This is a genomic window from Bradyrhizobium vignae (assembly GCF_004114425.1).
GTDB classification, from domain to species: domain Bacteria; phylum Pseudomonadota; class Alphaproteobacteria; order Rhizobiales; family Xanthobacteraceae; genus Bradyrhizobium; species Bradyrhizobium vignae.
Map to the genome: position 1 here is coordinate 1 of NZ_RDQF01000008.1, position 56,766 is coordinate 56,766.

At 64.7% G+C, this 56,766-nt stretch carries 50 protein-coding genes, 1 tRNA gene and 2 pseudogenes (1 of these 53 only partly in view); 23 read left to right on the plus strand and 30 right to left on the minus strand.

Annotated features, from left to right (window positions below):
* Window positions 1-395: 395 nt before the first annotated feature.
* The gene (locus EAV90_RS08955; RefSeq protein ID WP_122402761.1) at window positions 396-674 is read right to left on the minus strand and encodes a hypothetical protein; all 279 of its coding nucleotides are present in this window, start codon (window positions 672-674) and stop codon (window positions 396-398) included.
* Window positions 675-959: 285 nt separating this feature from the next.
* On the opposite strand from EAV90_RS08955, the gene EAV90_RS08960 reads away from it, so the two are divergent.
* Complete coding sequence (locus EAV90_RS08960) at window positions 960-1,409, plus strand: hypothetical protein (RefSeq protein WP_164936846.1); 450 nt, start codon at window positions 960-962, stop codon at window positions 1,407-1,409.
* 119 nt (window positions 1,410-1,528) lie between these two features.
* Here the strand turns inward: EAV90_RS08960 and EAV90_RS08965 are convergent, their stop codons facing one another.
* A complete protein-coding gene (locus EAV90_RS08965) occupies window positions 1,529-2,371 on the minus strand; it encodes a GNAT family N-acetyltransferase (RefSeq protein WP_122402762.1) in 843 nt (280 codons plus the stop codon).
* A gap of 100 nt (window positions 2,372-2,471) precedes the next feature.
* Here EAV90_RS08965 and EAV90_RS08970 point away from each other — a divergent pair, with 100 nt between their 5' ends.
* Together EAV90_RS08970 and EAV90_RS41430 are read left to right on the plus strand one after the other, a co-directional pair.
* Window positions 2,472-3,176 (plus strand): SDR family oxidoreductase, encoded by a 705-nt coding sequence (locus EAV90_RS08970; protein WP_122402763.1) that lies wholly within the window; start codon window positions 2,472-2,474, stop codon window positions 3,174-3,176.
* Window positions 3,173-3,521: pseudogene (locus tag EAV90_RS41430) on the plus strand (outer membrane protein); the annotation flags it as partial. The gene EAV90_RS08970 and the pseudogene EAV90_RS41430, both read left to right, overlap by 4 nt.
* Before the next feature lie 64 nt (window positions 3,522-3,585).
* Here the strand turns inward: EAV90_RS41430 and EAV90_RS08980 are convergent.
* Complete coding sequence (locus EAV90_RS08980; RefSeq protein WP_164936847.1) at window positions 3,586-4,647, minus strand: serine hydrolase; 1,062 nt, start codon at window positions 4,645-4,647, stop codon at window positions 3,586-3,588.
* Between the two features lie 283 nt (window positions 4,648-4,930).
* Between EAV90_RS08980 and EAV90_RS08985 the strand changes: the two genes are divergently transcribed.
* The 3 genes from EAV90_RS08985 to EAV90_RS08995 all read left to right on the plus strand — a co-directional run bounded on the left by EAV90_RS08985 (window position 4,931) and on the right by EAV90_RS08995 (window position 6,788).
* Window positions 4,931-5,311: an ArsR/SmtB family transcription factor gene (locus EAV90_RS08985; protein ID WP_122406609.1), complete on the plus strand. Its 381-nt coding sequence runs from the start codon at window positions 4,931-4,933 to the stop codon at window positions 5,309-5,311.
* Window positions 5,312-5,313: 2 nt separating this feature from the next.
* The gene (locus EAV90_RS08990) at window positions 5,314-5,805 is read left to right on the plus strand and encodes an SRPBCC family protein (RefSeq protein ID WP_162500237.1); all 492 of its coding nucleotides are present in this window, start codon (window positions 5,314-5,316) and stop codon (window positions 5,803-5,805) included.
* Between the two features lie 716 nt (window positions 5,806-6,521).
* Window positions 6,522-6,788 carry a hypothetical protein gene (locus tag EAV90_RS08995; RefSeq protein ID WP_122406611.1) on the plus strand — a complete coding sequence of 89 codons (267 nt, stop codon included), beginning with the start codon at window positions 6,522-6,524 and terminating at the stop codon, window positions 6,786-6,788.
* A 10-nt stretch (window positions 6,789-6,798) separates the two neighbouring features.
* Here the strand turns inward: EAV90_RS08995 and EAV90_RS09000 are convergent, their stop codons facing one another.
* Complete coding sequence (locus EAV90_RS09000) at window positions 6,799-7,674, minus strand: IclR family transcriptional regulator (RefSeq protein WP_122402765.1); 876 nt, start codon at window positions 7,672-7,674, stop codon at window positions 6,799-6,801.
* A gap of 213 nt (window positions 7,675-7,887) precedes the next feature.
* On the opposite strand from EAV90_RS09000, the gene EAV90_RS09005 reads away from it, so the two are divergent.
* Entirely contained in the window at window positions 7,888-8,730 is an 843-nt protein-coding gene (locus EAV90_RS09005; RefSeq protein WP_122402766.1) for a hypothetical protein, read from the plus strand.
* Window positions 8,731-8,795: 65 nt separating this feature from the next.
* On the opposite strand, the gene EAV90_RS09010 is transcribed toward EAV90_RS09005, so the two are convergent.
* The 4 genes from EAV90_RS09010 to EAV90_RS09025 form a co-directional block, all read right to left on the minus strand.
* Entirely contained in the window at window positions 8,796-10,007 is a 1,212-nt protein-coding gene (locus tag EAV90_RS09010) for an ABC transporter substrate-binding protein (protein WP_122402767.1), read from the minus strand.
* Window positions 10,008-10,022: 15 nt separating this feature from the next.
* The gene (locus tag EAV90_RS09015) at window positions 10,023-10,901 is read right to left on the minus strand and encodes a fumarylacetoacetate hydrolase family protein (protein WP_122402768.1); all 879 of its coding nucleotides are present in this window, start codon (window positions 10,899-10,901) and stop codon (window positions 10,023-10,025) included.
* A 21-nt stretch (window positions 10,902-10,922) separates the two neighbouring features.
* Window positions 10,923-12,446: a bifunctional 3-(3-hydroxy-phenyl)propionate/3-hydroxycinnamic acid hydroxylase MhpA gene (mhpA, locus tag EAV90_RS09020; RefSeq protein ID WP_122402769.1), complete on the minus strand. Its 1,524-nt coding sequence runs from the start codon at window positions 12,444-12,446 to the stop codon at window positions 10,923-10,925.
* Window positions 12,447-12,518: 72 nt separating this feature from the next.
* Window positions 12,519-13,310 carry a DNA-binding transcriptional regulator gene (locus tag EAV90_RS09025; protein WP_122402770.1) on the minus strand — a complete coding sequence of 264 codons (792 nt, stop codon included), beginning with the start codon at window positions 13,308-13,310 and terminating at the stop codon, window positions 12,519-12,521.
* A gap of 146 nt (window positions 13,311-13,456) precedes the next feature.
* On the opposite strand from EAV90_RS09025, the gene EAV90_RS09030 reads away from it, so the two are divergent.
* A complete protein-coding gene (locus tag EAV90_RS09030; protein WP_162500238.1) occupies window positions 13,457-14,440 on the plus strand; it encodes a VOC family protein in 984 nt (327 codons plus the stop codon).
* A gap of 16 nt (window positions 14,441-14,456) precedes the next feature.
* Here the strand turns inward: EAV90_RS09030 and EAV90_RS09035 are convergent, their stop codons facing one another.
* Window positions 14,457-15,119: a response regulator gene (locus EAV90_RS09035; protein WP_122402771.1), complete on the minus strand. Its 663-nt coding sequence runs from the start codon at window positions 15,117-15,119 to the stop codon at window positions 14,457-14,459.
* Window positions 15,116-16,498: a sensor histidine kinase gene (locus tag EAV90_RS09040; protein WP_122402772.1), complete on the minus strand. Its 1,383-nt coding sequence runs from the start codon at window positions 16,496-16,498 to the stop codon at window positions 15,116-15,118. Before EAV90_RS09040 ends, EAV90_RS09035 begins: the two co-directional genes overlap by 4 nt.
* A gap of 194 nt (window positions 16,499-16,692) precedes the next feature.
* Between EAV90_RS09040 and EAV90_RS09045 the strand changes: the two genes are divergently transcribed.
* Window positions 16,693-17,553, plus strand: a complete 861-nt coding sequence (locus tag EAV90_RS09045; RefSeq protein ID WP_122402773.1) for a DUF3280 domain-containing protein — start codon at window positions 16,693-16,695, stop codon at window positions 17,551-17,553.
* A gap of 66 nt (window positions 17,554-17,619) precedes the next feature.
* Here EAV90_RS09045 and EAV90_RS09050 read toward each other — a convergent pair whose 3' ends face one another.
* Genes EAV90_RS09050 through EAV90_RS09060 form a run of 3 tightly spaced genes read right to left on the minus strand, consistent with a single transcriptional unit; the run spans window position 17,620 to window position 20,651 of the window.
* Window positions 17,620-18,651 carry an L-idonate 5-dehydrogenase gene (locus EAV90_RS09050; protein WP_122406613.1) on the minus strand — a complete coding sequence of 344 codons (1,032 nt, stop codon included), beginning with the start codon at window positions 18,649-18,651 and terminating at the stop codon, window positions 17,620-17,622.
* Between the two features lie 20 nt (window positions 18,652-18,671).
* Complete coding sequence (locus EAV90_RS09055) at window positions 18,672-19,439, minus strand: glucose 1-dehydrogenase (RefSeq protein ID WP_122402774.1); 768 nt, start codon at window positions 19,437-19,439, stop codon at window positions 18,672-18,674.
* A 12-nt stretch (window positions 19,440-19,451) separates the two neighbouring features.
* Complete coding sequence (locus EAV90_RS09060; RefSeq protein WP_122402775.1) at window positions 19,452-20,651, minus strand: mandelate racemase/muconate lactonizing enzyme family protein; 1,200 nt, start codon at window positions 20,649-20,651, stop codon at window positions 19,452-19,454.
* Window positions 20,652-20,841: 190 nt separating this feature from the next.
* Here EAV90_RS09060 and EAV90_RS09065 point away from each other — a divergent pair, with 190 nt between their 5' ends.
* The gene (locus EAV90_RS09065; RefSeq protein ID WP_122402776.1) at window positions 20,842-21,609 is read left to right on the plus strand and encodes a GntR family transcriptional regulator; all 768 of its coding nucleotides are present in this window, start codon (window positions 20,842-20,844) and stop codon (window positions 21,607-21,609) included.
* A gap of 24 nt (window positions 21,610-21,633) precedes the next feature.
* On the plus strand, window positions 21,634-22,998 hold the full coding sequence (locus EAV90_RS09070; protein ID WP_122402777.1) for an MFS transporter: 1,365 nt from the start codon (window positions 21,634-21,636) through the stop codon (window positions 22,996-22,998).
* A 9-nt stretch (window positions 22,999-23,007) separates the two neighbouring features.
* Here the strand turns inward: EAV90_RS09070 and EAV90_RS09075 are convergent, their stop codons facing one another.
* The 8 genes from EAV90_RS09075 to EAV90_RS09110 all read right to left on the minus strand — a co-directional run bounded on the left by EAV90_RS09075 (window position 23,008) and on the right by EAV90_RS09110 (window position 32,999).
* Entirely contained in the window at window positions 23,008-24,258 is a 1,251-nt protein-coding gene (locus tag EAV90_RS09075; RefSeq protein ID WP_122402778.1) for an arsenic transporter, read from the minus strand.
* Window positions 24,259-24,260: 2 nt separating this feature from the next.
* Window positions 24,261-25,553 carry an MFS transporter gene (locus EAV90_RS09080; protein WP_122402779.1) on the minus strand — a complete coding sequence of 431 codons (1,293 nt, stop codon included), beginning with the start codon at window positions 25,551-25,553 and terminating at the stop codon, window positions 24,261-24,263.
* A 52-nt stretch (window positions 25,554-25,605) separates the two neighbouring features.
* Complete coding sequence (locus tag EAV90_RS09085) at window positions 25,606-26,217, minus strand: hypothetical protein (RefSeq protein WP_122402780.1); 612 nt, start codon at window positions 26,215-26,217, stop codon at window positions 25,606-25,608.
* Window positions 26,218-26,252: 35 nt separating this feature from the next.
* Window positions 26,253-26,978 (minus strand): hypothetical protein, encoded by a 726-nt coding sequence (locus tag EAV90_RS09090; protein ID WP_244607973.1) that lies wholly within the window; start codon window positions 26,976-26,978, stop codon window positions 26,253-26,255.
* A 110-nt stretch (window positions 26,979-27,088) separates the two neighbouring features.
* Entirely contained in the window at window positions 27,089-28,453 is a 1,365-nt protein-coding gene (locus EAV90_RS09095) for a sigma-54-dependent transcriptional regulator (RefSeq protein ID WP_122402781.1), read from the minus strand.
* Complete coding sequence (locus tag EAV90_RS09100) at window positions 28,438-29,892, minus strand: sensor histidine kinase (protein ID WP_122402782.1); 1,455 nt, start codon at window positions 29,890-29,892, stop codon at window positions 28,438-28,440. Before EAV90_RS09100 ends, EAV90_RS09095 begins: the two co-directional genes overlap by 16 nt.
* A 36-nt stretch (window positions 29,893-29,928) precedes the next feature.
* Window positions 29,929-30,369, minus strand: coding sequence for an EamA family transporter (locus EAV90_RS09105; protein WP_122406615.1), 441 nt, complete (start codon window positions 30,367-30,369; stop codon window positions 29,929-29,931).
* 152 nt (window positions 30,370-30,521) lie between these two features.
* A complete protein-coding gene (locus EAV90_RS09110) occupies window positions 30,522-32,999 on the minus strand; it encodes a PAS domain-containing hybrid sensor histidine kinase/response regulator (protein ID WP_122402783.1) in 2,478 nt (825 codons plus the stop codon).
* A gap of 208 nt (window positions 33,000-33,207) precedes the next feature.
* On the opposite strand from EAV90_RS09110, the gene EAV90_RS09115 reads away from it, so the two are divergent.
* From EAV90_RS09115 to EAV90_RS09130, 4 genes are all read left to right on the plus strand, one after another.
* Window positions 33,208-34,299: a zinc-binding metallopeptidase family protein gene (locus EAV90_RS09115; protein WP_122402784.1), complete on the plus strand. Its 1,092-nt coding sequence runs from the start codon at window positions 33,208-33,210 to the stop codon at window positions 34,297-34,299.
* A 163-nt stretch (window positions 34,300-34,462) separates the two neighbouring features.
* Window positions 34,463-36,478, plus strand: coding sequence for an acetyl-CoA carboxylase biotin carboxylase subunit (locus tag EAV90_RS09120; protein WP_122402785.1), 2,016 nt, complete (start codon window positions 34,463-34,465; stop codon window positions 36,476-36,478).
* Window positions 36,479-36,624: 146 nt separating this feature from the next.
* Window positions 36,625-37,503, plus strand: coding sequence for an isocitrate lyase/PEP mutase family protein (locus EAV90_RS09125; RefSeq protein WP_122402786.1), 879 nt, complete (start codon window positions 36,625-36,627; stop codon window positions 37,501-37,503).
* A complete protein-coding gene (locus EAV90_RS09130; RefSeq protein ID WP_122402787.1) occupies window positions 37,500-37,799 on the plus strand; it encodes an acylphosphatase in 300 nt (99 codons plus the stop codon). Before EAV90_RS09125 ends, EAV90_RS09130 begins: the two co-directional genes overlap by 4 nt.
* Before the next feature lie 57 nt (window positions 37,800-37,856).
* Here EAV90_RS09130 and EAV90_RS09135 read toward each other — a convergent pair whose 3' ends face one another.
* Window positions 37,857-39,374, minus strand: a complete 1,518-nt coding sequence (locus tag EAV90_RS09135; protein WP_122402788.1) for a PAS domain-containing sensor histidine kinase — start codon at window positions 39,372-39,374, stop codon at window positions 37,857-37,859.
* Window positions 39,375-39,479: 105 nt separating this feature from the next.
* Between EAV90_RS09135 and EAV90_RS40425 the strand changes: the two are divergent.
* Window positions 39,480-39,680 (plus strand): annotated as a pseudogene (locus EAV90_RS40425) (DUF1731 domain-containing protein); the annotation flags it as partial.
* A 16-nt stretch (window positions 39,681-39,696) separates the two neighbouring features.
* Here the strand turns inward: EAV90_RS40425 and EAV90_RS09145 are convergent.
* Window positions 39,697-40,548, minus strand: a complete 852-nt coding sequence (locus EAV90_RS09145; protein WP_122402789.1) for a LysR family transcriptional regulator — start codon at window positions 40,546-40,548, stop codon at window positions 39,697-39,699.
* Between the two features lie 111 nt (window positions 40,549-40,659).
* Between EAV90_RS09145 and EAV90_RS09150 the strand changes: the two genes are divergently transcribed.
* Window positions 40,660-41,082 (plus strand): tautomerase family protein, encoded by a 423-nt coding sequence (locus EAV90_RS09150; protein WP_122402790.1) that lies wholly within the window; start codon window positions 40,660-40,662, stop codon window positions 41,080-41,082.
* Between the two features lie 47 nt (window positions 41,083-41,129).
* Here EAV90_RS09150 and EAV90_RS09155 read toward each other — a convergent pair whose 3' ends face one another.
* Window positions 41,130-41,843: a DNA helicase gene (locus EAV90_RS09155; protein ID WP_122402791.1), complete on the minus strand. Its 714-nt coding sequence runs from the start codon at window positions 41,841-41,843 to the stop codon at window positions 41,130-41,132.
* Between the two features lie 186 nt (window positions 41,844-42,029).
* Window positions 42,030-42,779, minus strand: a complete 750-nt coding sequence (gene lipB, locus EAV90_RS09160) for a lipoyl(octanoyl) transferase LipB (protein WP_122402792.1) — start codon at window positions 42,777-42,779, stop codon at window positions 42,030-42,032.
* A gap of 67 nt (window positions 42,780-42,846) precedes the next feature.
* Between lipB and EAV90_RS09165 the strand changes: the two genes are divergently transcribed.
* Both EAV90_RS09165 and EAV90_RS09170 read left to right on the plus strand, forming a co-directional pair.
* Window positions 42,847-43,089: a FliM/FliN family flagellar motor switch protein gene (locus tag EAV90_RS09165; RefSeq protein ID WP_018647371.1), complete on the plus strand. Its 243-nt coding sequence runs from the start codon at window positions 42,847-42,849 to the stop codon at window positions 43,087-43,089.
* Between the two features lie 165 nt (window positions 43,090-43,254).
* A tRNA-Leu gene (locus tag EAV90_RS09170) sits at window positions 43,255-43,339 on the plus strand.
* A 480-nt stretch (window positions 43,340-43,819) separates the two neighbouring features.
* Here the strand turns inward: EAV90_RS09170 and EAV90_RS09175 are convergent.
* The gene (locus EAV90_RS09175) at window positions 43,820-44,092 is read right to left on the minus strand and encodes a hypothetical protein (RefSeq protein WP_129143225.1); all 273 of its coding nucleotides are present in this window, start codon (window positions 44,090-44,092) and stop codon (window positions 43,820-43,822) included.
* A gap of 206 nt (window positions 44,093-44,298) precedes the next feature.
* Here EAV90_RS09175 and EAV90_RS09180 point away from each other — a divergent pair, with 206 nt between their 5' ends.
* From EAV90_RS09180 to EAV90_RS09190, 3 genes are all read left to right on the plus strand, one after another.
* Window positions 44,299-45,561 carry an HlyD family secretion protein gene (locus tag EAV90_RS09180; protein WP_245509485.1) on the plus strand — a complete coding sequence of 421 codons (1,263 nt, stop codon included), beginning with the start codon at window positions 44,299-44,301 and terminating at the stop codon, window positions 45,559-45,561.
* A gap of 21 nt (window positions 45,562-45,582) precedes the next feature.
* Complete coding sequence (locus tag EAV90_RS09185; protein ID WP_244608019.1) at window positions 45,583-47,715, plus strand: glycosyltransferase; 2,133 nt, start codon at window positions 45,583-45,585, stop codon at window positions 47,713-47,715.
* Between the two features lie 118 nt (window positions 47,716-47,833).
* A complete protein-coding gene (locus tag EAV90_RS09190; protein ID WP_244607975.1) occupies window positions 47,834-49,738 on the plus strand; it encodes a sensor domain-containing diguanylate cyclase in 1,905 nt (634 codons plus the stop codon).
* A gap of 89 nt (window positions 49,739-49,827) precedes the next feature.
* On the opposite strand, the gene EAV90_RS09195 is transcribed toward EAV90_RS09190, so the two are convergent.
* From EAV90_RS09195 to fdhD, 4 genes are all read right to left on the minus strand, one after another.
* Window positions 49,828-50,985 carry a S1C family serine protease gene (locus tag EAV90_RS09195; protein ID WP_160118820.1) on the minus strand — a complete coding sequence of 386 codons (1,158 nt, stop codon included), beginning with the start codon at window positions 50,983-50,985 and terminating at the stop codon, window positions 49,828-49,830.
* Window positions 50,986-51,572: 587 nt separating this feature from the next.
* Window positions 51,573-52,895: a phosphoribosyltransferase family protein gene (locus EAV90_RS41435; RefSeq protein ID WP_122402795.1), complete on the minus strand. Its 1,323-nt coding sequence runs from the start codon at window positions 52,893-52,895 to the stop codon at window positions 51,573-51,575.
* Between the two features lie 2 nt (window positions 52,896-52,897).
* Window positions 52,898-54,235 carry an erythromycin esterase family protein gene (locus EAV90_RS09210; RefSeq protein WP_129143228.1) on the minus strand — a complete coding sequence of 446 codons (1,338 nt, stop codon included), beginning with the start codon at window positions 54,233-54,235 and terminating at the stop codon, window positions 52,898-52,900.
* A gap of 405 nt (window positions 54,236-54,640) precedes the next feature.
* Entirely contained in the window at window positions 54,641-55,429 is a 789-nt protein-coding gene (gene fdhD / locus EAV90_RS09215) for a formate dehydrogenase accessory sulfurtransferase FdhD (protein WP_208738478.1), read from the minus strand.
* Window positions 55,430-55,605: 176 nt separating this feature from the next.
* Here fdhD and EAV90_RS09220 point away from each other — a divergent pair, with 176 nt between their 5' ends.
* Window positions 55,606-56,766, plus strand: the 5' end (the start) of a protein-coding gene (locus EAV90_RS09220) for an FdhF/YdeP family oxidoreductase (protein ID WP_129143230.1). Its footprint extends 1,161 nt past the window's final position; 1,161 of the gene's 2,322 nt are visible here — the first part of the coding sequence; its start codon is at window positions 55,606-55,608; its stop codon lies beyond the right edge, outside the window.

Here is a 56,766-nt window from a genome sequence, read left to right on the forward strand (position 1 = left end):
ACCCCGGGCGCCAGGACCACACGATTTTGCCGTACGCGAACCGCACCCGTCGTTGGCGCGAGGTCTTCGCTCACGGTTGCCCGCCCTGCAAAACCCTTCGCGCCGGTGCAACCCACGTCCACCGCCGTCCGGCCCGCGTTCGTGACGATCGCGATACGCCCCTCTTCCTTGGGCCGGATTGCGGCGAGACATACGTCGTTTCCGAATTTCGGTAAAGCGGAATATTTTTGGCCGGGTGCGTTGACCCATGGCTCGCGTGTTTTGCCCGACGGTCAACGCAAGGGATTGTGGCCGGGCTGTTCGATAAGGTGCGGCCGGCTGCGCAAGCAGCAGGACCGCTGACGCACGAAAGCCCACCATCCATTGCGGGCGGTGGGCCTTCGAGGCAGACGATCTTACCAGCGATAGCTGCCGGTCAGCGTGCCGTTGTTGTTGCCGTCAGGGCCGACATCGCCCTGCGTCGAGCTCGGGGTTGAATGGTTGGTGCCATTGAACGCACCGTAGGGCCTCGCGACGTCAGGATAGTACGCGCGCGGTTGAACCGGTTCGTAAGGGGCCGTGCGGTCCCAGCCCGCGCGCGGTCCATACCAGTCGTAGCCCTGCGCCGAGGCGGCCGCGGTGCCCGCGATGAGCGATGCCGCGATCAGGCAGAGGAGTTTTGACTTGTTCTGCATTGGAGATGCTCCTTGCTTGTGTTGAGGCCAACGGTTGCACTGCGGGAGCGTTCCGGCAGTATGGGCCGGTGAGCGATCAACTCCGATCAACTGGATATGAAGCGCCTGCCGCGGAACGAAGTGGCTGAAATGAGACGCGAATTCCGGGCATTCTGCTGCACGTTGCTTCCAGTTAACCGCGTGCCTTAACCAATAATTAATTATACGTTTGCGGGTGGGCGACAGCCCGGCCTAGCCTCTCGCGGGGAGCCGCTATCGCAAAGCCGAACGAGTGTGGTGCGTATCATGATTGTCAGATCACATGGGGCGTTGTTCGCCTCGCTCAGCGCAGCCGCGCTGCTCCTTAGCTCCAGCGACAGTTTTGCCAGACCGGCTGGCGCCGCGGCGCCCGGCGTCGTGACCGCCGCGCCGCCGGCTGCAACACGTCCGCCGATCGGGTCGGGCGCCCGGTTCCACCGCCGCAGCGCGCCCTGGGTCTATTGGCCGGGCGGCGGCGGATTGTTCTACGACGGCGCTGCTTCTTACAGCCAGCCCTTCGTCGATGCCGGCCAGCCGCTCTCCACCGACGTGCGTTACACCTACACCTACGATGTTCCCTGGGACTGGACGCACCGCTATCCGCCGAACGTCGTGCCGTCCGACCGGCCCTATGTACCGAGCTGCCCGACGGAGCAGGTGACGGTGCCCGGCCGCGGCGGCAGCGAGCACACCGTCAACATCATGCGCTGCTACTGAGCGGCGGGTTCCGCTCAGCTAAAGCGCGATGAGATTTGGATGAATCGTCATCGCGCTTTAGCTTGTTGTTTACGCATGATCTTTCCGGAAAACCGCTTCGCACTTTTCCGGATCATGCCTTAGCCCAGCTCGAAGCTGGTCACGCCGAAGATGCGGTCGATGCGCAGCGGCGGGATCGGCCCCGTGTACATCCGTGCCGTCTCGAATACCGGCTTGAGGCCGAGCTGCTCGGCGAGCGCGACGGCGCCAGGATTGACGGCGGGGACATCGAGGAAGACCTCGCCGCCGCCTGCGCTTCCCAGCAGAGCCTGCACGACCGCCTCCGCGGCCGCGCGATCGTCGGCGACGAGCGGGCCGATCTTGCAGCCCGTCCGGCACGGACGAATGAGGCCCCACGCGGCGAGCCTGCCATCGCGCAGCAACGCGCGGCCGACGTGACCGGGTGTGTTGATCCAGGCGCGCAGGAAGGCGCTGCGCCTGGCCGGGAAGACGGTGGCGTCATCGGCTTCAACAATGGCAAACGGGATCTCGTCGAGGCCGACGACCTCGGCAGACGATCTCGGTGGCGCGGTCACGACGCCGCCATAGCGGATATTGGCGTAAGCCAGCTGGAAGCCGGACTTTCTGTAATTCTCCTGCTGCGCGACGACACCATCGAGCCCGATGACGCGCGTGCCCGCATGCGCGATCGCCGCGTTCCAGATGCGCAGGCCATGGCCCGCACCGCGAAAGGGCTCGCGCACGATGTAGAAGCCGAGGAAGGCGAAGCGGTCGCCGTAATTGACACAGGAGACGGTCGCGACCGGCTCGCCGTCGATCTCGCCGACGAAGAAGCCTTGCGCATCGGGTATCGCGAAGCAGGCGGCGTCGGCAAGGCCTGGATTCCAGCCCTCTGCCGCGGCCCAGTCGATGGCGATTGTGATCTTCTCGGGGCGCAAATTGCGGATCTGCAAATCGCTCATGACGAACGCTCTCGGCGATGGACCTGACGGCAAGTCCGGCGGTAGAAGGCCTCATGATAGGCGGGGCCTGCGGCTCGCCTCAACACGGGGATGATTGATCATGGCAGCAGAGAAGGTTGCGCTCGTTACCGCCGGCGGCAGCGGCATGGGGGCGGGGGCTGCGCGACGGCTGGCAGCGGACGGGTTTCGCGTCGCGATTCTGTCGTCCTCGGGCAAGGGCGAGGCATTGGCTGCCGAGCTCGGCGGCATCGGCGTCACCGGCTCGAACCAGTCGAACGACGATCTGAAGCGCCTCGTCGACGCTGCGATGGCGAAGTGGGGACGGATCGACGTGCTCGTCAACAGCGCCGGGCACGGGCCGCGTGCGCCCATCACCGAGATCACCGACGAGCAGTGGCACACCGGACTCGACACGTATCTGCTGAACGTGATCCGTCCGACCCGGCTGGTGACGCCACTGATGCAGGCGCAGAAGGGCGGCGCCATCATCAACATCTCGACGGCCTGGGCGTTCGAGCCGAGCGCGATGTTCCCGACCTCAGCGGTGTTCCGCGCCGGTCTTGCCGCTTTCACCAAGATATTCACCGACACCTACGCCGCGGACAATATTCGCATGAACAATGTCCTGCCGGGCTGGATCGACAGCCTGCCGCAGCAGGACGCGCGGCGCGACAGCGTGCCGATGAAGCGCTACGGCAAGGTCGAGGAGATCGCGGCGACGATCTCGTTCCTGGCGTCCGACGGCGCAGCCTACATCACTGGCCAGAACATCCGCGTTGACGGCGGACTGACACGCTCGGTCTGACATACGCAACTTCGAATCGCATTGGCGCGGCCGCCGAGGTGAAGGGCAATTTCAACCTCACCGACACCTTCGCGGCCAGCGACGGAATCTAGGGCGATCCGCGATACACGCGTCGGCTGGACCGCGGGCGTCGGCACCGAATATGCCTTCGGCGGCGGCTGGTCGCTCAAGGCCGAATATCTCTATGTCGATCTCGGCCGCAGTACCCTGAACAGCACCAATCTGGTCGCGGGTGTGACATCATACCCCGGGAACGTCTACACCCACTCGGTCGACATCAAGTCGAACATCGTGCGCGTCGGCGTGAATCACAAGTTCGGTGGACCCGTCGTCGCCAGGTACTGAGCTTCATCCCGTTCCGGACCTGGCGTGGCAAGCCCCGGCTCGGCCGGGCTTTCCGTTTTGACGCTCAGCCGCCGTGCGGCGCGATCAGCTGCGCCAGCGCGGGCAGGATCTTGTAGCGCGCGATCTCGTGCGGGTACTCGCCGCGATTGGCGAGCAGGACGATGCCGATCCGCCGCGCCGGCACGAGACCGATATAGCCGGAGGCATTGTTGAGGCCGCCAGGCTTGTCGACGACGGTGACACCGGGCAGGCGCACCGTCTCCCAGGCCATCGCTTGCCCGAACCTGTCGTCGACGCGAAAAGCCTCACGCTGCGCCAGCCGCAGTGCTTCGCGCAGATGCGGATCGATCGCTCGGCCATCGACGCAGGCCGCTACGAATGTCGCGAGGTCGCGCGCCGAGGAGAACATCTGGCCGGTGCCGGGGAAGTCGAAATAGCTCTGCTGGTCGCTGATCGGACCGATCGCCATGCCTTGATCCGAATAGCCCTGGACCGCACGCTGCATCCAGTCCGCGTCCATGATGGCGCGATTGTCCTCGCCGCGTTCGGGGACGCAGGTTGCGGTCATGCCGAGCGGTCCGAGGATACGCTGTTGGAACAGGGGCGCGATCGGCATGCCATAGCGGCGCTCGAGCACGAGTTGAAGCAGAACGTAGCCGGCATGGGTGTAGACGCGCTGTCGGCCGGGGGCGACGCCGGGGGCCGGTGCGAACGCGTTCAGCATCCCGATGAACTGCGCGCGATCGTACTGCTCGTTCGGCCATGGCGGATGGTCGGTCGGCAGCAGCAGCCCCGAGGTGTGTGCGACGAGCTCGCCGACAGTGACGCGGCGGATGTACTCGCCGGTCAGCTCGGGAAGGTATTTCGGCAGGCGATCGTCAAGGCGCAGTTCGCCGCGCAGCGTGCCGAGCGCCACGAGTGTCGCCTCGAACGGCTTTCGCAATGAGGCGAGATTGAACAGCGTATCCGGCGTCACCGGTCGTTTGGCGGCATCATCGGCAAAGCCATAGGTGAAGAACTCGAAATGGCGGCCGGCATAAAGAGCGGCGGCGAGCCCGCCTGCATGGTCCGGCGTTGCGGTCGGCGCCAACTCGTTCGCGACGATGTCGCGCATCTGCGCGATCATGTCGGAATCCGCGAAGGCGCGGTGCGACCCGCCCAACGCGATCGCCAATGGAACGAGCGCAGCCCGGGCGAGAGCCCGGCGAGTGAGATGATACGGTTGAGTGACAATAGGCGGCACGTGTCTCGACGAACGATCATACGCCCCGAGCCTGTCTTTAACGGGAAATGCCCCGCGTCCCAATTCACGATTGCGCGTTGTGGGTTCCGCAGCGTGGGCTGAAATTACTTAGCTCACGAGCTAACAATTGTTTGACACGGCGCGAACCCGCTCTATAGTTAGCTCCATGGCTAACCAATCCTCCCGCCTCGACCGGATTTTCGCAGCGCTCGCCGACCCCACGCGGCGGGCGATCGTGATGCGGCTGTGTGCGGGCGAGGCGTCGGTCGGCGAACTCGCTGATCCCTTCGACATGGCGCTGCCGAGCTTCATGAAGCACATCCACGCGCTGGAGACGAGCGGGCTCGTTTTGTCGGAGAAATCCGGCCGCGTGCGCACCTGTCGCCTCAGCCCGGATGCGCTTGTCGGCGCGGAGGATTGGTTCCAGCAGCAGCGCGCGGTCTGGGAGGCGCGGCTCGACCGGTTCGAGGACTACGTGATGAAGCTCAAGAAGGAGAGGGCGGGCGCCAAGCGGCCGTCCCGAACAACCAAACGGAAAGGTTCCTGATAATGACGAGTTCTGCCAATCCCGCTCTGTCGCAATGGTCGCTCGACCGCGAGATCGTGATGTCGCGCGTGATCGACGCGCCGCGCGATCTGGTGTTCGAGGCGTGGTCCGACCCGAAGCATCTGCCGCAATGGTTCGGTCCGAAGGGATTCAAGGTCGAGACCTTCGAGATCGACGTGCGCGTCGGCGGCGTCTGGCGCTTCAACATGATCGGTCCCGATGGCACGGTCTATCCGAACCGCATGCGCTTCCGCCGCATCGAGCGGCCGTCGCTGATGGAGATGGATCATGGCCTCGACCAGGATGACGATCCCGGCATGTTCCGCTTCACCGTCACCTTTGCCGAGCAGAGCAACGGCAAGACCGTGCTGATGATGCGCCAGCTGGCCTCGAGCAACGAGCAGCGCGACGGCATGATCGGCTTCGGTGCCGTCGAATACGGCTACCAGACGCTGGATAAGCTGGCGGCGTATGTGGCGGGGATGAAGGGATGAGACGAGCTGATCGTTCGGGGGATCGCCGCTTCGCATCATCCCCGAACGACGGATGACCACCCTGAACGCGCTCAAGATTCATCCTTCAGCAGCTCGAAAAATGGATGCGGCTCCGGCGGAGAGGATTCGCCGGGGCCGCATTCGCGCGCGGCCTTCGGTCGTGATCGACGTTCGATGCAGCCTGTCGATGGTGCGGCTAGCGCCGAGGGACGTTGCCGCTAGACGGCGGAGTCATCTCGTTGCGCATGCCCCTAGGGCTGGAAGCGCCTTGTCCGCCGCGCTCAACATGGCTGATGTCGCCACCGCCGCCAGTTCCTGAAGTTCCGGCGCCACCATCACCCGAGGATGCGCCGGTTCCGGCTCCTGCGGCGCCGGCGCTACCTGCACCTGCACCTGCGCCTCCAGCCGCACCTGCGCCCGCACCGGCGCCGCCACCGGCTCCGCCGCCGGCGCCGCCCGCACCTTGCGCGAATGCTCCGCCCGAAGCCGCGGCTAGTATCGCAGCTGTGATGATTGTCAGAATCGTCTTGCGCATGTCGTTTCTCCGTGAGGTTCAAGACGGACCAATCACGCGCGTCGCCAACCGTTCCTGCGCTTGCCGATGTGAAGGCGCGGCAATGTCGTCAGATCGCCCGGTCCGAAAATCGGAACACTGGCGCCGGAGTCCGTCCCGCGCCGCCGGTAGGAACGATCGTGGCCCTCCGGCTTTGCCGATGATGACGCACATCATGTTCAGCGACTACCGCAATCCCGCCGCGGAGCAGGCTTACGAGATCGCCTGGGACTTTCTCGTGCGTACGGGCGCCATCTGCGACGAATTCGAGGCCTGCGTGTTCCTGGCGCAGCGTATCACGAGGATGGTCGAGGAGGGGCAGACGAACCGGATCCGCATGGCCAACCGCGCGATCTCCGAATATCAGCGCCATGTCGGCGAACGCGACGACTTCATCCGCAGCGGCGGCCGCCGTGCCGGAAGACAATGAACCCCAAGGTTCATGTCCTCTTGCTTTGCTTGCGTGTCTCAACCGCCGGTCCCTCCTGCCCGACGATGGTGCGGATACCGTCAGCGAGCGCCGCGATGCGCGGACCGATCTCGCCCTCGAGTTGTCCTGGCTGCAGCCGGAACGCGGGGATGCCGCAATTGATCGAGAACGACTGCTTCGATTCGCGCACATGAAACAGCGGCGCAGCGACCGCATGGATCGAAGCCATGTACTCGCCCAAGCAGGAGCAGAAGCCGCGGCTTTTGCATTGTGCAATCCCGGCGCGGTATTTGTCGCGAAAGGCCGACCATAGCCCGGCGTCTTCGGCGGCGATGTTCCGTTCCAGCCGGTCTGCATCGGCCGGCGGCAAGGTCGCCGCCGCTGCGCGACCCATGGCGGTCATCACGATCGGAATGGGCATGCCGATGTCGGGCACGTGCGGGCCGACATCGCCGGAGCGCGCGGTCTCGACATAGATCATCGAGGTGGCGTCGAGCAGGCCGATCGAGACCGTGCCGCGAACGCTGTGCGCCAGCTCCTGCATCATGGGCCGCGCCACTTGGCGGAATTGCATTCCGGCAAGCAGAGGGTACGCCATCCGCAGCGCCCGCGCACCGACGCGGTACTTCGCCCGCTCGGCGTCGTAGCGGAGGTAGCCAAGCTCGGCCAGCGTGTGGGTCAGCCGCGCCACCGTCGGCCGCGGGATGCCCGTCAGCGTCGAGAGCTCCATGTTGCCGAGCAGCGTGCTCCCCGCCTCGAAGGCCTCGAGCACGACGAGCCCTTTTGCCAGCGTGGTGGCGAAAGCGGCGTCATCGGTGCTCTCCGCCAGCACTGCGGCGGCGGAGGAGAGCGGACGTCGCGGCTTGGATGAGTCAGTCGGGACCATTCCTAATTATAGGACTGGCAGGTCATTCTTGTCCAATAAATTCGCAGAAGACGCATAGATTGTCCGAAAAGTGGACAGAGGCTTGCATTTCACCATTCCGCTGGAGGACGCGCTTGACCGACCGACCACACAAATTGTTGTCGTGATTGCATGTCGTCTTGTGACAGGATTATTACGACGGCATGTCAGGTCGATGATTTTGCGGAGCGGTTCATGTTGCAGTGGCAGGCGCGGTCAAATCCCCTCGCGTGGTGGTGGGGATCCCTCACGCTTGTGAGCAGCGCCAATATTCTCGTCTGGTTCATGCTCTATCGCGAGTTCTACCCGACACCTTCGGCCAGCCTCAGTGGCGGCTCGGATATCGGGCTGATGTTCCTGCTGTGCGCCGGCTATGTGTTCGGCTGCGCCTTCCGTTCGGTGCTGCCGCGCGCCGACGTGCAGCGCATCTGCCTGTTCGACACCTGGCTCTCCAGCGTCTTCGTCGGACGCTCGGTTGCGACCGTGGCCGAGGTGTGCTTCGCCGCGCAATGGGCGATCATCCTGCATCAGCTCGGCACCATGACCGGCGCGGAGACGGCGGTGAACATCGCGCTCGTGATCGTGCCCATCATCATCATCGCCGAGTGCTTCTCCTGGTACGCTGTGGTCACCACCAATTATCTCTACAACGCGATCGAGAATTCGCTGTGGGCGGTGACCTTCTTCCTCGCCGGCATCGCTCTGTGCCGCCTGATGCCGGAATTCCAGGGCGTGGTGCGCTGGGCGCTGATCGCTGGCATCGTCGGGATTGCCTGCTTTCTCGCCTTCCTCGTCACCGTCGACGTGCCGATGTATCTCAGCCGCTGGCGGGCAGGGCATCAAGAGGGCAACAAATTCCTCGGGCTCGTCGAAGGCCTGCACGACGTCGCGACACGTTGGGTGGTGACCCACGACATCGCGCATTGGAAGGGCGAGCTGACCTGGATGTTCCTCTATTTCAGCGCCGCCGTCTGGTCGAGCCTCGCGCTCTGCGCACTCTATGCCATGGAAGGCTATCTGGCGCGTTATCTCGCCTGACGGTCAGATTCGTGTTTGACGCGTTTTCTTGACGCGAACCGGCATCCACTGCGCTTGAAAACGCTTTACTTGCCGACCAGGCTGCATTTGCTACGATCGAGCGGACGAAAGGCTTGGTCCGGCGGGATCGTCGCGACCAGCTTGACGAAGTCCCACGGGCCCCTGGATTCCTCCGGAGTCTTGACCTGCACCAGATAGAGATCGTGCACCATGCGTTGGTCCTCGCGAATGCGGCCGTTAGTGGTGTAGGCGTCAGATACCGGCATCGCCCTCATTTTGGCCATCACGACAGGGCCCTCGTCGGAATCGATGTCCTTCACGGCTTGCAGATAGTGGCGCACGGCGGAATAGACGCCGGCCTGGATCTGCGACGGCATCGCCTTGCGGCGAGCATAGAACGCATCGGAGAATTTCCGGGCTGCCGGCGAGACATCCTCGAAGAACGAGGTGACGATGAGATCACCGCGCGTGGCCTTCAGGCCCACGGCCTCGATGTCAACGTTCTGGAACGACATCGGCACAATCTTCATGCCTTGATCGGCGAGCCCGAACTCCTCGGCCTGCTTGATCGCGGTTGCGTTATCGCCGGCAACGTTGATGGCCAGGATCTTGGCGCCCGACGACTGTGCCTGGAGCAGGAATGAGCTGTAATCGGGCGTGCCGAGCTGCGCTTTGACGCTGCCGGCGACCTTGCCGCCGAGCGCGGCGATGCGGTCGCGCGCGGTCGCCTCGATCGAATGGCCGAAGGCGTAGTCGCCGGTGATGAAGAACCAGGGCTCCTTGCTGGTCTGCATGATGCCGGAGACCACGGCGGTCGCCGTGGAATAGGCGTCCTGGGTCCATTGCACGCTGGTTGGGGCGCACGCTTCGTCAGTCAGCTGGTTCGCGCCGGCGCCGGAGACGAGGAATATCTTGCCGTTGCCGCGCACCAGCTCTTGCACCGCAAGTGCCGCGCCGGAGCTGCCGCCATCGGCGATTGCCTGAACCCCGTCGCTGAACCACTTGCGCGCGAGGGATGCGGCGAGATCCGGCTTGTTCTGGTGATCGGCCTGCAAAATCTCGATTGGCTTGCCCTTGATCTTGCCGCCGAACTCCTCCGCGGCCATCCGCGCCGCTTCGACCGAGCCCGGGCCCATGGCGGTCGCGAACACGCCGTTCATGTCGGTGAGGACGCCGATGCGGATGGCGTCGCCCTTGATCTCGGCCCGCGCAGCGGAGCCCGCGAGAGCGAGTGTAATCAGCAGGATTGCGGGGGAGGTGGTGCGGGTCGTGCCCATGGCGTTTCCTTAAGTCTATCGTTGATTGATCGGTGTTGACGGTCGAGCTGGTTCGGCGATCACCGTGTTGCGCAAGGTGCCGATGCCGGAAATCTCGACTTCGACCGTGTCGCCGGGGCGCATCCACAGCGGCGGTGTGCGCTTGGCGCCGACACCGCCCGGCGTGCCCGTAACAATGACGTCGCCGGGCAAGAGTGGGCAGATGGTGGAGATGTAGGCGATCAGCTCGGGGATGGCGGTGATCAGGAGATCCGTCGTGGTGTCCTGCACGACGTTGCCGTTCAGCCGGGTCTGCAGGGTGAGCTTTGAAGGATCGGGAATCTCGTCCGTCGTCACCAGCCACGGACCGAAACTGCCGCTGTCGGCAAAGGTCTTGCCGGCGAGGAATTGACTGGTGTGGCGCTGCCAGTCGCGGATGCTGCCTTCGTTGTAGCAGGAATAGCCGGCGACGTAGTCGAACGCGCGGTCGGCCGGAATGTGACGGCCCGCCTTGCCGATCACGAGCGCGAGTTCGCCTTCATAGTCGAAGTCGTCGCTCACTTTCGGCTTCACAATGGGCTGGAAATGGCCGACCTGGCTACAGGCGAAGCGGGCAAACAGGGCCGGCTTTTCGGTGATGGTACGGCCGGTCTCGGCCACGTGATCGCGATAGTTGAGGCCAACGCAGATGATCTTGCCGGGATCGGGGATCACCGGCGCGAAGCTGATCTTGTCGAGCGAATGATCGGGCGCCACGGAGACGGCCAGCCTTGCCGCCTCGGCGAGGCGTCCGGCTTCGAGCAGCTGCCGCAGCGTGCTGCAGGCCGGCATGCGGGCGCCGAGATCGACGACGCCATTGTCCTTGAGGGCTCCGAAGGAGGCGCGTCCGTCGGCGATGAATGAGAGCAGCTTCATGAGATGTCCTTGTGGGTTCGATCAGGCCGCGGACGGCGTCTGGGCTGAAGGAATTTGGGTTTCAGGAATGACCGCGGCGGCGAGCCGCTCGAGCTCGGTCTCGTTGCGGGCGGTGCCGCGGATGTAGCGGTCGGGACGAACCAGTGCGGCGATGATGCCGCGTTCGCGCAGCCAGGGTCCGATGCCTTCGGCATCGTCACTGGTGAGGATCTCGATCCCGGCCTGCGACAGCGCCAGGTGCGACGGCAGTGCGGCCGCGGTCTCGACAAGCAACACATGATGGTAGCCGGTCCGGTCGTCGCTGCGGCGCTCGTCGCCGAGCATGAATTGCGGTGCGAGATGTCCGGCGAGCGGCAGGTCGCCGAAAGCGAGTCCGGGGCCGAGCAGCGGCTTCTTCACTTCCAGCCTGACCGGCGCGTTCTCGCGCGCTTGTCCGGCTGCAAGGCCGGCCTCGATCGCCTTGGTGTTGATGACACCGCCGAGGCGAATGGCGAGCTCGATGAACTCGCGCACGTGCGGCAGCCGTTCGCTCTGATAGGTGTCGAGGAGATCGGAGCTCGCTTCGCCGCGGATGACGCCGGCGAGCTTCCAGGCGAGGTTGGCGGCATCGCGGATGCCGGCGCACATGCCCTGGCCGAGGAAGGGCGGGGTCTGGTGCGCGGAATCGCCGGCAAGCAGCAGCCGGTCGTTGCGCCATTGCTGAGCGATGACGGAATGAAACGTGTAGACCGCGGCGCGCTCGAGTTCGGCATCGTCGGGGGTGACCCAGCGCGACAGCAGCTCCCAGACCTTTGCCGGCTGCGCCACCTCCTGGGAATCCTCATGCGGGAGCACGGTGATCTCCCAGCGCCGTCGCGTGCCGGTGCCGCGCACGTAGGTTGCCGGCCGCCGGGGATCGCAATGCTGGAGGCTGTAGTCGCCGAGGTCATCGCGCGTCCGCTTGAGCAGGACGTCGATCACGAGCCAGCGCTCGTGGAAGCCGAGATCGTCCATCCCCGAGCCGATGAAGCGGCGAACGAGAGAACGGGCGCCGTCGCAGCCGATCACGTAACCGGCGCGGATATCGCTGAGCCTCCCGTTGGAGAGGTCCTCGTAGCGAACGCGCACGCCGGCCGCGTCCTGGTCCAGCGCGAACACGTCGCAGCGGCTGCGCAAGGTGACGTGCGGCCAGCGGGCGAGGCCGGCGATCAGCACGTCCTCCAGATCGGGCTGGTGGAAGCGGTAGCTGAGATGCCAGCCCATCGGCGTCAGCGTCTGCGGACGGGACCAATCCAGCAGCATGCGGCCGGCTGCATCGAGAAAGAGCATGCCGGGACTGAGAATGACATGCGGCAGGATCGCATCGGCAAGCCCGATGGTCTGGAACACGCGCATGCATTCATCATCGAAATGCACCGCGCGCGGCAAATGATAGGTGCGCGCCTCGCGCTCCAGCACCAGCGTCCGCACGCCGCACAGGCCGAGCAGGTTGGCGAGCGTGGCGCCCACCGGGCCGCGGCCGACGATGACGACGTCAAACTCTTCAGGGGCGGATTTATCTTGCATGGGGTATCTCTTCCCCAAGCAGGGCCGGACCTTCAACGCCGGCGCGCCAACTGTCCGCCCAGCGGACGGCCTCTATCCCGCGACAGGGATGGCGGACGCCGTTTCCAGCAGCTGGCTCGCGAACTGCGCGACCGCTTCCTCGATCCCCAGCGCCGAGCGGATCCAGATGATTGAGATGCAGCCGAATACGCTGCCGTCCCGCACGATGGCAACGGCAATCGAAGCCGTCTTGGGATTGTATTCGCCCTCGCTGCGGATTGCGTAACCTCGCGCGGCAGTCTCGGCGATCATGCGGTCGAGCCGGCCCTGGTCGAGGAAGGGGCGGTCGTCGGCCTCATCGATGCGGCGGAGGTGATTGATGATGAGATCGCGTTCGCGCGCAGGGCACGCGGCGAGATAGGCGCGGCCCGCAGACGTGCGCAGCATCGGCAGGCGCTTGCCGATCATGCCGCGATCGATCGAGAGCGGGCTGCGCGAATGCGTGGTCTCCTGCACGACCATCGCCGCGTTCTCATAGGTGGAGAGATCGACCGGCCAGACCAGTTTCTTGCTAAGATCGGCGAGATAAGGTGCCGCCGCCTGGCAGATCACCACTCCGGGATCATAGCCGTCGCCGAGGCTCAGCGCGCGCCGGGTGACTCGAAATCGGTCATCGCTGGCGCTGCGGGCGATATACCCGAGTTCCTCCAGGGTTTCGAGCAGGCGGTAGACGGTGGGTCGGGGCAGGTCGAGCGCGCGGGCAACGTCGCCGGCGCGGATGCCGCCGGAGCGGTTGACCTCGTGCAGCACGTCGAGCCCGCGCTTGAAGGCGCGGACGCCCTCGGATTGCCGCGGCTGGCCGTTCCGCGTCCGCACCTTGGACACCTTGTATTTCCTCCCTTGTGGCGCACGGCTGCGCGATTATCGTCTTCGAGCGCGAAGCGATTGCGGGGACGTTACCGTAGGATCGTGCGCGGCCGGTATCAAGCTCGCCGCAGTGCAGCGGGTGCGATGCCCTTGGGAGAACGTCGATGGAAATCACCGCGCTCGGCTATATCGGGATCAACTCGTCGCAGCTCGACCAATGGAGCCGGATGGCGACCGGGCTGCTCGGCATGCAGCAGGTCGATCGCGGCGGCAGGATGCGCGCCTTCCGCATGGACGACCGCAAGCAGCGGCTGATCGTCGACGGCAGCAGCGATGCGGGGCTGGCCGTGATGGGCTGGGAGGTGCCGTCGACCGCTGAACTGGATCGGTTGGCGGGCCGGCTGGAAAGCCACGGCGTCAAGGTCGCGCGCGGCTCGCGCGCGCTCGCCGACGAGCGGCATGTCGCCGAGCTGATCGCGTTTGCCGATCCCGCCGACAACCGGCTGGAAGCCTTTTGCCGGCCGGAGCTTGCGAGCGAGCCGTTTAGGCCGGGCCGGCCGATCTCGGGTTTCCGCACCGGAGCGCTTGGCATGGGGCATGTCGTGCTCAACGTCGAGGACGTCGAGCCGCTGTTGCCGTTCTATCGCGACGTGCTCGGCTTTCACGTGTCCGATTTTGGGCTGAAGCCTTACGGGCTTTATTTCTTCCACGTTAATGGCCGCCACCACTCCTTTGCGATGGTCGGCTCGGGACGGAAGGCGATGCATCACTTCATGGTCGAGCTCGGCAGCCTCGATGATGTCGGGCAGGGCTACGACCTCGCGCAAATGGACGAGGGGCGCATCGCCTACACGCTGGGTCGGCACACCAATGACCACATGACCTCGTTCTACGTAAATACGCCGTCCGGCTTCTTCATCGAATACGGCTGGGGCGGACGCGTCATCAATCCCGAGACCTGGCAGCCGCACGAGACCTTTGATGGGCCCTCCCTGTGGGGCCACGAGCGGCTCCATATGCCCGAAGAGCAGCGCAAGCGATTGCGCGACATGCGACTCGATGCGGCCGCGCGCGGCGTGCGCGTCGCCGACCCGCGCGTGCCACCTCTGAATTGCGCATGGCTGGATTCGGTGATCGCACGCGAATGATCTGCGGCAGCACGGCTCAGGCCTCGCCGAGATCGACCTGCGTCAGCAATCCCTGGCGCAGCGCGAGCCGGACCAGCTCGATGTCGGAGCCGACGCCGAGCTTGTCCTTGATCAGGGAATGCAGGTTCGCCACCGTCTTCGGGCTGACATGCAGCGTCTCGGCGATCTCCTCCGTCGTGTTCTCGGCGAGCAGCAGCCGCAGCACTTCGAATTCGCGCGGCGTCAGCACGTCGGCGGCCGAGCTCTCGCCGCTGATGCGGCTGAGCGCGAGCTCGTGGTCGATGTCGGGACTGATGGCGATCTTGCCGGCGAGCACGTCCTTCACCGCGCGCACGAGCGTCTCGGGCGGACTGGTCTTGGTGACGTAGCCCCTTGCACCGGCGCGGATCGCCTGCACGGCAAAGCCGGCATTCTCATGCATGGTGAAGATGAGGATGCGCGCCGCCTTGTCCCACTGCCTGATCCGCCTGACGGCCTCGATGCCGCCGATGCCGGGCATGCTGAGGTCCATGATGACGAGGTCGGGCGCCTCGGATTTGTACAGACGATAGGCCTCCGCACCGTCGGCCGCCTCGGCGACGACGCGCAATCCCGGCTGCTTCTGCAGCACGGAGCGATAGCCCTCGCGGACGACGGAATGGTCGTCGACCAGCAGGATGGTCGCTTCAGTCGCGCTCATGCCGCGTGCTCCAGCGCCTGCCGATCGGCGGCCGCGAGCGGAATGAACACGCGCAGCGCCGAGCCGTCAGGGCCGGTCTCGAAGCTCAGCCGGCCGCAAAGCGCGGCGACGCGCTCGCGCATGCCGAGCAGGCCCATGCCGGATTTGACGGCAGCCTCGTTCGGCCGGCCGTCGTCCTCGACCGCGAGCGCGATCTGGCTTTCGGACATCGTCAGATGCAGACTGACCTTCGTGGCACCGGCGTGCTTGGCCGCATTGGTGAGCGCCTCCTGCACGATGCGATAGAGATTGGCGCTGACGGAGGCGGGCACGCTCTCGAAGGCGCCGTCGAACCGGATATCGAAGCGGGTCTGGCCGCGGCTGCGGCCGTTCCACCCCGACACAAGGCCTTCGAGGCTGGCAACGAGCCCGAGCTCGTCGACATCGGGGGGCCTCAATCGGAATAGTGCGCCGCGCAGCGTCTCCATCATGCCGGTCGCGGTGCGGGCAATGCTGTCGCATTCGCCCAGCAGGCCGGGACAGTCCTGTGCCGCAGTCTGGCGGGCGGACGCGGCCAGCGCCCGGATCGCAGCGAGCGATTGCCCGAACTCGTCGTGCAGCTCACGCGCGAGATGGCGGCGCTCCTCGTCCTGGAGCGCGATCAATTTACGCGTCAACTCGTTGCGTTCTGCAAGCGCGGTGTCGAGGCTTTCTGCGAGGTGGTTGAAGACGTCGCGGATGGCGGAGAGCTCGGCGAGATCGAAGGGCGGCAGCCGCGTCGTGAGGTCACCGGCGGCGATCCGCTCGAGGCCGTTGCCGATCATGCGGGTGGGGCGGAGGGCGCGGGCCAGTGCGGCATAGATCAGCCCGCAGAGCAGCGGCAGTGCGATCGCAAGCGCGATCATCAGACGGCCGGCCTCGTGCCAGGCCTCGGCCGTCTGCACGGCCGGATCGACCGAGACCACGGTCTCGCCGAGCTTGGTGCCGCGCACGATCACCGGCCGCGCCGCCTCGCGGCCGGGGTCGAACAGGCTGCGATAGAAGGCGGCGAAGGCGTGCGGCGGCGGGCTCGCCGGGGCAGGCGCGCCACTGCAGAAGCGCTGCAGCATGTCGCCGCTCGGGCTACGGAAGCCAAGACACAGGCCCGGCGTCATCACATGGGCCGAAACCGGGTCGAGGTTCGGAAAGTCCGAGCGGGGGCTCGCCACCCACTGGATCTTGCCCTGTTGCAGCTCGAGTGTCTTCGCCACGATGGCGGCGATCCCGTCGATGCGCGCATGCGCAGCGCTATCGGCTGAAACAAGGAAATAGGCGGAGATCGCGGCGAAGCAGGCGGCCGATATCGCGGCCACGCGCAGCGTCAGACGGACCTTGAGATCGAACCTCGGGCGATTCCACATCGGCTTGCACCTTGGTGCGAACGGGTTTGTCGCGCCCTCATTAAACGGCAGAACGCCAGCGGCGGGAAGCGTTCCAGCCTTACCGCGGTGCAATGTCGTGAAATTTTCCCGGCCTTCGTCGGGACGGTCACGGCTGCACGGTGTCGGGCGACCCGTCCAGATTTGCGGGGTGCTCCATCCCATGAGGTCCGTCCATGCACCGCTTCCGGCCGATCCTCTCCGCCTTTCTGCTGCTCGTCCTCTCTTATGCGCGGGCCGATGCCGAGGGCGCCATTGGCGTAGCCGTGGACGATTTCAGCTATACCGATACGTCGGCCGAGCCGACCAACCAGACTGCCGCCCACGAGCGGCGGCTAGTGGCGTTCATGGCCGCGCTCAGACGAGATATCAGCGAGGGTGGGCGTTATCGGCTGGTGCCGTCCGCCCAGAACGGAGCGGCGTTCAAGGTGATCGGCGGTATCCAGAAGACGAGCACGCTGGTGCAGTGGGCGAAGGTCGCCGTGATCGACGTTGGCGCCAAGAAGCTCGTGATGGACAAGCTCTACAGCTTCCGCGGCGACAATGATGAATCATGGAGGCGCGCCGAGGTCTTCGTGTCCCGCGAGGTCATCGCGGCGCTGGGCATGCCTGCGCCGGCCGCGCTTGCAGTGTTCGATTTCGAGCTCGAGGACATGACCGCCGCCTCAGCGGGCGCGTCAGCCGGTTCAGACGCCTCGCACCTGGCCGAGGTCACCGGCGGTGTGCGCGAGGCGCTCGGCCAATCCGGCCGCTACCGGATCGTCGATATCGGCGGAGAGGCGGGGAAGGCGGGCGCTTTGCGCGATTGCGGCGGGTGCGAGGCCTCCATTGCGCAGAAGCTCGGTGCGGATCAGTCACTGATCGGCGTGGTGCGCCGCGTCAGCCGCACCGAATACACGCTCGGCTTCCAGCTTCGCGATGCCAGGACCGGCGCGGTGCTGGCGCGCGGCGACAGCGGCCTGCGCATGGGCGCGGACTATTCCTGGAAGCGCGGGGCGGTGCGGCTGGTGAGCGAACGGCTGATCGATAGCCAGTAGCGCCTATCGTGTGCGGTGCTTGCATTACCTCTCCCTACGGGAGAGGTAAACCGCCGTCGTCGCACTTCAGAACGTCAGCTGCACCTTCATCGATTGCGAGCGGTCGCTGGCGAGCTCGAACGCGGCGACCGCGTTCTCGAACGGCATGGTCGCCGTGATCAGCGGCTTGACGTCGATCAGCCCTTCGCCCATCAGGCGCACCGCCAGCTCGAACTCGGGATCGAAACGGAAGGTGCCGCGGAGCTGCAGTTCCTTGGCGACGATGGAGTTGATCGGCAGCGTCATCTCGCCGCCGAGACCGAGCTGCACCAGCGTCGATCCGGGCCTGAGCACGTCGAGCGCGGTGCGGAGCGCTGCCTGGTTGCCGGAGGCCTCGAACAGCGTGTCGAACACGCCCTTGCCGGCGCGCCAGGGATCGAGTGCGGCGGCGTTGGTCGCGACGTTGATGGCGTGGGTCGCACCGAGTCTTCTCGCGACGGCAAGCGGCGCGTCGGCGACGTCAGTCACCACGATCTCGGATGCGCCGCCGAAACGCGACACCAAAATCATCAGCGCGCCGATCGGACCGCAGCCAGTGATCAGCACGCGCCTGCCCAGCAGGGGACCGGCCTGCCTGCCGGCGTGCAGGCACACCGCAAGCGGTTCGGCGACCGCGGCTTCCGCCAGCGAGAGCTTGTCCGCGATCGGCACGGCCTGCGCCGCATCGACCGTGATGAATTCGCGAAAGCCGCCCTGCACATGGGGAAAGCGCATCGCGCTGCCGAGGAAGCGCATGTCGAGGCACTGGTTGCGCATGCCTTCCTGGCAATGCAGGCACGCCCCGCAAGGCCTGCTCGGATTGACCGCGACGCGGGTGCCAGCCTTCACAGCGCTGACGCCGTCACCAACCGCGGCGACAACGCCCGCGATCTCATGCCCCAGCGCCATCGGCTCTCGGATGCGCACGACGCCGAAACCGCCATGATGGTAGTAGTGCAGGTCAGAGCCGCAGATGCCGCCATTGGCGATCTTGACGCGGACCTCGCCGGGGCCGGGCGTCGGATCGGGGTAGTTGTCGATCCGCAGGTCCTTCGGGGCATGGATGACGACGGCGCGCATGGCTTGCTCCTTGTTCGCGGTCACATCGCGGCGATCATGCCGCCATCGACATAAATGATCTGGCCGTTGACGTAGGTGGAAGCGTCGGACGCCAGGAAGATCGCGGCGCCCACCAGTTCGTCCGGCTTGCCCCAGCGCTTGGAGGGAATGCGGCCCATCAGCCAATTGTTGAAATCGGTATTGTTGACCAGCGCCTCGTTCATGTCGGTCAGCATGTAGCCGGGGCCGATCGCATTGGCCTGGATGCCGTGCTGGGCCCATTCCACCGCCATCGAGCGGGTCAGGTTCTTGATGCCGCCCTTGGCCGCGGTGTAGGGCGCGATGGTGGGGCGCGCGAGCTCGCTGCCGAGCGAGCCGATATTGATGATCTTGCCGCGCTTGCGCGGGATCATGCGCTTGGCCGCCTCGCGGCCGATCACGAAGGCGCTGGTGAGATTGGTCTCGATCACCTTGCGCCATTCGTCGGTGCTGAACTCGACGAGCGGCTTGCGGTGCTGGATGCCGGCATTGTTGACGACGATGTCGACCATGATGCCCTTCTTGTCGAAGTCGTTGAAGGCCGCGACGATCGCCGGCTCGTCGGTGACGTTGAAGGCGGCGCCCTCGGCCTGATGTCCGGCGGCACGGAACTCGGCGACGGCCTGCTCGACACGCTTGGCATCGACGCCGTTGACGATGATCCTGGCGCCGGCCCTGGCCATGCCCTCGGCAATGGCACGGCCGAGGCCGCGGGAGGAGCCGGTCACGAGCGCGGTGCGGCCGGAAAGGTCGAAGAGGGAAGTGCTCATCTCGAGGAATCCTTAGACGTTGGAGCGGCGCACGATGAGATCGGAGCGCTCGAATACGGCGGGCAGGAGGTCGGCGCCGAGACCCGGTCCTTCCATCGGATAGACGTAACCGTCCTTGATCACAGGCATCGTGGTGACGAGCTCATTGTACCAGCCCTTGTAGAAGGCGCGCACCGATTCCTGGATCAAGGTGTTGGGCTGGCTGAAAGACATGTGGATGGCGGCGATGAAGCCGATCGGGCCAATACAGTCATGAGGAGCAAAAGGCCGGTGATAGGTCTCGGCCATCGCCGCGATCTTGCGGCCCTCGGTGAGGCCGCCGGTCCAGCACAGATCAGCCATCACCACATGCATGGCGTCGCGGTCGAGCATGTCCTTGTAGGGGAAGCGCGAGCCCAGCGTCTCGCTGGCGCAGACCCAGACGTCGGTCGAGCGGGCATATTCGGCCAGCGCCTGCGGCGAGTTCATCCGGATCGGGTCTTCGTACCAGGTCGGCTTGTACGGCTCGAGCGCGCGCGCGATCTGCTTGGCGGTCGGCAGATTCCACAGCGAGTGGAGCTCGACCATGATCTCCATCTTGTCGCCGACCGCTTTGCGGATCTTCTCGAACGGCTCGATCGCCTGCTTCATCTGCGCTGCGGTGATGTAGAGGCCCTTGTTTTCCTGTGCCGCCGGATCGAACGGCCAGATCTTCATCGCGGAGATGCCGCTTTCCAGGAGGCTTTCGGCCAGCGCATCGGCACGATTCATGAAGCCGTCGAGATCCTCATAAGGTCCCTTGGAAGCACCGAGATTCCAGTTCGCAACCGGGCTGATATTGGTGGAGCGGACATATTGCGTGCCGGCGCAGGTGTTGTAGATGCGCTGCTTGTCGCGGCAGAGGCCGCCGAGCATCTGGTGAACCGGCTGATTGCAGACCTTGCCGAACAAATCCCACAGCGCGATGTCGATGGCGGAGGCCGCGCGATACTCGACGCCGGTGGAGGACTGCGCCATCGGCAGGTTCAGCATGTCGCGATGGATCGCTTCGATGTGCAGCGGATTGCGGCCGAGCAGGCGGCCGGCAAAGGTGTCGTGGATCTGCGCCTCGACCGCGCCGGCGCCGTAGAATGTTTCGCCGAGCCCGATCACACCCGTGTCGGTGTGGATGCGGACCCAGATGACGTTGGAGAATTCCTCGGTGCGCAGGGTCTCGATCGACGTGATCTTCACGGCAACAGTCCTCCCGTCGGGGGCATAGCCCGCCCGTTTATTGTCATTTCCGCGCGGCCAATCGCGGCGCGCCCGGCCGCAGTCTTTACGCCCGCTTGTAATATATCACAACATGTTTTAGGACGTCACCAACAAGGCGCCACCTGCCAAGGCGCACCTGCACGAGAACGCGGGTTTACGGGAGGACGACATGGCACGGCGCAAGCGCGCGCTCGAGGTGGTGAGAAACGAGGATGACGGCGGAGGCAGGCCCTCCCGGAGCAACCGTCTCAACTTTTTCGAGTTGGCCTATCAGAGGATCGAAGAGCTCCTGGTGCATTGCGAGCTCAAGCCCGGCCAGTTCCTGACGATGCTGGAATTGCAGCAGATCACGGGCTTCGGCCGCACGCCGGTGCATCACGCCGTCAATCGTCTCTCGGCCGACACTCTCATCATCATCCGGCCTCGTCATGGCCTGCACATCGCCCCGATCGACCTGGCGCGCGAGCGCATGCTGCTGGCGTTACGCCGCGACATGGAGCGCTTCGTGATCCGCCTTGCGGCCGATCGCGCCAGCCTGTCGCATCGCAATCAGGCGCTGCACATCGAGCGCCTGTTGCGCGAGCGCCGCGCCAGCCTGACCCTCGACGAATTCAACAGCCTCGACCGTCGGATCGATGCGTTGGTGCTGGAGGCCGCGGGCGAGCCGTTCCTGGTGCATACGCTGCGGCCGCTGCACACGCTGTATCGCCGCATCGGCTACATCCACCATCGCTTCATGCCGGGGCAGGCCGATCTATCGGGCACGATCGATCATCATCTCGCCATTCTCGCAGCCGTCGCCAACCGCCGCGTCGAGGACGCGGTGAAGGCGAGCGATGCCCTGATCGACTACATGGGCGAGATGTTCACGGGCATGGAAGCGGGGATCGATCCGCGCCTGCTCGATTGCAGCATCGAGCCGCTGCTCGGCGCGTAGAGAGTTCTGAAGAAAGGAAGAAGAATGGCAACGATGGCGATGGCAAAACCGACCGCGAGCGAAGCCGCGGTCCGCTACCTCATCACGAACTACAGTCCCAAGGGCAACAAGGTCGGCTGGCTGATGATGGCCTCGATCCTGGTCGAGGCCTGGGACCTCTATTCGATCGCCTTCGTGCTGATCTTCATCAAGGAGCAGTACAATCCCGATCCGCTGATGCTCGGCCTTGCCGCGGCCGGCACGCAAGGCGGCGCCCTGATCGGTGCGCTGCTCGGCGGTTGGCTGTCCGACAAGATCGGCCGCCGCGTGATGTTCCTGGTGACGATGGTGATGTTCATCGTGCTGGCGCTGGCGCAGGCCTTCGTGCCGAACGTTGCTTGGCTGGTGGTCATCCGCTTCCTGCTCGGCATTCCCTTGGGCTCGGACATCTCGACCGGATACACCTACATCATGGAATCCATGGCCAAGGGCGAGCGCGAGGTCATGGGCAACCGCTGGCAGTTCATGTTTGCGGTCGGCGAGGTCCTGACCATCGGCGTCATCGTGATCTTCCTCCTGGTCGACATGAACCACGAGATGCTGTGGCGCGTCACGCTCGGCCTCGGCGCGGTGCCGGCGCTGATCATCCTCATCATGCGCCATGACGTGCCGGAGACGGCGGTCTGGCTGGTGCAGAAGGGCCGCTATCGCGAGGCCAAGCAGGTCGCGCGCGAGATGTTCAACGACAATCTCGACATGCTGCCGGACCAAGATGTTGTGGTGCCGAAGGTCTCGACTGGCGCCTTCCTCGCCGACCTCAAGAAGGATCCGATCCGCTGGCGCGCGACGGTCTACGGCTGGATCGCCTGCTTCATGCAAGCAAGCGAGTTTTCGACCTTCGCGTTCTACCTGCCGGTGCTGTTCGCGATGGTCGGCGTTTCGTCAATTCTCGGCAACAATCTGGTGACGATGGCGCTATTTGCCTTCGCGGCGCTGTCGGGCTGGGTCGGACCCTTGCTGACGCCGAAGATCGGCCATCGCGGCATCTCGATCGCCGGTTTCTCGATCGTGCTGGTATCGCTGCTCGTCGCGGCCTTCGCGCTCTACACCGACAACAAGATGCTGCTGCCGTTCGCGGCCGCCGCGATGCTGTGGGGCCATTACTGGGACGCCTCGAACTGCATGACGATCCCGACCATGGTCGCCAAGCCGAAATATCGCGGCACCGCCAGCGGCTTCGCCTACATGTTCGTGAAGCTGCCGTCATTCCTGGCGATCTTCCTGTTCCCGTCGCTGTTCGCGGCGATCGGGCAGGCCAACGCCACGCTGTTCGTCGCAGTCTTCCCGCTGATCGGATTGCTCGCCGCGATCTTCATTCTGCCGGAAGTCTACGGCTACGAGAACGACTAGGAGAGAATGCTACCCGATCGCGGCCGCCAAGGCCGCGATCAGAGCAGGCGGCGTCACCAGCAGACCGAGCTTGAGGAAAGGCCAGGCGCCGACCTCGATCTTCTCGCGCCGGAGCGCGACCAGCCAAAGGATGGTGGCGAGCGAGCCGGTCACCGACAGATTGGGGCCGAGATCGACGCCGATCAGGATGGCGCTGACGACGGATGCGGGCAGGTGATCGCTGGCGGCCACCGAGCCGGCGACGAGGCCGACCGGCAGATTGTTGGCGACGTTGTCGGCCAGCGCGGTGGCAATGCCGACGCTCCAGGCAGCCTCCGTCGCGGACTGCGCCACAGCTTGGTGCAGCAGCGCGCTCAGCTGGGCGATCACGCCGGTTTTCACCAGCGCTTCCACCATGACGAAGAGCCCGCCGACCAGCGGCAGCACGCTCCAGGAGACACCGTGCAGCAAGGGCAAAGGCGATTGCCGGCTGATCAGCAGCACGATCGCTGCCGTCGCCACGCCGCAGATGAAGGTCGGCAGCCCCAATTGCAGGTCGAGGGCCGAGGCCCAGATCAGCACGATACCGATGGCGCCGATGCCGTAGGCCGTCAACAGGCCGCCGCGGCTGAGTTTGGGATGAGGCACCCGCGTCTCGATGGTCTCGTCCCTCAGCTCGCGACGCAGGGCAAGGCGTAGTGCGACGTAGGTGAGAACAATCGAGGCGAGCGACGGCAGAGCGAACTGCCGCAGCCAGGTCCCCAGATGCGGCATGTTCTTGCCGAACACGACGAGGTTGGCCGGATTGGAGATCGGCAGCACGAAGCTTGCGGCATTGGCAATGAAGGCACAGACGAAGAGGTAGGGGAGTGGCTTGGCGCCGGCCGCGCGCGTCGCGGCATAGACGGCGGGCGTCAACACGATCGCGGTTGCGTCGTTCGAGAGCAGCACCGTCACGAATGTCCCGACCAGATAGATCAACAAGAACAGCCGCTGCGGCGAGCCGCGCGCATGCCCGACCGCGAACGCGGCAAGATAATCGAACAGGCCTTCGAGCCGCGCCAGCTCGGCGATCAGCATCATGCCGATCAGAAAGAGATAAACGTCGAGGCCCTTCTCGATGCCGACGAGCGCGTCATGCCAGGGCAGGAAGCCAAGCACCACCAGCACGGCGGCGCCGATGACGGCCCAGATCGCCTCGGGCATGCGAAACGGGCGGATGATGACGCCTGCGGTCGCGGCTACGATGATGCTCCAGGCCCAGATGGCGTCAGATGGCACGTTCAGTCCTCAATGCGGAACGGGATCATTCGGCAGCGATAGCCGATGCTGGAGCCGCTGTCTTCTCCCTGCGGCCGCAAGGTGCCATGCCGCGTCTCGGGCAAGGCGAGGACACAGATGAGGGCGCCGATCGCCGAGACCGTGCCGAGCGCAATGAAGGCCGCATCGTAGCCCGCACCGACCACGACGAAGCCGGCGAGCGTTGTCGAGAGCGCAGCTCCAATGCTCTGGGCGGTGATGACCGCGCCCTGCGCCACGTTGAAGCGGCCGGTGTTGCGCATGAGGTCGGCCACGATGACGGGGAAGATCGCGCCGAAGATACCGGCGCCGATGCCGTCGAGAAGCTGCACGCCGACGAGCCAGAACGGATTGTCAGAGAGCGTGTAAAGCGCCCCCCGAACAGGCAGGATCAGCAATGCGGCGAGGAAGAAGCGCTTGTGCCCCCAATTGTCGGCCCTGGCGCCGACCAACATCGCGAACGGCACCATCACAATTTGCGCCGCGACGATGCAGGCCGACATCAGGCTGGTGCCGATGTTCTTGTCCTGAAGAGCGAGCTTTTGCCCAACCAGCGGCAACATGGCGGCGTTGGAGAGGTGAAACAGAACCACACAGATCGCGAAGACGAGAAGGGGGCGACAGGTCAGGAGCACGCCGAGACCTGATGGCTGTTCGCGCTCGCTGCCCGCAACCGCATCGTGCAGCCCGCGGGCCAGGTCGTGGTCGATGGCGCCTTCAGGGATCGCAAGGATGCTGACGAGGCTCGCGGTCGCCATGGCGCCGAGCAGGTAGAAGACGACGTTCGGGCCGAAATGGTAGGCCCCGATACCCGCGATCGCCGCCGCCACGGCATTGCCCGCATGATTGAACGTCTCGTTGCGTCCGATCCGCGCGGTGAAGGCGTGGTGGCCGACTGTACCGAGCGACACGGCGGCGAGGGCCGGCGGGAAAATCACGCTGGCCGCATGCGCTATACTTTGCGAGAGGGCGACCGGCACAAAGCATGGAAAGAGTGGCAGCATCAGTGAGGCGACCGTCACCAGAATGGATGCGACGGCCATCACCGGACGCTTGGCCTTGGTTGAATCGATCAGCGCCCCCGCCGGCGTCTGCGCGAGGATGCCGGCGAGCGCGGCGACCGACATCACCATACCGATGCGGGCCTCGTCCCACCGCTGCTCCGTGAGGAGATAGACGGCAAGATAGGGACCGAGACCATCGCGGACGTCGGCGAGGAAGAAGTTGGCCGCATCCAGCGCGCGGCTGGCGCGTCTGCGATCTGCATGTGTGGACACGACAGCCTCCAGTCAAATGCGGCACGTTTCGTCCTCGCCGCGAGCGCCCTGCTCAGACCGCACGGGCCTCGGCGTCGGGTTTGGGCTTGTCTTTGGGTTTCGGCTTCTTGACAGGCTTCAGCGCATGCAGGCCTGGTCCGATCTCCAGCACCTCGATCACCCGGCCATGTCGGGTCTCTGCTCCATCACCGCGCGCGGCGACTTTTGCACCCGGCGCGAGCAGCGGTGCGGCGCTCTCGGCTTCCTTGGGCCCGATGCGGAGAACGACGCCGTCGGAAAGCAGTGCGCCGCGAAGCTCGCCCTTCGGGCCGAACAGAGACATCCGTACGCTGCCTTCGGCGGTCATCGGCTGATGCTTGAGCTTTGGACGTTTGCGGTCGGGCTCCGGGCCCTCGTCGATGATCTGTCGTCCACCCGACGACGTGATGGCGACGGCTGCGAGCAGATCGGCCCTGCGCGGCCGCACGCCGCGAACGCGAACGGCGTCGCCGGATGAAAGATGGCGTGTCAGCTCGCTCTCCAGGTGCGGTGGCGCGTGGACCAGGATTGCGGTCCGCCCGTCCGGCTTCATGATGAAGCCATCGACCTCCCCGTGGGGATTAAGGATGAAGCGCTCGAAGATGCCCTCGACCTCGGGCAGGCAGGCGGGATCGATCCAATGCATGGTGCTTTCCTTTCTCGGTTGGTTGAATGGACACGCTAGCTGCGCGGAGGTGGAGGAGGTGGAGGACCAAAGCCGGGCGGAGGCGGTGCGCGCCGGTCGGGTCCATCCGCAGGACCGCGAGGCGGCCGGGCGCCGGCAAGCTCGCTCATCTGCTCCGGCGAGCTTCCGATCGCCCGCACGTCGACCACTCTGCCGAGTGGCGTATCGAGAATAGCGCCGCGCACCGAGACGGGCTGACCCTGCCGCAGCCAGTCCTGCAAACGCTCTGCCTCTGGCGGGGGGAGGCGCAGCACGGTGCCGTCCTCGAGCAGCGCGCCGTTGACTTCGCCGCGCTTGCCGTGCAGCGGCGCGGCGATCCTGCCACTGATCGGCTGGTCCTGACTGCGATCGCGTCGGTCAGGCGGGCCGCTGTCGACGACGCTGCGGCCGGTGGTGACATTGGTGATCGATGCGGCATCGACCAAGGCCACCGCACGAGCCCGCAAGCCGCGAATCGAGACCTGGTCGCCCGGGCGGATCGAGAACACCGTTTGTGCCGTCAGGTGCGGCGGCAGCTTCACCTCGGTGCCATCGGTCAGGATGACGCCATCGACGTCGCCGCGCGGCGTCAGCGTGTATTGCTTGACGGTGCCGCGTGACTCCGGAAGCTGCGAGGAATCCCAGACGGGGCCCGTGCTCTGCGCGTAGGCGGCCGCACTGAGGCCGATCGCCGTGCTGGCGAGCAGTGCACGGAGCCGCCATCGCATGCGTGCTGTCTTCATGGAACAACTCCTTTCGATTTCGCGACGATGTCGCTTGGCCAAGCTTTGGCAAGCGGTGTGCCAGTCGCGAGGTCGTTGATCTCAAAGGAGTTGTCGCGATGACGCCGGGATTATTCGTCGTCTTTGCTGACACGGCCCGTCAGGTTTTCTGACGCCTCGACAGCAATCCCGTAGCGCTGCATCTTGGTGTAGAGGAGCTGGCGGTTGATGCCGAGCCGCCGCGCGGCTTCCGTCCGGTTGCCGCCGCACGCATCCAGCGCGCGCAGAATCATCATCTTCTCGAGCTGCGCGACTGCGGCCGGAAGGTCCGCATCAGGAGGAGAATCTGCCGGCAGCACGCCGGCACGGCTGGTGTCGATGTCGTCGCTCCCGATCACGTCGGAGCGGGTCAGGATGTAGGCCCGCTCGATCACATTGCGAAGCTCGCGGACGTTGCCGGGCCAGCCATGCCGCTGCAACTTCGCGACCGCCGCGGCGGTGAGCTGCTTGTGCCGTCCGCTTGGGACGGCAACGCGAGCAAGGAAGTGCTCGGCCAGAGGAAGGATATCCGCAGCGCGCTCCCGCAGCGGCGGAATCGCAATCGGCACCACGTTGAGCCGGTAGTAGAGGTCCTCGCGAAACTCCTTCGCCGCGACGAGCTTGGCCAGATCGCGATGCGTCGCGGTGACGATGCGCGCGGTGGTGCGCACCGGCTTGCCGCCCACGGGAGTAACGAGTTGCTCCTGGAGGGCGCGCAGGATCTTCGCCTGCATGGCGAGCGGCATGTCGCCGATCTCATCGAGGAACAGGGTGCCGTTGGCGGCATCGCGGAACGCGCCGGTCCTGTCCGCAGTCGCGCCCGTGAAGGAGCCCTTCACATGACCGAACAGTTCGCTCTCGAGCAGGTCCTCGGGAATGGCGGCGCAATTGACCGCGATGAACGGACCATCCTTGCGTTTGCCGTAGGTATGGAGTGCGCGCGCCACCAGCTCCTTGCCGCTGCCCGTCTCGCCGTGAATCAGGACGGTCGCATCGCTGTCGGCCGCAAGCCCGATTGCTTTCTGAACCTGGCGGATCGCCTCGCTTGATCCGATCAGACCGTCACCCGCATCCGGCGCGGGCTCTACGATCGAATGCGAGCGTTTGGGGAGGCGGTTCAGCAAGTCGCTCAGATCGTCTCGTCCGATTGGCTTGCTGAGATGGTCGAAGGCGCCGAGCCTCATGGCCTCGATCGTGTTCGCGGCGCTGGCAAAGGCGGTCAACACCACGACCGGTGGCGCATTATGGGCCGACCGGATCCGGCGCAGCACCTCGATCCCGTCCATGCCGCCTGGCATGCGCAGATCGAGCAGCACGGCGTCGATATCGTCGCCGAGCGCGGCCAGGCCCTCCCGGCCGGACGCCGCCAGGCGAGCGGTATGGCCGAGATCGGTCAACGCTTCGGCCAGACCGTCGCGCAGCGCGGCATCGTCATCGACAATCAGCACGGTCGCCATGGCACCTCGATCTCGAACGTCGCGCCGCGCGGGGTCGCTACGTGCCGTGCTTCGCCGTCATGATTTCGCGCGATCTCGCGCACGATGGCGAGGCCGAGGCCGGTCCCGTCGGCGCGGCCGGTGACAAATGGCTCGAAGAGGCGTTCGCGCAGCTCGTTGGAAATGCCGGTGCCGGTGTCGGCAACCCGCAGGATCAGGCGGCCATCCCGACGACGGGCTTCGACCGCCACGGAGCCGCCGGGTGGACAATTCTGGATGGCGTTTAGAATGAGATTGTCCAACGCGCGCTGCATCTGGAAGGGGTCGAACCTCGGCAACTCCGAGCATGCGCCCTCGGTTCCCGCAGTCAGGATCAGGTCCTTGGCGGCCGCGAGCTCGCGATGGGCGTCCACGGCGTTGTCGATGAAAGATGCGAGATCCACCTCCGCAAGTTTCGGTTCGTGCGCCTGGGTCATATCCAGCAGATCCCGCAACAGGATGTCGAGCCGGTCAACCTGTTGCAGGATGGTCCCGAGAGCCGCGTTGCTGCGTGAGCCGTCGGCAACGGCGAGCGCGTTCTCCGCCTTCAGGCGCATTGCGGCGATCGGATTGCGAATCTCATGTGCAAGGCCGGCCGACAGGCGGCCGAGCGCGGCAAGCCGCTCCGCGCTTGCGGCGCGCCGGCGCTCGAGCGAGAGACGCTCACCAGTCGCGTTCAGTGCATCCACAAGCCGATCGAGCTCGGGCGTGCCTGTGCGCGCAAGCTTCGGCAGATCGACGACACCATCCCGCCGGTCGTCAAGGGCGCGCTCGATCAGCGCGATGTTGCGCGACCAAGTGTAGAGCAGCCGGGCGAGCCAGACGGCCGATCCGAAGATCGTCAGTGCCAGAACGACGAGTCCGGCCAGCAATTGATTATAAGCAGGTCCCTGGGCGGTAAAGACGCGCGTCATGGTCCAGCCGGTGACCCCTTGCAGCGGCCCGCGCAACGGGCACGCATGCACGATGAGGACCTGCGATCGGCCGGCTTGCCGGATCGATGCAGGGTGTCCGGAACGCAATGCCTCGGCGTTGACCTGACCAATGGTGTTTTGCTCGGCCGACGGCAGGTCGGTTTTCGGGCCGGTTCCCTCATAGGTCGGAAATGCATAGCCCAGCGAGCCGACGTTCGCTTGCCAGATGCCGCCTTCTATGCCGGCCGCGCCGGCGAGAGCGGTCCGGGTCACGGCGGTCAGTTCGCTCTTGAGTCGATCGTCGATCGGCCCGCCGCTCCAACCCGCGACGAAGAATTGATAGCGGTCGGCGAGATCGCGGCACGCCCGGGCAACCAGCTCCTCGGACCGTGCGAGGCGTGCATTGGCGGTCTGCTGGAACGATTCGAACAGCAGATAGCCGGTCGCAATGCCGGAGACGACCAGCATGATCCACAGAGCCAGCAGTCGGATTCGAAGAGAGCCCATCGCTGCATCCTGGGACCTATCCGCCCGATCAGTACCTCAAAATTTGACTGCCAACAGCACCGCGCCGGCGCCGATCATGGCGATGCCGGCCCAGCCCTGCGCCGTCGGCCGCTCACCGAGAAAGGCGAAGGCGAACAGGGCGACCAGCACGACGCTGAGCTTGTCGATCGGCGCCACCAGCGTTGCAGGCCCAAGCTTGAGCGCGCGGAAGTAACACAGCCATGAGGCGCCGGTTGCCAGTCCTGACAATACCAGGAATACCCAGGTCTTCGGCGAGACTGCCGAGGGCACGACGAATTGTCCGGTGAAGAACAGCAGCACCGAGAAGGCGAGCAGCACCACGATGGTGCGGATGAAGGTGGCGAGATCCGGGTTGATGTTCTCGACGCCGACCTTGGCGAAGATCGCAGTCAGCGCCGCAAAGCAGGCGGACAGCAGCGCCCAGGTCTGCCAGGCGGAGAGGAGGGCAGGTTTCATGTTATCGATATCCATTGCTTCAGGACGGCGCGCCCGCGCCGTCATTGCGAGCGTAGCGAAGCAATCCAGGGTCTCGCCGCGGAGGCAGTCTGGATTTGCTTCGCTGCGCTCGCAATGACGGAGTTTGTGGCCGGAGTCGTGCGCTATCACATTCACCGCGCCACCGACAACTTCTCCGTGATCGCCTTGCGCAGGATGCGTGATAGCGATTCCACGGAATACGGCTTCTGGATCAGCTCGAAGCCGCGATGGGCGCTTTCGGCGAGCACGTTGCTGTAGCCGCTGGTGAGCACCACGGGCAGGCCCGGATAGCGCTCGCGGATGATTGCGGCGAGCTCGACGCCGTTCATGCCGGGCATGATGACGTCGGAGAACACGAGGTCGACGGCGAATTCGTCCTCATTGAGGATCGCGAGCGCCGCATTGGCGTTGGCGACGCGGCGGACGACATAGCCGAGATCTTCCAGAAGCTCTGTCGAGAACTGGCCGACATCGTCATTGTCCTCGACCACGAGCACGCGGTAGCCGCGCCCGGTGGTCGCAGCCTCGCTGGTCAGTGCCGCCGCTTCCTTGTCGGTGGCGGGGCTTTGTGCCTGCGGCAGATAGATGGTGAAGGTCGCGCCTCGACCTGGCATGCTCGTCACCGCGATGTCGCCTTCGGACTGCTTTGCGAAGCCGAAGGCCTGGCTGAGACCGAGGCCGGTGCCCTTGCCGACCTCCTTGGTGGTGAAGAACGGTTCGAAGATCAGGTCGAGATGTTCCGGCGCGATGCCGCTGCCGGTGTCGGTGACCGAAATGGCGACGTAGTCGCCGCCGCGCGCCGCTTGTGCACGCAGGCTCGGAATCCCCCGGACCTTGCGCACGGCGATGCTGAGGCGGCCTTCGCCATTCATGGCGTCGCGGGCGTTAATGGCGAGATTGATCAGCGCGGCCTCGAACTGGGCGATGTCGGCGACCGTGAAACAGTCGGCATCCTGAACCTCCACCGCAATCTCGATGCTTCCGCCGACCAGCGGCCGGACCAGCTGCGCCACACCCTCGACCTGGCTGCCGACGTTGAAGATCTGCGGCTTCAGCGGCTGCCGCCGCGCGAAGGCCAGGAGCTGCGCGGTCAGCTTGGAGGCGCGCTCGACCGTCTCGGAGATGGCATCGACATAGCGGCGGCGGCGCTCTTCCGGCAGCTCGCGGCGGCGCAGGAAATCCGTCGCCGAGCGGATGATGGTGAGCAGGTTGTTGAAGTCGTGCGCGACGCCGCCGGTGAGCTGGCCGATCGCCTCCATCTTCTGCGACTGACGCAACGCTTCCTCGCCGAGGCGACGCTCGGTGATGTCGACGGCCTCCGGCACCGCACCGGTGATGTTGCCGTGGCGGTCGAGCACGGGGCGCATGCCGAAATCGAAATCGCGCTCGCCGATCGGCAGCCGCAGGCGCATCTCCAGGCGGACCGCTTCGCCCTTGAGTACGGTGTGGAAAGCCTCGCGCACCAGCGTGCTCATGCCCTTCGTCGCGCTGAACCAGGGCGTATCCCAAAATGGTTTTCCAATCACGTCCGCGGAATTCGCCTTGATGCCGTCGAGTGCCGTCTTGTTGGCGTAAAGCAGTTCGCCCCTGAGATTGACCAGGCCCTGATACTGATTGCTGGTCTCCAGGATCGCGCGCAGCCGCGCCTGGTTGGCTTCGAGCTCGGCGGTGCGCTGGGCGATGCGCTGTTCCAGCGTCTCGTTGAGCTGCCTGAGCTCGATCTCGGCCTGCTTGGCGACGGTGATGTCGTGAGCGACGCCAATGAAGCCGATATGCTTGCCGGTGGGGTCCCAGCGCGGCTGCGATTCCGATCGAAGCCAGCGCCATTCGCCGCTGGCGTTCTTGTAGCGCGCTTCCAGCACGAACGGCTTCAGCGAGGCCTCACCCTGGACGGATTGCTGCAGCACGTGCGGCAGGTCGTCGGGATGCAGCACCTTGCGCCAGTCGAAATCGATGGCTTGATCGTAGGGCAGGCCGAGGAAATCGACATAGGCCTGGTTGGCGAAGGACCGCTTGCGGTCGAGCTTGGTCACCCAGATCGGCACCGGCGCGCTGTCGGCGATCAGCCGGAATCGCTCCTCGCTTTCGCGCAGCGTCTCGCGCGCCAGCGCTTGGTCGGTGATGTCGATGTGGGCGCCGACGAGGCGGATGGCGCGGCCGTCCTTGTCGCGCTCGATCTTGGCGACGACGCGGATCCAGCGGGTCTCGCCGTCGCTGGGGCGGATGATGCGGTATTCGGCGGTGTAATCCTCGCTGGTCCCGGAAAGCGCCTCGAAGAAGTGCTTCACCGCCGCGTCGCGGTCATCAGGATGGATGCGGTTGACCCAGTCCTCGTGCGTCTCGTCCGCGGCCTCTGGGGGCAGGCCATGGATCATCAGATATTCGGGCGAACGGCGGTTCTTGAATCCTTCGCGGAAGTCGACCTCGACGCCGCCCACCTTGCCGATGCGCTGGATGAGCGCGAGCTCGGCCTCGCGCTCCTGCAGCGCGCGATAGGCGTTGTCGCGCTCGCGCGCGACGTCTTCGAGGTGCTGGCGCAGCCTTTCGGCAGCAATGGTTTCGGGCAAGGGATCGTTCAAGGCGTCGGCCGTTGTCATGCGGGTGCGCACGTGCCGGACCGATATTCACACAGACGGAGCGTGATGGCCATCGCTCAGACGGAAATATGCAGGGACGGGCGCGGGTTACGACGGGTATGAACGAACGCCTCCGCCGGCTATTTTGTTCCTGAGATTGGAACGGCGCGCCCCCTGCGCGCGTATCTGCGAGGCGCGCCAACTCTCGTCCACGAGGCTCCCTTTCCGAAAGGCCAAAATCTTGAAGCTCTTTGTCTGCCAGGCTTGCGGCAATGTCCTCTATTTCGAGAACCGCGCTTGCGAACGCTGTGGCCATCGGGTCGCCTTCCTGCCGGAGAAGGAGACGATGTCGGCGATCGAACTCGACGGAGACGCCTGGAGGACACTGGCCGACAAAGGCGAAGGCCGGATGCTGTGCCGGAATGCCGAGTACGACGCCTGCAACTGGCTGACAGACCCAGGCGATACCATCGGCTATTGCCGCGCCTGCCGCCACAATGGGACCGTGCCGAACCTCTCGGATCCGGCGCAACTCGCCGGATGGCGCGAGCTGGAGGTGGCCAAGCACCGTCTATTCTATTCCCTGATCCGCTGGAAGCTGCCGCTCCAGACCCGGCAGGACAATCCCGAGCATGGGCTGATCTTCAACTTCCTCGCCGACGATCCACACAGCGGCGAAAAGGTCATGACCGGCCATGACAACGGCCTGATCACGATCGCGCTGACCGAGGCTGACGACATCGAGCGCGAGCGACGCCGGCTCGAGATGGGCGAGCCCTACCGGACACTGCTCGGGCATTTCCGCCACGAGGTCGGCCACTATTTCTGGGACGTGCTGGTGCGCGATGGCGGCAAGCTCGACCAGTGCCGCGCCGTGTTCGGCGACGATGCGGCCGATTACGGCCAGGCCCTGCAGCGTCACTATGCCGAAGGCCCGCCCCCGGACTGGCAGCAGAGCTACGTCTCGGCCTACGCCACGACGCATCCCTGGGAGGATTTCGCCGAGACCTGGGCGCACTACCTCCACATCGTCGACACCCTGGAAATGGCCGCCGAGTTCGGCATGGAGGTGCGCCCCAAGGTCGACCGCGACGGGGAGTTGACGGCGCGCATCCGCTTCAACCCTTACGAGGCGAGGGACGTCGAGGCGCTGGTCGGCGCATGGCTGCCCTTCACCTTCGCCATGAACAGCGTCAACCGCGCCATGGGCCTGCGCGACCTCTATCCCTTCATCCTGTCGCCCGCGGTGGTCGCCAAGCTCGGCTTCGTTCATGGCCTGGTCCGGGATGCGGCCAAGGCGGGCAAGCCTCGGGAAGCTGCACGGCGTCCCTAGGGCTCGCCGCGCCCATTTCGGTCTTGCGCTGGCACGCCAGAAGCCCCGGATTTAGACCGTTGCCTCCGGCCGATTTTGATGTACCACGGGAGCCACACGGCCCGTCCCATAGGTCCCAACGGCCAGGGAAGGGTCCCGCCCAAGGTCGAGACTCAAGGAAAGCATGTTCAAGCGCATTCTGATCGCCAATCGCGGCGAAATCGCCTGCCGGGTCATCAAGACTGCCCGCAAGATGGGAATTCAGACGGTTGCGGTCTATTCCGAGGCCGACCGCGATGCCCTCCATGTCGAGATGGCCGACGAGGCCGTGCTGATCGGCCCTGCCGCCGCCGCCGAGAGCTATCTGGTGATCGAGAAGATCGTGGACGCCTGCCGCAAGACGGGGGCCGAGGCCGTGCATCCCGGCTACGGTTTCCTGTCCGAGCGCGAGGCGTTTCCGCGCGCGCTGGAAGCGGCCGGCGTCGTCTTCATCGGCCCGAACCCGGGCGCCATCGCCGCGATGGGCGACAAGATCGAATCCAAGAAGGCCGCCGCCAAGGCCAAGGTCTCGACCGTGCCCGGCTATCTCGGCGTCATCGAGGATGACAAGCACGCGGTTCGCATCGCCGACGAGATCGGCTATCCCGTGATGATCAAGGCGTCCGCCGGCGGCGGCGGCAAGGGCATGCGCATTGCGCATTCGAAGGCGGAGGTCGCCGAGGGTTTCAACCTCGCCAAGGCCGAGGCCAAGGCGTCGTTCGGCGACGACCGCGTCTTCGTCGAAAAATTCATCGTCGATCCCCGCCACATCGAGATCCAGGTGCTGGGCGACAAGCACGGCAACGTGATCCATCTCGGCGAGCGCGAATGCTCGATCCAGCGCCGCAACCAGAAGGTCATCGAGGAGGCGCCATCGCCGCTGCTCGACGAGGAGACCCGCCGCAAGATGGGTGAGCAAGCGGTCGCACTGGCGAAGGCCGTGAACTACGACTCCGCCGGCACCGTCGAGTTCGTCGCCGGGCAAGACAAGAGCTTCTATTTCCTGGAGATGAACACGCGACTCCAGGTCGAGCATCCCGTCACCGAGCTCGTCACCGGCATCGATCTCGTCGAGCAGATGATCCGCGTCGCCGCCGGCGAGAAGCTCGCCATCGCGCAGAAGGACGTCACGCTCACCGGCTGGGCGGTGGAATCGCGCCTCTATGCCGAGGATCCGTTCCGCAGCTTCCTGCCTTCGATCGGGCGGCTCGTGAAATATCGCCCGCCGGCGGAAGCCAGCAAGGACGGCATCACCATCCGCAACGATACCGGCGTGCAGGAGGGCGGCGAGATCTCGATCCATTACGATCCGATGATCGCAAAGCTCGTCACGCATGCGCCGTCGCGCGCGGCCGCGATCGAGGCGCAGTCGACCGCTCTGGATTCGTTCTATGTCGACGGCATCAGGCACAACATCCCGTTCCTGTCGGCGCTGATGCATCATCCGCGCTGGCGCGAGGGACGGCTCTCGACCGGCTTCATCGCCGAGGAGTTCCCCAAGGGGTTTGCGGTGCGCGTGCCCGAAGGCGAGGTCGCGCGGCGGATCGCCGCGGTCGGCGCCGCCATCGATCACGTGCTGGGGGAGCGCAAGCGGCAGATCTCGGGCCAAATGGGTGGGCGCGTCGTGCAGCGCGAGCGGCGTCGCGCGGTCTGGCTCGATCGCCAGGAGATCCTGCTCGAGGTGGCGCGCGAGGGCGAGGCGATCGCGATCCGCTTCATCGATCCCGACGGCAAGGCCGGCAACGCGCATCTGTTGCACTCGCCATGGAAGCCGGGCGATCCGGTCTGGCAGGGCACCATCGACGGTCAGTTCGTCGCCGTGCAGGCGCGGCCGATCGCCAACGGCATCCGCCTCGCACATCAGGGTGTCGAGGTGCCGGTCTATGTCTGGACCGAGGCTGAGGCGGCCTCCGCGCGGCTGATGCCGGTGACGACGGCCTCCGACACCGGCAAGAAGCTGCTCTGCCCGATGCCCGGCCTCGTGGTCTCGATCGCGGTCAGCGAAGGGCAGGAGGTCAAGGCCGGCGAGACGCTGGCGGTGGTCGAGGCCATGAAGATGCAGAACGTGCTGCGCGCCGAGCAGGACGGCACCGTGAAGAAGATCCACGCCGGCGCCGGCGCGACGCTCGCGGTGGACGCGCTGATCTTGGAGTTTGCGTAATCGCTTCAGGCACAACAGGAGACCCTCACCCTGAGGAGCCGCGCCTGCGCGGCGTCTCGAGGGCGAGGCCAACAGCCGGGCCTTCATCCTTCGAGACGCGCGCAAGAGCGCGCTCCTCAGGATGAGGAATTGAAAGCGAGGCAACCATGGCCTTTCGTTCCCGCCGCGAGAAACTGCGATCGATCCTGTCGGGCGGGACGTGCGTCCATCCCGGCTCCGTCTACGACGCCATCTCGATCCGTATCGCGGAGGATCTCGGCTTTCCGCTCGGCATGTTCGGGGGATCGGTGGCCTCGCTCGCCGTGCTCGGCGACCCCGATGTCACGCTGATCACGCTCACCGAGCTTGCCGAGCAGATGCGGCGGATGTCGCGCGCCTCGGCGCTCCCCGTTCTGGTCGATGCCGATCACGGCTACGGCAATGCGCTCAACGTGCGCCGCACGGTGCAGGAGCTGGAGACGGCCGGTGCCGCCGGCCTCACCATCGAGGACACGCTGCTCCCGGCTGCGTTCGGGGAGACGAAGACGCAGCTGATCCCGCTCGAGGAAGGCGTCGGCAAGATGAAGGCGGCGCTCGACGGCCGCAGCGATCCCACGCTCGTCATCATGGGCCGCACGGGCGCTGCCGCGATCACCTCGATCGAGGACGCGGTTCGCCGCGCCGAGGCCTATGAGGCCACCGGTGTCGATGCGCTGTTCTTCACCGGCATCAAATCGCGTACCGAGCTCGAGACCATCGCATCCGCCACGCGCCTGCCGATCGTGCTCGGCGGCGCGCCGGAGGAACTGAACGGGCTCGATTACCTTGCGAGCCAGCGCGTGCGCATCGCGCTCCAGGGCCATGCGCCGATCGCCGCCGCGACGCAGGCGGTCTACGAGACGCAGAAGGCGTTGCGCGAGGGCATGGCGCCGAAAAGCCTCAAGGGCCTGGCATCGTCGGAGCTGATGGCCCGCGTCATGCGCGAGAGCGCCGTCAAGGCGCGCAGCGCCGATGTCCTGGAACAGAACTTGGGACCGAACAAGTGAGCCGCGCTATCCTCCAGGTCGTGATCCGCGGGCGCGTGCAGGGCGTCGGCTACCGGGCTTGGGTCGAGTATCAGGCGACAACGAGCGGCCTCGAAGGCTGGGTGCGTAACCGCCGCGACGGCAGCGTGGAAGCGCTGTTCGCCGGCGCGCCGAAGCACGTTGCCGATATGGTCGCGCTGTGCCGCCACGGCCCGCCGTCCTCGCGCGTCGACAGCGTCACCAGCGAAACGGCAGGCGCGGATGAGCTGAATTTGCGCCGGGCAGGGGAAGCATTCTCGGTGCTGCCGACGGTGTGAGAGCTCACAAGAGATCGTCCTGCCCGGGCTTGTCCCTCGAGCTCTCGAGGTGAACGTTCACCTTGGCAGCTTGGCGATTGCCTCGCTCAGCTCGTGGATCTCGTAGGGCTTGCGCAGGATCGGGAAATCGCCGCGGACGCCGGCGGCGACGTCGCTGTAACCGGTGGCAAGCAGGATCGGCAGGCCGGGGCGGATCTGGCGGAGGCGACGGGCGAGGCTGAGCCCATCCATCTTGCCGGGCATGACGATGTCCGAGAACACGAAGTCGACGCCGTTGTTCTCGATCTCGAGCAGCGCCGCTTCGGCATCGGCGACCCGGCGCACGTGGTAGCCGAGCTGCTCCAGAAGGCCGGTGCTGACGGATGCGACGTCGGGATTGTCCTCGACCAGCAGCACCGTGCCGCTGCCGCGGAATGTCGTTGCCGATGTCTTGCGCGACGGCGCATCCGTGCCGCGCGGCAGCACGATGGTGAATGTGGTGCCCTTGCCGAGCTCGCTTGCGACCTTCACCGTGCCGCCGGCCTGGTGGGCGAAGCCGTGCACCTGCGAAAGGCCGAGGCCGGTGCCTTTTCCGATCGGCTTGGTCGTGAAGAACGGCTCGAAGATCTTGCCGAGAACGTCGGAAGGAATTCCAATGCCGGTATCGGTGACGTCGATAGCGACGAAGTCGCCGGCGAGGTGCGGCTCGTTCAGCACGACATTGCGCGCCCCGATCGTCACCGTGCCACCGTCCGGCATCGCGTCGCGGGCGTTGATGACAAGGTTGAGCAGCGCGGTCTCGAGCTCGGAGACGTCGGCCTTGATCGGCCACGTGTCGGAGTGAATGTCGAAGGCGAGACGCACGGAACTGCCCACGCCGGCGTCGAGCACCTCGCGGATGGCCGCGACGCGTTCGGCAAAATCGATCGCCTGCGGGTTGACGCTCTGCCGCCGCGCGAAGGTGAGGAGCTGGTTCGTCAGCGCGGCGCCGCGTCTGGTCGCGGTCTCGATTGCGGAGACGGCGCGCTTGAGCTTGGCGTCGTCGCCGGCGCTCTTCTTCAGGATGTGAAGGCTGCCGCTGATGATCATCAGAAGATTGTTGAAGTCGTGGGCAACCCCGCCGGTGAGTTGTCCGAGCGCATCGAATTTCTGCGACTCGGCCAGCTGCTTGTGCATCGCTTCGAGCTTGAGTTCGGAATTGCGACGCTCAGTGATGTCGCGCGTGATCTTGGCGAAGCCGATCAGCGCGCCGTCCTCGTAGATCGGGTCGATCACCACACTGGCCCAGAAGAACGTGCCGTCCTTTCGGACGCGCCAGCCTTCCTCCTCGTATCGGCCCTTTTCCCGCGCGATACGGAGCGCCCGCGCCGGCTTGCCATTGACACGGTCGGCCTCGGTGTAGAAGCGCGAGAAATGCTGGCCGAGGATCTCCTCGGGCGAGTAGCCCTTGATGCGTTCGCCGCCGATGTTCCAGCTGGTGATGATCCCCTTGGGGTCGAGCATGTAGAGGGCGTAGTCGGCAACCCCCTCAACCAACAGCCGGAAACTGCGCTCGCTCTCGAACAAGTCTCTCTGTTGACTGAACTTTTCGGTCATCCCGGACCCCGCCTCGACAGGGACAAACGCCGCAGCCGGAGGGTTTGTTCCAGTTCTATGGGACATTTTTAGGCAAGTGTCAGGATGGGTATGCAGGGGCGCACCGTCAACGCCACGGCGCCGATCCCCAGTTATTAATGCAAGAATTGACCGAAGAGCCCGCCCGCCGCCTGCACCGGCTGGGCCGTGGCGGCTTTGCCGATGAGCTGCTGCTGGGCGGCCAGCGCGTGCCGCCCAACAAGGCGCTCTGAGCCGCGGCTTCGTGTTTCGTCACGAGACGACGGGAGCGCGTTCGAGGCGATCTTGTGGGGGTTAGGCGGACTCAAGCGCCGGCGCTTCGGAACGTTGCCGCCACCGCGCGTAGCGCCGCCAGCTTGGCGGGATCGCTGATCTTCGAATGCAGCATTACCTTCGAGCTGCCGAGTTTCGGCAGCTTGTGCGCGGGCCCGATGTCGATCAGGCCGGGGGGCGCAATGCGCCGCGCCAGCGGTGCGATCGCAAGACCGGCAAGGGCTGCCGCGACCACCGCAGTGACGCCGCCACCGACGAAGCGCTCGCGCCAGGCGATACCGGCCTTGTCGAGCGCGCGCACGGCGATGGCGCGAACGCCGCAGGGGGGAGCGAGGGTCGCGAGCGGCAGGGGCTCGCCTTTCGGCAGAGTGAAGCGTCGTGAGGCAAACCAGCAAAACTCGTCCTCAGCCAGCTTCTCGCCGCCGCGGCGGCTGCCTTCCTGACGCACGATCACCGCATCCAGCTCGCCGGCGTCGTAGGCATCCTGCATCTCGCGCGAGAAGCCGATGGTGACGGCGAGAGTGAGATTGGGCGACATCGCGTGCAGCCGTTCGAGTAGCGGTACCAGTTCGGCTCCCGCCGCGTGATCGGAGATGCCGAGCGAGAGCGATCGCGGGGGCGGCGCTTCGCCCGAGAGCGCGCGGTCATGCGCCGTCATCAGCGCGCGGGCGCGATCGAGGAAGGCCGCGCCCTCGGCGGTGAGCCTGACCGCGCGCGGAGAACGTTCGACGAGGCGTTTGCCCAGCAACGTCTCCAGCCGCTGCAGCTTGAGGCTGACAGCCGCCTGCGTCGTGCCGAGCACTTCGGCGGCACGGGTAAAGCTCTGGAGATCGGCGACCAGCAGGAACGCCTGGACGGTGGCGATATCGAGCATGGCATTCATTATAGATAGTTATCACTGATATCAGAATAGATAAGATACCAAAATGATGAGCCCGGGTCTAGCTTCTCACCAACGCCGCGCAATTGGTGCGGCATCTCGAGGAGAACCACCATGCCGCTGATCACCGTCTCCTACACTTCGTCTCGTCAGTCGCCCTCCCTGAAGGCCGACATCGCGAATGCTGTGTCCGAGCTCACCGCAAAGATCCTGCACAAGGATCCCAAGGTCACCGCCATCATCGTGAAGTCCGTGGATGCGGGCGACTGGTTCGCCGGCGGCCAGTCGCTCGCCGAGCAGAAGCTTGCGAGCTACTGGATCGACATCCACGTCACCGAAGGCACCAACACCAAGGACGAGAAGGCGGCCTATCTCGCCGCCATGTTCGAGCGCATGGCCGAGATTCTGGGACCGCTGCATCCCGAGACTTACCTGCATGTCGACGAGGTCAAGGGCGACGCCTACGGTTTCGGCGGCCTCACCCAGGAGCGGCGCTACATCGCCGGCAAGCTCGAGGTTGCGCTGCAGGCGGCGTGATCCGAAAGCCGCGGGTGAGCAATCTCACCCGCGGCCGGTTGCGATCGTCAGCTCGCTGCGCGGAACCGAACCTCGGAATTATTGAGGAAGCACGTCTTGTCGAACAGCTTCAGGTCCAGCGGGTTCGGCAACCTGACATCGCTGAGATCAGGACAGGGCTTGGTCGAGGGATCGTAGGATCGATCGATCTGCGAGATGAAAACCACGATCAGTCCCTTGTCACGTGCGAACGATTTCAGCGCACGTACCTGAACGGAGAGGTCAGGATTTTCGCGCCTCTGGTCGAGCAGTTGCAGATAGTCGATCACGACGAATGTGCCGCGTGGGACCGGAGCCATCCGCTTGACGACGTATTCGGCGCTGATCTCGTCGGAGCAATCCACCTCGAATAAATTGTCGAATTGCGCGGGATCGACGCCGATCGCCCGCAAGCGGTCCAGAACGTCTCCTTCTGTGTATTCGAGCGAGAAGAACGCCGCGTGGCTGCCTGATCTCATGGCCTCCACCGCAAGTTCGAGACTCATCAGGGTTTTGCCATGACCGGGGCGCGCAGCGACCAGCACAAGGTCACCCGGCCGGAATTGAGAAAACAGCTTGCCGGCCGGCGTCTCCGCCGCGGCTTTCGCCGCGAGCAGGCTCCAGGCGGAAAACCCTTCCGTGGTGGCGATGCGGTCAAGTGCGTCGTGGAGTGGAATGCCTTCCTCGCGGGACAGGCGCTTCGCCTTGCGCTTGAGATGATAGATGGGCGCAGACAGTCTCATCGTGAGAACCTCCCATTCCGAGCATGATCGCAATCCCTCCTTATGCCCAGCGCTCGAACAGTCGGTCCGATGATCAATTCGCCCGGCATGAAGTCTGCTTTCCCGGCGGAGGGGGGAGGCGTGGGCGGCGCCGGAATTGAGCGTAGCCGATTCCACGTCTGCGGAGAACGGCCTGCTGCGTGTCCGCTAGACGGCGGCCTCGGGCACCAGAGCCGTGGTCGGTCCGAACAGCTCTTCGAACGCCTGCCTCAACGCGATGTCGACATCGGCCATGGTCACGAGCTGGCCGAGATCGACCAGCGAGGTGACGCCGTAGCGGGGATCGGCGACGCCGCAGGGCACGATGCCCGAGAAATGCGACAGCTCGGGCTCGACATTGATGGCGATGCCGTGGAACGAGACCCAGCGCTTGAGGCGGACGCCGATCGCTGCAATCTTGTCCTCGTGATCCGTCCCCTTGTCGGGCCGCCTGACCCAGACACCAACCCGGTCCTCGCGCCGCTCGCCGCGGACGTTGAAGGCGGCGAGTGTGCGCAGGATCAGCTCCTCCAGACCTGCGACATAGGCCCGGACGTCGGGCCGGCGCCGCTTGAGGTCCAGCATGACATAGGCCACCCGCTGACCCGGCCCGTGATAGGTGAGCTGCCCGCCGCGCCCGGTTGCGAAGGTCGGGAAACGGGCATCGAGCAGGTCGGACTCCTTGCCCGAGGTGCCCGAGGTGTAGAGCGGGGGGTGTTCGAGCAGCCAGACCAATTCCGGGGACTCGCCCGCCGCGATCGCGGCGACCCGGGCCTCCATCGCGGCCACCGCGTCCGGATAGGGCACCGGAGCTTCCGAGATGAGCCATTGGACGGGCTCACCGCCTGAGGCGGAAAGCGACGTCAGATCGAGCTCTTGCCGTTGGTTTTGGCGGGGGCTTTCAGGGGAATTAACCATTGGCTAACCATAACGTGGTGATCATCTCGGGAGCAAATGCCAGTCTCATGTAGCAGCGGTCCTGACAGTGCCCACTCTCGATAAAGTCACCGTGGATCTCATGGTCGTCCTCGGGACGACCACCATGCCGATCCATCAAGTATTACGTCTTTCCCGCGGCGCCATCATCGAGCTGGATGCAACAGAGGCCGACGAGGTCAAGGTGCTCGCCAATAATCTGCCGGTCGCCTCCGGCGTCGTGCTGGTCGACCGCAACCGCATCGCGGTCGAGGTCAAGCAGATGCTGCCGCGCTCGCCGGGGACCAGGTAGGGCCCCGGGGGCACGCGGGAGCGGCCGATCTCCTGGGGAGGGCGGCGTTTTTCCTGCCAAGCTTGTGGAATTCAGGGCTTTTGTAGGCTTGTATCCCCATGATGGATTTGTTAGATCGGCGCCGCTGATCCGGCCGGCCTCAAAACCTCAAGCCGGCATCCCTTAGCGCTCGTGGCGGAACTGGTAGACGCGCTGCCTTGAGGTGGCAGTGGGTAACACCGTGGGGGTTCGAGTCCCTCCGAGCGCACCAAGGGCATAAGCCTCTGTTTTACAAAAGATTTCGCGGCTTCTCTTCCCAGTCTATTGCTCCAGACCGCGAATAGAATCGCATTTGGGCGCATCCCCGCTTCTTGATCCTGCATATCTCGATCGCGCGTTAGTCCCTTTGCCTGGTCGTGTCTTCGGTGGACCAACTGCGCGCCGGGAAAATCACGATTTGCGCGTGAGGCAGTGGCCTCGCCAACCCTAGACATCGGCCGGCTCTCATCGCGGACAACTCACCGGACCCGAACTCGCAACGTGCGGCTGTGATTTTGCGAACGGATGCGCGCAGAGCAACGCCATCACGGTCTCCGCGGTGGGGGGCGCCGCGCCAACGGGTCGGCGGGATTCGCATCCTGACCTGGGCGCGGCGAACGGCACATGCGGCCTCGCAAGATCGCGGGGACTGTGCACGGCTGCTGCTCGATCGCGGCCCGGACGTTTGCACCCGCCACTATAGCGACAACGTCTATCCTCTGCGTTCGCCCAATGTGGTGACGCGCTCGGAAGGCGCGCCTCCGAAAAGCGCTAAAGCGCGCCGTTGCTGGACGATGAGCTGAGCGGTGCAGCCGGCGTGTGCGGCATCCTCTTCGCAGACGGTCGCATCAAAGCGCGCGCGATGATCAGTCTCGACCGATTGCAAGGCTGCTTCGCGGAGGAGATTGCCGCCAATGCGTCTTTCAAGCCGGGATAAGTTGGCATCGTGATTTCTGTGCGGGCCGTAATCATCCGGTTTTGACACGGATTAACCTCATGTGGTGAAAGCTCGATACACTTCTCTCGGTTGCGACGACGAGTTTGCGACGCGACGAAATCCGATGCCGGCAAATGACAGCGGATTGACTGGCGCCTCAGACGCAGACTTCGCGGAAATGCTGGGCGAGCGGCGGCGATTGGTTTGCTTCGCCGGGGCAGGCGCAGCGACCAAAGCCTATTGGAGGTTCAGTCGTGGTCCGCTTGCATGTCGAACGCTTCATTCGTAGCCGAACCGTCAGGCGATCCCTGGCGCTCGGCATCATCGCTCTGAGCGGATGGGCCCTGCTGCCGTATGTGACCTACCGAATCGCTCCCTCCGCCTTCGTCAACGCCGAGCTCATGCGAGTGACTGCACCGATCGCGGGTCAGCTCGCGCCTGATCTTCCACGCAAAGGTGAATATTTCCAGCGCGCCCGGGTGGTGTCGCTGGTCGAGGCGCGTTCGCCGGATCGTCGGCACCTCATGGACCTCGATCAGCAGCTTGCCGTGTCCACCAAACGCGCCGAGCTCGCACGTCGGCAACTTGAGGAAATCGCCGAGCTCGATCGCAAGCTCGGCGAGCGCAGTGAGGACTATCGTTTGGGGGCGATGGCGCGCCTCAGTCACGAGATCGGAGAAACGGAGGCTGAAAGAGGTGGCTGTCTCGCCGAGGCGCGGCAGCGGAACGATGTCGCGGGCCGGATGGAGAGGCTCGTTAAGCTCGGCATCAGCTCACAGATCCGTTCGGCCGAGGCCCAAGCGTCTCAGGAAGCAACTGCAACGCGGTGTCAGATGGCCGATGAGCGCCTGCAGCGCTTCAAGACCGAGTTGGCGGCGGCCGAGAAGGGCATTTATCTTCGCAGCGATGCCAATGACGTGCCTTATTCTCAGCAGCAGCGCGAGCGGCTTGTTCTCCGCCGCCAGGAGCTCGAGACGGACCTGCTGCAAAACAGCTCGCGTTCCGCGCAGCTGGCCGCTGAAATCGCAGAGGAGCGCGCTCGACTTGATCGCCTTCAACACTACGATCTATCGTTGCCCGCAGCCCATGTGGTCTGGTCGGTCGCGGCCAGTCCAGGCTCGATGGTCACGGAAGGGCAATCGGTCTTTGATTTTGCAGATTGCGAGCGCCGCTTCATCGTCGTTGAACTGCCCGAGCGCGATTTCGAGAAGATCAAGGCCGGAGATGCGGCGGCTGTCCGCCTGATCGGGAGTCGGGATTGGAAGACCGGCCAGGTCCGGCAAGTTCGCGGCTCGGCGGCATACGCCGATGATCGACTGCTCGCGGCTCGGGTGCAGCGGCCGGATCCCGGCAATATTACCGTCGAGATCTCGTTGCCGCCCAACGAGACGGCGGCCGACCACAACGGCTCCTGCGATATCGGACGATTGGCCGAAGTTCGCTTCGAGCGCAGAGCCGATGGCCTGAAGCTGAAATGGCTGACTGCTCGGCTGGACCTCGACCAATCATCCCTGTGAGCGAGAACTGCCGTGCAGGCCATGATTCTGCCTCTCTCTCAGCTGTTCGCGCCAATGCTGGGCGTCTTTGCGGCGATGTACCTGTTGGCGCCGACCTTTGCGGTCGCGCGCCCATGGGCGCGTATAGCGGTCTTCATCGCGGTATGGCTCGTCGTTGCCCGCTATCTCGAATGGCGTGTCTTCACAACGGTGCTGCCGGCAAGCGGGAGCTGGTATCAGGTCGGCTGGATCTGGTTCTGTCTCTTCGTTGAGCTCCTGACCTTCACGGATCAGTTTATTCTCTACCTGACCTTCCTACGCAGGACCGATCGACGCAGCGAGGCAGATCAGCACGAACGCCGGCTTCGCGGCCTGCTGCAGGATGAACTGCCCTCGGTCGACGTCTTCATTCCCACCTATGACGAGCCGCTCGATGTGTTGGAAAAGACCATCACGGGCGCACTATGTCTGGACTATCCCAACTTCCAGGTCTGGGTCCTGGATGACGGTCGCAGGCCCTGGCTCAAGGAACTCTGCGAACGCAAGGGGGCCGGTTATCTCACTCGTTCCGACAATTTGAATGCGAAGGCCGGTAATATCAATCATGCGCTGACGATGACGCATGGCGATTTCTTTGCGATCTTTGACGCGGACTTCGTGCCGCAGCGCAATTTCCTGATGCGCACAATGGGCTTCTTCGCCGATCCAAAGATCGCAATCGTTCAGAGCCCGCACGCCTTCTACAACGAGGACCCGATGCAGGCGAATCTCGGTCTGCACCGGCGACTGCCGGACGAACAACGATTCTTCTTCGATTGCATCATGCCTGCGCGCGACGGCTGGGATGGTGCCTTCTGTTGTGGGTCCAACTCCGTCACCCGTCGTGCAGCCCTCCGTACGGTCGGCGATTGCTTGCCGACCCAGTCCATCACCGAAGACATCCTGCTGACGCTGGTCCTGCTGCGCAAAGGGTACGTCACCCGTTATCTTTGCGAACCGCTGGCAATTGGCCTTGCGCCGGAAAGCCTTGGCGCGTTTTTCGTGCAACGGCAACGCTGGGCGCGCGGCGCGATCCAGACCCTGTATCTCGCCGCCGGGCCGCTCGGCCCCGGACTGAGCCTGATGCATCGGCTCCTCTTCTTTCCGACTCATTGGCTCTCACTGGGCTTGCGGGCGCTCATGGTCGTGGTGGTTCCGATCGTCTTCATGTGGACTGGCCTTGCGCCTGTCGTCGAGGTCACCCCTGAATCGGTCTTCTATTACTTGTTTCCCGCGATCCTGGCGCTCAACGGCGGTATTTCCTGGTTCGCGCCCCACGCGCACTTTCCGCTCGCTGCTCAGGTGTCGGCGACTATCCAGAGCTTCAAGATTCTGCCGACTGTACTCGGGACACTCGTCAAGCCGAAAGGGCATGCATTCAGGGTGACGCCGAAGGGAGCCGCCGCGCGCCGCACGACTTATGCTGCAGATATCTTCTGGCTATCGGCGGCCCTGATGGCGTTGACGGTTGTCGGCCTCGTTCTGAACACCATCCCGGAATGGCGGATCATCGATCATCCTGCCGCTTTACCGATGGTCGCCTTCTGGTCCGTCGTGAACATCGTCGTGCTCTTCTTCGTCTGCATGACCTCGCTACAGGCGCGGATGGGGCGTTCCGAGGAGCGCTTCGAAGTCGACGAACCGGTCGTGATCCATACCGACGCTGGCGAGCTGCTTTCCGGGCGCATCAGCAACATCTCCCTTTCCGGCGCGGGCGTCTTGCTCGATTCCGGTCTCGAGTGCCCGCGCAACGGAGAACCGCTGCGCGTACACATCATGCAGGTGGGCTGGATCGAGGCGACGAGCGTGCAGCAACGAGATCACTTCGTCGGACTGCAGTTCAGGTTGCCACAGTCGCTTGAACGAGACCTGTTGATTCGCAAGCTCTTCACCGTTGGCCGCCTGAAAGAGACCAGCGCTGTTGCTTGGTCGGTGAACACGACGATGCTCAAGAGCATCTGGTCAATGGCCGCGCCGTTGCCCCGGATTGAGACAAGTGGCGCAGCGTCTTCGTCGGCTGAGCGTCTGCCGGCCGAGAACCTCGTCATCCGGCCTCAACCGCGGATCGGCGATCTGGCACATCTCGCTGGAGTTCGAAACCTGCATCCGACAGGTTTCACCAGAACCTGGCCTTAGCCGGTCGGCGGCGATGCGGTCAGCCGCCTTCTACGTTCTGCCACAAACCTCAACCGAAAATGGGCAAACCCGTCATAGCCCGACTCGTCTTGGGTTTCAGGAGTGGAGGGAATATCTCTTGGCCGATCACCGCCGCGATGTTCGCCAAGGGCGTCTGACGTTCTGGGCATCCGTATTTGTGGCGGTCGCCTGCGCGGCGATTGTCGCACTCAGTGGCTGGCGGGAGTGGTCCTCGCGACAAGCGACGCTAAAGAACTCCGAAACGGACATGGCCAATCTGGCCCGATCGCTGACGCAACACGCGGACGACACCTTCGAGCTCACGGACACCGTTCTCAATGTTCTGGTTGGCCAGCTCGAACTCGAGGGAACCGGTCCTGCGGCAATTGCCAAGATTCAGGCCTTTCTTTCCCGGCGCAAGGCAGCGAATCGAATTCGGGCGGTGTTCATCTATGACGAGACCGGACGCTGGCTCGCAACCAGCGAGCCTCTGGACTTCGCCGGTCTCAACAACAGCGATAGGGAGTATTTCCAGCATCATCGCGCCGTGGATGACCGGAGAACCTTCATTGGACATCCGGTGAAGAGCCGATCGGGCGGGCAATGGATCATCACCGCGTCAAGGCGCTTCAATCACCCCGACGGCAGTTTTGCGGGGGTCGCCCTTACGACGATCGACGTTGACTTTTTTCTGCAGTTTTATGCCGGATTCGACGTCGGCCCGAATGGTTCGATCGCGCTGGCTGCTGCTGATGGCATTGTGCTCGCACGCAGCCCCGACAACGGATACACGGGCCGCGATCTGTCTGGTGCACCGCTGTTCAGGAACCTCCACGAGCGGCCGGCTGCGGGCGCCTACTACTTCACCTCGCCTCTCGACGGGGTTCGGCGCCTGAGCTTTTATCAACGGAGCACCCGCTACCCTGTTCTCGTGGTTGCCACGGAATCCGAAGAGGACGTCTTGGCTCCCTGGCGCAGATCCGCTCTGGGGCGCATGGCTGCAGTCCTGGGACTGACAGGAGGGCTGGCGGTTGCAGGGCTCCTGCTGGTGCATCAATTGCACCAGCGGCAAAAGATGGCCGCAGCCCTGGTCGCCAAGGAGGCAGATTTTCGCCTCCTTGCAGAGGAGTCGGGTGATATGGTGATGCGCATCGCGATCGACAGGCGGATCCTCTATGCGTCGCCATCCAGCGCTCGGGTTCTTGGCTGGGCTCCGAATGAGTTGGTGAACACGTCAATTCTCGCCGGGATCAATCCCGCGGACTTGGCACGTGTTGAGCAAACGATCTCCGCGCTGATGAAGGGCGAAGCCGAAGAGGCGAGAATTGCATATCGCACCCGTCATCGCGAGAGAAGTGAGGTCTGGATCGAAACTGCGCTGCGCGTCACCAGGAATCAGCAGAGTGCAGACATCGACGGCGTAGTGGCGATCTCGCGCGACATGACCGAGCATAAGGACCTGGAGGATAAGCTGTCGGCTCTCGCGACTTCGGATGGCCTGACGGCGTTGGCAAATCGCAGGCACTTCGACGAGCGGCTGACGGCGGAATGGGATCGGGCCAGGCGCGACGGAACGCCTTTATCGCTATTGCTGATCGACGTCGATCATTTCAAGAGCTTCAACGATCAGTACGGCCATCAAGCCGGCGACGCGTGTCTTCGCTCGATCGCCAGGGTCCTGGGCGAGTACGCCAGACGCCCGGCAGATCTGGCGGCGCGTTATGGTGGCGAGGAATTCGCCTTGCTGTTACCGAACACCGATGCAGGCGGTTGCCAGCAGGTCGGCGAGCAAATTCGGCAAGCGATCCACGAACTCGGCATCCTCCACGCGCTCAACCCGCCGTCCAAGCAAGTCACTGTGAGCATTGGCGGCGCAACACATGTGGCGCTGACCGACAGGGCGGATTGCGCGTCATTAATAGCGGCTGCGGATAAGGCGCTTTACGCCGCCAAGGACAGCGGGCGCAACGGCCTTGTGATGTCAGGGCAAATCATCGCGTGGCCCGGCTCGATACGGGCTTGAATGGCAACTCAGCCCAAGTCTCCTGGTTGCCCAAGTCTCCTGGTCGCCCAAGTCTCCTGGTCCAGGCCTTTTCCAGCGGACGTTGGCTACTACTCCGGATTTATAGGTGGACGCTGCCGCGGCTCGCGTGGGAGCTGGTCCAAGGTCACGCTCAATATACTTTGCTTTCCGGCGCGAACCATCGCGAGCTGAGCTGAGGAGCCGGGTGCCATAGCGTGGATCTTCTTTGTCAATTCGGAGGCGCTCCTGACCGCATCTCCTTCTACCTTCGTGATGACGTCGCCGCTTCGCAAGCCGGCCTTCGCCGCGGAACCATTGGTTTGAACGTTTGTCACGATCGCACCGTGAAGATCGTCGGCACCGAGGCTGTCGGAGATCTCGGGGGTCACTGATTGGACTTCGACCCCTATCGACCCGCGTGTTACGGTACCCTTCTCCTTCAGTTGGGGTATCACGCTCCTGACCGTTTCGGCTGGGATGGCAAATGCAACGCCCGCCCAGCCACCCGATAGAGAAAGGATCATACTGTTCACGCCAATGACATCGCCGTTGGTGTCGAGAGTTGGCCCGCCCGAATCGCCGCTGTTGATCGGTGCGTCAATCTGAAGGAAGCCGTCGGTCGGACCATTCTCGATTTCGCGTTCGCGGGCCGAGACGATGCCCGCCGTGACTGTTCCACCAAGCCCGAATGGATTGCCCGCGGTGAGCACCCAGTCACCGACGCGTGGTGATTGTTCCGCCACCTTCACGTAGCCAAAGTCGGTGCGGCCGTCGACCTTGATGAGGGCCAGATCACTGAGCGGGTCCCTCCCGATCACCTTTGCCGAGTAGGTTTTCTTGTCGGTCGTGCGGATCTCGGCAGTACCGTTGTCCTTGACGACATGGCTGTTGGTCACGGCGTAGCCGTCCGGAGAGATGAAGAAGCCCGATCCGATTGCAATCGTTTCGCGTACGTTCGGGTCTTTTTCGGAGGGTTTCGAGGCCTGCGCGTCGGGGGTATCTTCATCTGGCATATCGCTGAACGGCAGATCTGGCACAATTTGCTCAGGTTCGGCAGATTTCGAGATGACACCAATGACCGCCGGCTGAACTCTCTCAGCGATCTCAGCGAAAGTATTGGGCGCTCCATCCGACTTCGGCTCGGCAGGCGCGGTACTAACCGTCAGGGCCGCTAGTGCGACCATGCTGATCGCAGATGTTCGAAGGTGGGCGTGAATCAGTTTTCGTAACGCCAAGTCCATTTTCATAGCTCTTCCGTTGTCTGGCTCTCTGCTTCGATCGCCGGCTGTCGTGTCTTGCAAAGCTGTGCTCTCAAGGAGATGGTGCGCCTTGGCTCGCCGAAATCGCCTACTGAGTACATTGCGGCTGCGGCAGCTTGTTAGTTGCTCCGCATGTGGCGACCTTCCTTCTTGGTCGCCTCTGAAATGCCTCGCAGGGCATCCTGGCCTCGCAACGACCGAGATCGGTAAGCGCCACCTTCCGCCCAACGACAAGCTGAGCCAAAGGTTTCTTCTATCGTCCGCGAACAGTCCGTTCCTGGTTGGACCGGGCGGAGCCCACGCGCCGCCAGGAAAGTTCACGCCGAACTCCGCCATCTGCATTTGCCGACCGTGAAGGCCCAGCAGAGCCGCCCCCTCCGCCAAAGGACCCCTATCCGGCGGAGAAGGCGAGGGGCGGAGAGATCATTCTTCGCACGCCAGCGAGAAGAGCAATCTTCCTGGCGGGGCTCATCGGCGCCGTGATTCTGGCGATACTCTCTCTCGTACTGGCCCGGTAGGTGGCAAGCGCTTGATCGAGCCCGCATTCGGCGACGCTCGCGTCGGAGATGCGGCAACTAAGCGCTTCCTGTGGCCTTCGAGCGGCGCAGGAGCTCAGTGACTTCCTGATCCGAGGTTTGGCCGAAATCCCTGTAATGCATGCCCACCGCAAAGAACGGATCGGGGCTGACGAGACAGATGATCTCGTCCACCTCCGCACTGAGATCGGCAAGCGAGTCGCGGGGAGCCAGCGGCACTGCAAGTACGAGATGGCCGGGCTTCGACCTTGCCAGCGCCCTGAGCGCGGCTTTCACCGTTCCGCCCGTCGCGATCCCGTCGTCGACGACGATCGTGGTGCGCCCGGCAATCTCCGGCGGCGGTTCGCCGTCGCGGTAAAGCTGCCGGCGGCGTTCGATTTCGGCGAGCTGGCGGGCGGTCTCGGCCTCTAAGTAGGCCGTGCTCGGCTGGATCTCGCGCAGGATCTCCTCATTGAGCACGACCTGCGGATGAGCGCCATCGACGACCGCGCCGAGCCCGAGTTCCTCGTGTCCCGGCGCCCCGATCTTGCGCACCAGCACGACGTCCAGTTGGGCGTGCAGCGCTCGCGCAATCTCGAACGCGACGGGCACGCCACCGCGCGGCAGGGCAAGCACGATCGCGCCGCTGTCTCTGAACTTCGTCAGCGCCGAGGCCAGCCGGCGGCCGGCGTCTCGCCGGTCGGCAAAAACCAAATGATCATCCGTTACGGCGTCCGAGCGCCGCGAAGGCAGAAACCGGCGGAACCAGCGGATGGCGTGTTGCGTCACCTGTTCGAGCGCACCAGGCTCTTCGAACAGGTGCGTCGCCTCCGGCACGATCACGAGGTCCTTTGCGCAGGACAGCTCCGCAAAGGCTGAACGGTTGAGCGGGATCACCGGCAGATCGGCGCCGCCGACGATCAACAGGGTCGGCGCGGTGACGGCGTGCAGCGCCTCGCCAGCCAGGTCCGGGCGGCCGCCGCGCGAAACCACCGCCGCGACGTCCGGTCGGCCGGCAGCCGCGACCAGCGCAGCCGCAGCACCCGTGCTCGCGCCGAAATAGCCGATCGGAAGCGCTGCGAGCTCCGGCCTGTCGCGGGTCCAGTCCGCGGCCTCCGTGAGTCGCGATGCCAATAGCGGGATGTCGAACACGTGGCCTCGATCGCGCTCCTCCTCCGGGCTGAGCAGATCGAGCAGCAGCGTGGCGAAGCCCGCTTCACGCAGCGCCGCAGCGACCTGGTTGTTGCGCGGACTGAGGCGGCCACTGCCGCTGCCGTGGGCAAAAATCACGATGGCGATCGCGCCTTGCGGCAGGCCCAAAATGCCGGCGAGACGGTGCGGACCGACAACCACTTCGCCGAGCTCGTCGCGCGCGCTTGCCATGATCAAAACCCGAAGGGATACGTTTCTGCGGCGCCCGATGCGGCCCGTGTCGCAAGCGCCGTCACTGCATTGGTTTCCTCGAACCAGACGAAGGCATCGAACTGATCGGGTAGCACCGCCTCGAAATAGTGGCTGAGGCGCTCCGTCTCGGGCCGGTAGACGACGCCAATGGCGCGCTCGAGCCTGGGGCCGGTCAGTCGGTCGCGCAGCTCGCCCCGGCCGGGGGGCCGAAAGTCGGTCAGCGAACGCGCCAGACCCGTGCGGTGGAACAGGTACTCATAGCTGTCTTCGCGCGCGGGCCGAACCGACTTGATCTCCATCTCGCCGCCCCAATCGGTCGCCGCAGCCACCGTACCGCGATCGGTGCCGAAGCCGATCAGCGCGGCCTCGTCGCCATAGCTGTTGCGCGCGAGCTCGCCGATGTTGAATTCGCCGGCCCAGCCCATCGAAGTTGCCGCGGCGTTGCCGATGTGCGAGTTGTGAGCCCAGACTACGGCCTTGGCCTGCGGCCCCCGTTGCTGCATCAGATATTGCAGCGTGTCGAACATATGACGGTCGCGCAGGTTCCATGACTCGGTAGAACCGCGATACATGATGCGATAGTACTGCTCGGCCGCGCGCACGATCCGCGCATTCTGTGCGGCGTTGAAGAACGCCTCGCCATCGCGTTCGGCATAGGAGAGGCGCTGCGCCAATAGCTCGCGCAATTGCGCGACCACCTCGTCCTCACATGTGTCTCGTCCGAACATGACGGCATGACCGTACCCGGCGGGGTCGGCCTGCCAAGGCGTGAGGCAGGAATAGCGTTCGCGCGCCGCGCGGGCGCGCTCCGGGTCGACGCGCTCAAGATAGGCGATGACGGCGGCAATGGAGCTCCTCAGGCTGTAGACGTCGAGTCCCCGGAACTGGACCTTCCGCTCCGCGCGGCAGGCATCGTTGTGGATGCGCAGGTAGTCCACGAACTGCTTCACCTCGATGTTGCGCCACATCCAGGTCGGAAAGCGTTCGAACGGCCGCTCCAGCGGCTGTTCGGACGGCAGTTGCCGCACGAGATGATCGATCGTCGTGGCATCCGGCCAATCGGCCTCGACCGCGACGATGTTGAAACCGTGATGCTCGATCAACTGCCGGGTGATGCTGGCACGTGCGCGATAGAACTCGGATGTGCCGTGCGTAGATTCGCCGAGCATTACGATTTTGGCCTCGCCGAACCGGTCGAAGAACGAGGAGAAGTCGTCCCGTTCGGCGGCCGGCAGATGCTCGCCCGCTTCGCGCAGGAGATCGATCAACTCGCGATTGGTCCTTTCGCGAATCTGCACGGCAGCCGGTGAAAGGGTCATACCAGGTTCCCCTGGATGGTTGTGCGCGCTTCTCCGGGATGCGCACGCGCACACGAGCTTCAGGGATTATCCCAGGCGCGCGCTGCGCAGGAAGCGCCGATCAGCGCTACTCCCGAACCAACTCGAGCGCCGGTCCGACGTTCCTCGCCCGGTGAATGTCGCGTAGCGACCCCGATCCCTGATGGAGCCATGCCGGAGCTCCAAGCGGCGGGCTGGGATGAAAGGGGTGATCACCAGGCTGCCGTCATCGCGCTCAATGTGGTCGATCGTGGCCGGTTTCGAGAAGTGGCGGAGACTCCGCGATCGCGATCCGGTCCGTCATGAGGCCGTTAGACCAAGGAGGAGATCGAGGAGATGCCGAGCCCGGACCTGAACGGCGTCGCAATCCGGCTCGACGCGGCGCGGTCAGGGCCGCTCCGCGGCGGTGAGCGAAGACACCCGCGTTGGATGGCTGAAGATCTCGAACTCGTTTCCCCGCGCGATACCGACAAGCGTGATGCCACTGGCCTCGGCCGTTCGGACTGCAAGCGCGGTTGGCGCTGACATGCCGACGACGATTCCGGCGCCGATAGCTGCCGTTTTTTGCACCATCTCGACGGATATCCGGCTGGTGAGGATCACGGCGCCCGTGCATCCGGATCTCCCTTCCATGGCCAGAGCGCCCGCAAGTTTGTCGAGCGCGTTGTGGCGGCCCACATCCTCGCGGACCAGCATGGCTCCTCTGTCGGGCTCGAAAAAACCCGCGGCATGGGTGGCATGAGTCCTGTGATTGAGGACTTGCGTGTCGCTGAGCGCCGCGATCGCAGTGCCGATCTGTTCGGAGGTGAGGCACACCCAGTGCTCGACGGGCTGAACGATCCGGCCCGCTTCCCGCAGGCTGTCGATGCCGCACAGCCCGCACCCGGTTGGGCCGACGAGCCGCCGCCGTCGTTCCTTCAGCCGGCGCCCCGCGTCCGGTCGCAGCCACAGACGCAGCTCGATTCCGTCGGGACCGGAAACGACACTGAGTTCCGCGATCTCGCCGATGTCGCAAATGATCCCTTCGGTCAGACTGAACCCCTGGGCCAGGTCGGTCAGGTCGGTGGGAGTGGCCATCAGGACCGCGACGGTCGTGCCGTCGTAGACGAGTGCCACCGGACATTCCTCTGCCACGATACGCGCATCATGCATGCCACTCGACGTGAGCCGCTGCATTGTGACCGAGGCCGTGGGTGTCGATGCGCGATCGCGTGCGCCAGATTGAGAGCCGTGCATGGATACTCGTCCTGTGTCGGGTCATGACGCGCGAGCCCGCGCAAGGTTCCGGGCGCTTAGGAACCTGCAATGGTGTCTCGGGTTTGAGTGCGGGGCCTGCAATCGAAGGAAGCATCATGCGACAGAAGGCGAAGGTCGAGAAGTATGATGCTCCGGCCGGCGGATGGGGCTCGCTCAACGCCCTTGCCCATGTTCTCACGCAGGAAGAGGTTGCGATCCTCGGCAGCGAGATACTGCTCAAGCAGAACAAGCCCGATGGATACATGTGCGTCAGCTGCTCCTGGGCCAAACCGGCCAAGCCGCGTCCGTTCGAGTTCTGCGAGAACGGCGCCAAGGCGACTGCCTGGGAGATCACACGGAAGACAGTGACTCCGGAGTTCTTTGCGCAGCATACGCTGACCGAGCTGCGAACCTGGTCCGATCACCAGCTGGAGGAGCAGGGGCGCCTGACGATGCCGATGCGTTACGACCGGGCCAGCGACAAATACCTGCCGGTCGATTGGGACGAGGCTTTCCGGCACATCGGCACTGAGCTGAACCGGCTCGATCCGCGCTCGGTCGTGATGTACACGTCCGGCCGCGCCTCGCTCGAAGCGAGCTACATGTATCAATTGTTCGGTCGCATGTACGGCACCAACAATTTCCCCGACAGTTCGAACATGTGCCACGAGAGCACGTCGGTGGCACTGCCGGAGGTGATCGGAGTTCCGGTCGGCACCGTTCTGCTGCAGGACTTCGAGGCTACCGATTGCATCTTTTTCTTCGGACACAATACCACCACCAACGCGCCGCGCATGCTGCATCCGCTGCAGGAGGCGGCGCAACGGGGTGTCCCGATCGTGACCTTCAATCCGCTCCGAGAGCGCGGCCTGGAGCGCTTCGTCAATCCGCAAAATCCCGTTCAGATGATCGCGGGTGGCACGCGCATCAGCTCGCAATATTATCAGGTACGGGTCGGCGGTGACGCCGCCGCCATCACCGGGATCTGCAAATGGGTGATCGAGGCGGACGACCTCGCCCGGGCCAATGGGAGTCCGCGCATCGTCGATGCTGCGTTCATTGACCAGCACACGTCCGGCTTCGAGGAATTCGCTGCGTTCTGCCGCACCCAGGGCTGGGAAGAGATCGAGCGGGCCTCGGGACTCTCCCGGATGGCCTTGCGCGAGGCCGCGAACACTTACATGGCTGCCAACGCCGTGATCGCCAATTACGGCATGGGCATCACCCAGCACAAGCACGGGGTCGAGACGACCAAGATGATCGTCAACCTGTTGCTG

Bases quoted from the DNA above. Each gene is read 5' to 3' on its own strand.
- EAV90_RS08955 (WP_122402761.1), bottom strand. From the start codon at position 674: ATGCAGAACAAGTCAAAACTCCTCTGCCTGATCGCGGCATCGCTCATC.
- EAV90_RS08960 (WP_164936846.1), top strand. From the start codon at position 960: ATGATTGTCAGATCACATGGGGCGTTGTTCGCCTCGCTCAGCGCAGCC.
- EAV90_RS08965 (WP_122402762.1), bottom strand. From the start codon at position 2,371: ATGAGCGATTTGCAGATCCGCAATTTGCGCCCCGAGAAGATCACAATC.
- EAV90_RS08970 (WP_122402763.1), top strand. From the start codon at position 2,472: ATGGCAGCAGAGAAGGTTGCGCTCGTTACCGCCGGCGGCAGCGGCATG.
- EAV90_RS08980 (WP_164936847.1), bottom strand. From the start codon at position 4,647: ATGATCGCGCAGATGCGCGACATCGTCGCGAACGAGTTGGCGCCGACC.
- EAV90_RS08985 (WP_122406609.1), top strand. From the start codon at position 4,931: ATGGCTAACCAATCCTCCCGCCTCGACCGGATTTTCGCAGCGCTCGCC.
- EAV90_RS08990 (WP_162500237.1), top strand. From the start codon at position 5,314: ATGACGAGTTCTGCCAATCCCGCTCTGTCGCAATGGTCGCTCGACCGC.
- EAV90_RS08995 (WP_122406611.1), top strand. From the start codon at position 6,522: ATGACGCACATCATGTTCAGCGACTACCGCAATCCCGCCGCGGAGCAG.
- EAV90_RS09000 (WP_122402765.1), bottom strand. From the start codon at position 7,674: ATGGTCCCGACTGACTCATCCAAGCCGCGACGTCCGCTCTCCTCCGCC.
- EAV90_RS09005 (WP_122402766.1), top strand. From the start codon at position 7,888: ATGTTGCAGTGGCAGGCGCGGTCAAATCCCCTCGCGTGGTGGTGGGGA.
- EAV90_RS09010 (WP_122402767.1), bottom strand. From the start codon at position 10,007: ATGGGCACGACCCGCACCACCTCCCCCGCAATCCTGCTGATTACACTC.
- EAV90_RS09015 (WP_122402768.1), bottom strand. From the start codon at position 10,901: ATGAAGCTGCTCTCATTCATCGCCGACGGACGCGCCTCCTTCGGAGCC.
- mhpA (WP_122402769.1), bottom strand. From the start codon at position 12,446: ATGCAAGATAAATCCGCCCCTGAAGAGTTTGACGTCGTCATCGTCGGC.
- EAV90_RS09030 (WP_162500238.1), top strand. From the start codon at position 13,457: ATGGAAATCACCGCGCTCGGCTATATCGGGATCAACTCGTCGCAGCTC.
- EAV90_RS09035 (WP_122402771.1), bottom strand. From the start codon at position 15,119: ATGAGCGCGACTGAAGCGACCATCCTGCTGGTCGACGACCATTCCGTC.
- EAV90_RS09040 (WP_122402772.1), bottom strand. From the start codon at position 16,498: ATGTGGAATCGCCCGAGGTTCGATCTCAAGGTCCGTCTGACGCTGCGC.
- EAV90_RS09045 (WP_122402773.1), top strand. From the start codon at position 16,693: ATGCACCGCTTCCGGCCGATCCTCTCCGCCTTTCTGCTGCTCGTCCTC.
- EAV90_RS09050 (WP_122406613.1), bottom strand. From the start codon at position 18,651: ATGCGCGCCGTCGTCATCCATGCCCCGAAGGACCTGCGGATCGACAAC.
- EAV90_RS09055 (WP_122402774.1), bottom strand. From the start codon at position 19,439: ATGAGCACTTCCCTCTTCGACCTTTCCGGCCGCACCGCGCTCGTGACC.
- EAV90_RS09065 (WP_122402776.1), top strand. From the start codon at position 20,842: ATGGCACGGCGCAAGCGCGCGCTCGAGGTGGTGAGAAACGAGGATGAC.
- EAV90_RS09070 (WP_122402777.1), top strand. From the start codon at position 21,634: ATGGCAACGATGGCGATGGCAAAACCGACCGCGAGCGAAGCCGCGGTC.
- EAV90_RS09085 (WP_122402780.1), bottom strand. From the start codon at position 26,217: ATGCATTGGATCGATCCCGCCTGCCTGCCCGAGGTCGAGGGCATCTTC.
- EAV90_RS09090 (WP_244607973.1), bottom strand. From the start codon at position 26,978: ATGAAGACAGCACGCATGCGATGGCGGCTCCGTGCACTGCTCGCCAGC.
- EAV90_RS09095 (WP_122402781.1), bottom strand. From the start codon at position 28,453: ATGGCGACCGTGCTGATTGTCGATGACGATGCCGCGCTGCGCGACGGT.
- EAV90_RS09100 (WP_122402782.1), bottom strand. From the start codon at position 29,892: ATGGGCTCTCTTCGAATCCGACTGCTGGCTCTGTGGATCATGCTGGTC.
- EAV90_RS09105 (WP_122406615.1), bottom strand. From the start codon at position 30,369: ATGAAACCTGCCCTCCTCTCCGCCTGGCAGACCTGGGCGCTGCTGTCC.
- EAV90_RS09120 (WP_122402785.1), top strand. From the start codon at position 34,463: ATGTTCAAGCGCATTCTGATCGCCAATCGCGGCGAAATCGCCTGCCGG.
- EAV90_RS09125 (WP_122402786.1), top strand. From the start codon at position 36,625: ATGGCCTTTCGTTCCCGCCGCGAGAAACTGCGATCGATCCTGTCGGGC.
- EAV90_RS09135 (WP_122402788.1), bottom strand. From the start codon at position 39,374: ATGACCGAAAAGTTCAGTCAACAGAGAGACTTGTTCGAGAGCGAGCGC.
- EAV90_RS09145 (WP_122402789.1), bottom strand. From the start codon at position 40,548: ATGAATGCCATGCTCGATATCGCCACCGTCCAGGCGTTCCTGCTGGTC.
- EAV90_RS09150 (WP_122402790.1), top strand. From the start codon at position 40,660: ATGCCGCTGATCACCGTCTCCTACACTTCGTCTCGTCAGTCGCCCTCC.
- EAV90_RS09155 (WP_122402791.1), bottom strand. From the start codon at position 41,843: ATGAGACTGTCTGCGCCCATCTATCATCTCAAGCGCAAGGCGAAGCGC.
- lipB (WP_122402792.1), bottom strand. From the start codon at position 42,779: ATGGTTAATTCCCCTGAAAGCCCCCGCCAAAACCAACGGCAAGAGCTC.
- EAV90_RS09185 (WP_244608019.1), top strand. From the start codon at position 45,583: ATGATTCTGCCTCTCTCTCAGCTGTTCGCGCCAATGCTGGGCGTCTTT.
- EAV90_RS09195 (WP_160118820.1), bottom strand. From the start codon at position 50,985: ATGAAAATGGACTTGGCGTTACGAAAACTGATTCACGCCCACCTTCGA.
- EAV90_RS41435 (WP_122402795.1), bottom strand. From the start codon at position 52,895: ATGGCAAGCGCGCGCGACGAGCTCGGCGAAGTGGTTGTCGGTCCGCAC.
- EAV90_RS09210 (WP_129143228.1), bottom strand. From the start codon at position 54,235: ATGACCCTTTCACCGGCTGCCGTGCAGATTCGCGAAAGGACCAATCGC.
- fdhD (WP_208738478.1), bottom strand. From the start codon at position 55,429: ATGCAGCGGCTCACGTCGAGTGGCATGCATGATGCGCGTATCGTGGCA.